This is a genomic window from Photobacterium chitinilyticum (assembly GCF_004104355.1).
Taxonomy (GTDB): domain Bacteria; phylum Pseudomonadota; class Gammaproteobacteria; order Enterobacterales; family Vibrionaceae; genus Photobacterium; species Photobacterium chitinilyticum.
On sequence record NZ_RJLM01000003.1, the window covers coordinates 288,358 to 346,028 of the forward strand.

Below are 57,671 nucleotides of genomic sequence, written 5' to 3' on the forward strand. Positions count from 1 at the left end.
CCACTGGTAAGCTGAACACCTTGATTATTGCCGACAAAAATATAATTACCATTATCAAAGCGCATTGCAGCTACCGCCTCCAATGCACCTTGTTTTGCTTGCGCTTCCGTAAGCGTACCTGCCACACTTAATCCATAATAATGATCGACGATACCCACGGCACTCTCTACTAGTGTGGCCACACCTCTCTCATAATTGGCTCGTGTATGCTCTCGTGTTTTCACAGCATTAATGAGTGTGCTGGTGACTAAACCTACGGCAAATAATGCGAGGATTATCCAGACACGGGTCGCGATAGTCATACTTGATAACTGATTATTCATAATACTATTCCTCATCGATGATGATGCCGATGTGATTCCTGCAGCTTTCTTTTGCTCTCGTGAATATCCTCACCTTCTTTCCCTGACAGGTGGGTAACGAGCTCGTCAAACCTACTCATCAGCAGCTCTGAATCCTGCTGGGACTGTTCACAAATTGAATTTACAGAAGTCTTCAACTTATGCTCTAGCCGTTTTTTTTGCGCTCGCTTAAACACATTATTCATAATGAAACCTCTGCTAACTTTTTATTCTTATTAAATTGGTAAACATTAATTCGATTCAACGCGCAATCTGGCAAGTACACTTTGCTGTTGTTAACATGCAACAAATAGGGCATCCACAGCTGTCCTTTCTCTGGGTCTGCGCCAAAACCACTAAAGCTATCGACAAAACAACCTTGAAGATCAAATACTTTTATCGACCTATTTACCAAGTCGGATATAAACAAATGCTCCGAGTCATAATCGATGCTGGTCGGCAGTAAAAAATTATCGTCGTTGATACCATATCCCTCCTGGCCGAAGCTCCATTTCCATTGATTGTCATCTCCATACACCTCGATCCTGTTATTATATTGATCTGTAATATAAAAACGGCCGTCACGCGTAGCTGCAATATCGGTTGGAGTATGAAATTCACCGTGAGCATCTCCGAGCTTGCCGAACACTTCGACCAGTCCTGCTACACCTTCCTCATTGATATGCCAACGAGATATTCGATGATTTCCAGAGTCGGCGATTAGGATATCGTTTGAAGTCGGATCAATCGTGATACCTTGCGGCTTGTTAAGCTGCCAAGGCTCGGCACCCAATCCACCAAAATAGGTATAGGGCACCAGCTCTCCAATTTGACTGTCATATTGGAGTAAAGAAATAGTGCCACTTAAATAGTTCCCCACTACAATCATTGGAATGTCATGATCAATCTGATCTGGTAACGCTGAGTTAGGTGTGTAGCTTGCGATACCCAAAGAACCGGGCAACATAGGAAGGCTTGCAGGGGATGCCGAGTTTTCATTTCCATTATCACTTGCCTGAAGCTGGTAGTTTCCGGCATCGACCATCCAAAGCAGCGCTTTGGGATCTTCAAACCGTTCATTGAGTATCACTCTTAGCCAAGTCTGCTGCCAGCGTTGCACCCACTCAGACTGTGCTGTCACGACCAGACTCAACCATGAAGGCATACCAACAGGCTGCATTGCTTTAAACCATTTATCCTGAAGTGAAAATTGATGAGAAAGCCAACTTTCAATCACCGGGAACCTTTGCCGATGGTGCTGCTGGCTTTTTGGGGTTATTCCACCAGCCACAGCCGTAACAAAGTGAAACTGACCTGGACTACCTCTATCGTCTCCAATTGTCTTAATCACTGTACTTTCACTAACAGATTGATCTGTAATAGAAGGTAGAGAGATATGATGGACTTGAAGCGAAGCTAAAACAGGCTCGGTAATCAATAACCGGCTCTTATCACGCATTTGGGTGATCTGGATTGGTGCAACAAAGCCGTCCAATGTCCCTTGCTGCACACCTTCTATATCGTAAACCGATATAGCATTGGGCTCTGCGCCCGGTATAAGAATTCGGTTTTGAATAACAGAAACATCTCGCGCCTGCTCTAGACCGTCGATATAACATTTACCATTACTGGAAAAAGGAATCCCTTTGCCATGCCAATCACAGCGGACTACTGTATCAAAACCGGTATTGGCAACGTAAAGACGCCCTTCTGCATCCATACTCAGCCCTTGAGGCCACAAAAGGTGGATAGGCTCATAACCACCTTCAATCTCGTGAATTGACCTCAAGTATTGTCCCGTTTCAGAGAAGATAGCTAACCGGCTAGCTCCGCCTTCCCCCTCGAAAAACTCATCCGCCACGCAAAGCTCTCCTTGATAGAGGGCGATACCATTGGGGCCTTTTAACTCGACAGTAGGCTCATCCCCAAAACAACAGAAAGACTGAATAGAAAGCTTGTCGTCGTACTGCAAAATATGGATACGCCGATTACCAATGTCACTCACATAGACCCAATTCTTATTAGGGTGTGCCAACAGGCGAAAAGGCATATTGAATTGTTGGGGGCCATCTCCCGTTGAGCCAAACTCGGCTAAAACTTTGTCAAGATCACTATCAAAGACAAGTATTCGGTTGTGCGCCGTATCGGCAAGCCAAACGTTGCCAAGCGAGTCGAGACAGCTTCCTACCGGCGTGTTAAGTGAGACATGCCCTTCAACAGGGCAAGGTAGCTCGGGCAGCCGAGCCGCAACACTGCCAATGTATGATTGAAATTCTATGCTCATCGCACCAACCTACTGACTCTTTTATCAGAAGAATACTTATTATGCATATAGCTACATACTAGGTGGCAATAATTAAATGCACCTCCATTTGAAATAACAATATTTATGAAGTTTGAACCAGTTCAAAAATCGAACCAATACAATTGAAACAGATGGGAAATTAGCGAAATGCCATTCGAGAGGGAAAAGGGGAGAAATTCAGAGGGAAGGGGAAAAGTTGCTGGTATTCGACACATACAAGTAAAATTACACGCCGAATACCCTGTTCTGTTCAAAGCTATCTAGCGAAGAATACGCTAAGCAATCTGTCGAGTTAGCTCAGGTAGCAATTCAGCAGCAATGCGCTTTAGCAAAAAAGTCTCTCGCTCAATCGACATCCCTTTCTTTTCACTGTTGGCAATCGTTTCTTCGTTATGCGCAATAGCATCATAGATATTAAGCCAAACAGGTTTCATACCATTGTTGATTTCATAATCTTCAAACTGTGTGTCACCCAGCTCAGCATCTATCGAACAGACAAAACAATATGACTCCATGTGCATTATATCAAAATCAGGCTTATACCAAGGGCGATATTCTTCGTATAGGCCAAATGCTGAAATATTTCGAATATTGCGTGCGCCGGTCTCTTCTTCAAGTTCACGGATCAACCCTTGAATAGCATCTTCACCCTCGTCAATACCACCGCCGGGTAGGGTGTAGTCATGATAGCGTGCGGTATAGAGCATCAGGATATTCTCGCCATCCAAAATGATACCGCGAGCCGCTTTGCGGTGGAAAATACGGCCTTCCAGCTTTTCAATATCAGGATGAACAGTTGATTTAAGTAATCGCATGGCTCTATTTATCTACTTCTGCACAATAACAAGCCGTGCATTCTATCTGAATACCAATACCCAAACTACCTCAACGTACTGTTTACCAATTAAAGACGCGTTTGAAAAATTGCTCCACATTTTTCACACATCCCTTTTTTAGCGTTCCGTTCGGGTCCCACACTGGTAACTTTGTTGATCCGAGACAGCTTTGATCCAACCTTCCACCTTGACCGTGCTGATAGGTGAAGTCTGATACCTGCGGTGGCGTCCTAAGCACCAACGGCTCAGGATCTCGTCGTTGAATGTAATCAGCATACAGGCGGAGCGGACCTGAAGATCCGGTTAACTTGGCACTTTTATTGTCATCTCGTCCCATCCAGACAGTGACAACTTCTCTACCATCCACACCGACATACCAGCTATCGCGCCCCTTGTCAGACGTGCCCGTTTTACCGGCCAAACGTGAAGAAGGAAGTATTGAATTCAAGTAACGTCCTGTCCCCATTGTTACCACCTTCTGCATACCATAGAGGGTTAGCCACGATGCTTGCCTGGACACGGCCTGAGATGATTTCGGCAAGCTTTGATACAGCACATTGCCGCTGTTATCGACAACCGCACTCAGCGCGGTCAGCTTGCTTTTTCGACCGCCACTGGCAATCGTCTGGTACATCTGGGTTACTTCCACGGGGGTAAGGGTAAAAGCCCCGAGCAACATCGATGGCAATTTGGGGATTTCATTCCGATCAATGCCCAATCTCTCCATCGTATCGATGACCTGCTCCAGACCGACCGCCATGCCAAGATTCACAGTCGGAATATTGTATGATTTCGCCAGTGATAGATATAAAGGCACGGCCCCCCGGTATTGACGGTCATAATTACGTGGAGACCAGTTTTCACCATTCTGCCCTTTTAAGGTTAACGGACGGTCCTGAAGGCTGGTTGCAAGCGAAAAACGCCCTGGCTGCTCAAGGGCTGCCAGATAAATTGCGGGTTTGACAACCGATCCGATTGGACGCTTGGCATCTATGGCCCGATTGAAACCATCATAGCCAGGGCGGCTTCCACCAACCATCGCGCGAATTTCACCACTAAGACGATCTGCGATGACAACAGCTGTTTCCAGCTCATTACCAGCACGCTTTTCCAACTGGGGGATCATATGACGAACAGCTTGCTCTGCCTTAGCCTGCGAATCAGGATCAAGCGTCGTAAATAGACGCAGTCCCTGACCGGGCTGATAATCGTCGACATGTTTTTTTAGTTCACGCTGCAGCTGGCCAAAATAGGCTGGCTGTCGGTGGGCAATCTGCCCTTTTTCTTGCAAATCCAGTGGCTTTTCAACGGCCAATTTATAATCGGCTTCTTCGAGAACACCATTTTCCGCCATTAGTCGCAGTACTAAATCTCGTCGGCGCTTAGCACGGTCAGGGTATCGCCACGGATTATAATAGGAAGGCCCTTTCACCAGCCCGACCAGCAACGCTTGCTGATCCACTCTCAGCTCCGAGAGCGGCAAGTCAAAATAAAACCGCGAGCCCAGCGCAAAACCATGAACAGCATCGGCCCCACTTTGGGCCAGGTAAATCTGATTAAGGTAGGCATCAAGGATCTGCTCTTTGCTATAGCGATAATCTATGATCAGCGCCATATAGGCTTCTCTGAACTTGCGCCACAGGCTACGCTCACTGGTCAAAAAAAGGTTCTTGGCTAACTGCTGGGTTAGCGTACTACCGCCCTGCACCGTACGCCCGGCTTTTAAATTCGCCACAAATGCGCGGGCAATAGCCGAGGGAGAGATACCGTCATGCTGATAGAACTCCCTATCTTCGGTTGCAATCAGCGCATCAATCAGAGGCTTAGGCATTTCATCTTTTGGCAGATAAATTCGTTGCTCATCCGTCTTTGTTTCCAGCATCCCGAGTAACTTTGGCTCGACACTGAAAATACCCAACTCACGCCCCGATACAGCTTCAGAAATCCGGCGTACCTTCGAGTAATCAAATTCGACAATCACATGCCTCTGCGGTTGTTCCCCATCCCTAAATTCGAACGGACGACGAATAAACTCGACCCTCAACCGGCTGGTTGAGTATTCCCCACTTTTCTTTGGGCTTGTGACCTTGCGATAGTTCAGCACTTCCAGCTCGTTCACCAAATCTTCATACCGGATCATTGCACCAGGTTGAAGTGTCAGCTCTCGGGCATAAACAACCGAAGGCAACTGCCATAACTGCCCTTCGAATTTCTCCGCCACCATTTGGTTAAGCGAATTTCCCATCCACAACATACCGGCGCTGATCAGCAGAACACCAACCAAACAACCACGTTTGAGCCACTGACCTCTCTTCGGTACAGCGTTTTGGGGAGATCTATCGGAAGAAGGTGATGAAGCAGAAGAGGTCGATTGAGCGTGTTGATTCGGTTTCTTGGGCGACGGTTGTTGCTCTGCATCTTGTCGCGGTTGTTTATCTGACGTTGCCATTAAATTCTATACAGTCAATTACCGGGTAATTGTTTGTCCTCGGATATGAATTCGGTGCGACAATACCTGAAGCAATCAAGTTCGATGTCATCCTAGTGTCAGAGAACTGCCCCATAATTACTAGGAAGTAGAAATAATCTGGAGTTTCACGAAGAAATCGCTCAGAATACGCGCCCTGTTTAGCTTACTGCCGAGAAAGAAAATGGAACGCGATTACAAACTTGACTGCCTGCTGACAATGCCACGCCACGAGCTGGAAGAGTTCAGCATGAGAGTAATTGGCCGTATGGTTCCTGAAGATGTGATACAGGAGCTATTTACTTTCGAACAAGAAGAAGTTGATAGCGAAGATCGTATGAGGTCGGCACAGTTCGATGCCATGTTACGTATGACAGCTATCGCACTCGGCGAGGTCAAAATGGCTTTCTCTGAATCTGACAATGCACTGCAAAATGCCGAGCGAATGACCCGACTGATCCTATGGCACTTCTATGCCATGTCATTCAACCTTGAAGAGGCCGTATCACTGGAGCAGCACTGTGAGCAGGTAGAAAACATTCTGAAGAAGACACCGGATGATGCTTTCGGCTGGGTAAAGGTTCTCACTGAATTGTTGCACAAATATGCCGAAATAAGCGAAAAATAAGTACTTTAATTACAATTATATGACGGCAAAAAACCGCCGAACAACATCTGATTCGGCGGTTTTTATTATTATATCTATACCCAATCTGAACCAATCAATTAATCAGCCAGTCAGCGAACTTTGATGATGGCAGATTAACTCTTCCATCGATGCCTCAGCCCGTTGCTGGGCATGTTCTAGCGTATCTTCGTGGCTCATCGCCTCAACCACTTCATAATAACATTTTAGCTTTGGTTCAGTACCTGATGGGCGTACCACAACGCGTGAATCATCATCAAGATGATAAATCAGCACATCGCTGGAAGGCAGGTCAATAGGCTCAACCTTGCCATCAGCAGCTATCCTTTGCGATGTTTTCAAATCATCGGTCACTACAATATGGCGACCGGCAATTGTCTCCGGGGGAGAGGCCCGCAAACTATCACCAATAGGGGGAGATCCTGGCTGCAAAGCAATACTCTTCTGCACATTGAGGTATAACCCGTGCTCGCGATAAATAGCTTCTAACTGATCCCAGACACTCTTTCCGTTAACTGCCAGCTCAGCTGCAAGCTGGGCAAAAGCGACCAGAGCCGATAACCCATCTTTGTCCCATACCTCACTACCAACGGTATAACCCAGTGCTTCCTCGTAGGCAAACAAGAATCGGCTCTCTTCCGTCTCTCGCTGCATGGCTACATTAGTGAGCCACTTGAACCCGGTTAGGGTTTGGAAGTAATTGGCCTCGACTGATTTTGCTACCCGTTTCAATAAGCTCGAAGACACAATTGTCGCCCCAACCAGATTTTGTCCTGGTTCGGCATGGGTCAGTAGATAATGGCCAAGCAGTACGCCAACCTGATCGCCGGTTAGCATCTGGTATTCACCCTCTTCCGTTCTGGCAGCAACCGCAAAACGGTCGGCATCCGGATCGTTGGCGCATGCCAAGGTCGCGTTGTGTTTTTTTGCCTCGGCAATCACCATGTCCATCGCTCCCGGCTCTTCCGGATTCGGGAAATTCACGGTAGGAAAACGCCCATCCGGCTCACGCTGCTCGGCAACACTATAGACCTTGGTAAAACCAGCATCGGCCAACAGCGCTTCCGCCATATTGGCACCAACACCATGCATCGCAGTATAGGAAAGGCTGATCCCCTCAGGCTGAGTATGATTCGACAGTAACTTACTATTATTGACGGCCTGGCGATACGTGTCGTAGAACGACTCACTTAGCCAGAACAACAGGCCTTGCTGCTTGGCAAGCTCCAACTCGAGCAACTCAATATCACTTTGAGTCGCAATATCTATCTGCGCGGCAATGCCTGAATCGTGAGGTGGAATAATCTGAGCACCATTGCCCCAGTAAACTTTAAAGCCGTTATATTCAGGAGGATTGTGACTCGCCGTCACGACCACACCTGCTGCCGCTTCAAAGTGCTTCACCCCGAATGCAACCATCGGTGTTGGGGCAACATGGGTTGTCATATAGACTTTAATACCCTGCGCCGTAAGCGCTGATGCCGTTTCATGCGCAAATCGCTTCGAGTCCGGGCGGCCGTCAAAACCGATAATAACCCCTCGCTCAGCCGCATCTTGCTCTGTCGCCAGCAAATACTTACCAAGTCCCATCGCCGTTTCTTGAATCACCAGGCGGTTCATTCGGTTAGGTCCGGCCCCCACAATTCCCCTCAATCCAGCAGTACCAAACGCCAATCGACCTGAAAAACGTTCTGCCAATTCCGACTCAGCATTTGAGTCAATAAGCTGTTGTAACTCACCACGTGTTTTAGGGTCAGGATCTCGCGCTAACCAACTAGAAATTTCTGTCTTCATTATTGATGTTCCTACGACGTTGATTACATTTACAACCTACTACAAATGATATTCATTCGCATTAATTATTTCTTATCCTATCCTTGGAAACACCAAATGCTCAAACAATCACCTGTATTTTACTCTCACAGGTCAAAGTTTGTACTTGGCTAAAAGCGAAACAATGAATGAAGTATAGAGGGAATACCGTGCTCTACCATTTTTGCAGGAATAACCGGTATTAAAAATGCTTGTAAAGCATTAACTAAGAGAGTGCTGCACTTAGTTAATGAATCCAAGAAGCGATTTAAAGAAGGCGGGAAGCCGCTTAGATTGCAGGCGGACCAAAAAGTAAATTGAATAAAATAAAGGTAGATCAGGTTAACAAATTACGGGGCCCCGAGCGGCACCCCGATATAAAATTGTACAATTACCACATCAGATCATCAGGGATCTTGAAGTCTGCGTACGGATCATCTTCATCCATTTCCTGCTCGTCAGCAGTATTGTTCACGATAATCGTTGTTTCATCGCGCTGACTAATTTTATCAGCAACCACACCTGGAACAATCGCGTAGCTATCAAGGTAGCGGGCAATCGCCAAACGCCCCTTCACCAGTTGATCCTGAATCGATTTGTCGACATAAACTTTCTTTACAAGAGTCCCATCAGTAAAGTTATAGCCAATCTCACCGTCTTTACAGTCAATCTTATTCATCTCAACCAGTTGTTTCACCTGTGAGGCTATCGCTTTTTTATCTGCTTCAGCCTGCTTCTGACGGTTCAACTCTTGATCCTGAGCGGTTTGTGCTACTCGGTTTGCTTCAACAGCAGCTTTTGCTTCTTTGGCTTGGGTCCGGGACTTCTTAGAAGATTTTCCGGCCTTTTTCATTTTTTTCTTATCAATAAGACCAGCTTTTAGCATCTGCTCTTGTAACGTTAGCTTTGCCATTTTGACTCCGTCGCGGGCACAGTTTCATTAAATAATGATAGCAACCGGCAGTGCCAATTTAAGGCTATGTCGATTGCTTAAAATATATCGTTATATTATCACTGTGCAACGAGAAACAGGTCAAGTCTATGAGGCGATAACAAGCGCTAAAAGCGACCACTCAGGGTCACTTATTAGCCAGAATCAGTCCCATTTCCAGAACGCTTTACCAATCCCTTTGATTTTGGTTGCTGAAGGCACCGTATACCACGACTCATTTTGGGCACTAGAGCTTGATACATACCCAAGAAAAGTACTGTAAGCCTCACCTAAATCAACATGCTCCAACGGCGGCTCCCAGTCTTCAGGAATTATCACAACAAATGGATAACCCTGCTCATTTTTAAACCCGCCAACACCTTCGGCATTATTGACCGAGCTCCCCAACCTTGAGGCGTACTCAGGCAAATGAATTTCATAGCCTGTATTGGTGACATGCAGATAGGGGTCATAGGGAGGAAGAGCGATATCTGCAAGGTTCAATGGTGTATCGAAGTCAAACGAAACACTGAATTTTTGCCCTTGGATAAGAGACACTTCGGCTTCCGTATTTGCAAACTCAAGGCCCGGTACCTGCATCAAAGATTTAGTCCCCTGAAGCAAACGTTGGTCAAAGCTGCCTGATTGAGAAATCGACTTTGGATACCCGCTCTCTTGTACACTTGATCCCGCTTGAAACAAGTTCACCATTCCTGTCCCCGATGCTTCATCGGGCAAGCCAATATGTAGGTACCAATCATGAGTGAAACCCGATCCCCTGGCGATAATATAACCATAAATTAGCAAGGAACTCACTTTTTCCGCTGTCATGCCAAGACCAACCCGGTAGCCAACAACGAGATCGTTGAAGTCGTAGTCACTCTTTGCCGGATAGTTATCCTCATAGGCAGCTATATAATATTCAACAGAAGAAGGAAAATAGACCCACGAATCTATTGGGTTCAATACCTGCCCCTGAGTGATCACCAAAGGGGCCTCACTCTGACCGGGTGCCAGACCCGCCAGAAAGCTGGAGTCTTCGGCGCTAACGAGCGCAAGATCCTCAAAACCTGCCGTAAAATCATAAAACGCTTCTGGATCCCCCAAAGAAGTATTCGTTTCCAACAACGTAATATCTAATGTTGCCGAAGTTGCGTTATCCAAGGCAATATTTACCGGCATGGTGATTAACGCATCATACGAGCTTCCACTCAACGCACTGCTGCTACTCGGTGTGATCAATGATGAGCCAGTCTGACCAATCAAGGTATGATAAAGCTTCCGTTCTGTGGAACCGAACTTCGCCAGCATAGATTCAGTTGGTGTTGAATAATCGCTGAATGAAAAACTATTTCCACCTACAACAATTGTTAGTACCGCAGATTCAATCGCCACACCTTGACAAGAGGCCTTCTCAGAGCCATTTGCGGCCTCATTGACATCTACGGCAAAGACCAAAGAACCACCATGATCTGATCTCATTTCCTCAAGATCAGCGGCAGATAAATTATTTTTTTGCTGCTTGGCGCGGAATAAATCAATACTTCCACTTCCCTGCTTGATCGTATCTTTCAACTGAACGGATAGTGCAACTGCATTCGCCTGTGGTACCACGAGTACAGCCATCAACAACAAGCCTATGAAACTTCGACTCATAACTGCCTCTCCCTTGAAATACTTCTATCTCCTTCAAAGTCACTGAATAGATCAAACTTCACCATCTCTTCATCATTCGGCAAAGAGAGAGGAAGCAGAATAGACTTCTGCTTATCAATTTGCCCCAGATACAGCACACTGCCTGACGACAAATAAACTTTGAGAAATAGCCTCTCTCCCGTTAACGCGAACTCTCCGGGATCAAGTTCAAATGCGCTGATCCGGTATTGCTCAAAACGTGCATTTGGAGGGGCATTGTTATCACTGAGGCGGGTACTTTGTAGAGTGCTGGGAGCCGACGATGAAGATTCGCTGCCACACCCAGCCAAAATAAAACAAAGAGAGAATAATAGCCTAGTTTTCATTTCCTTCCTCCGAAGTAATAACCTAGGCTCATGGATTCAGATCTTGTGCCAACCTATTTCTCATTGTTAATCAACAATTTACAAATACAAATGGGCAGGTATTGCAATACACGATTGATTTTGCGAGATAATTGGCATTTTAGATATCTCAACTATAAGATATTGCTTTTATAATCAGACAGTAACATTCATTTCCTCGTCATGAGCATACAAGAAAGCGATGAAAAAAAGCGGCACAAGTGTACCGCTTATGGTTTATTGCTTGCTCTAACGCTGGAAAGGATAAACAGCGCCAAGAGAGAGGATTTGCGTCAACTCATCAAGGGCTGTACGAGATTCATCAAGTAGCTGTGGGTCGGCTAAGTCCGCTTCAACCAGGCTATCCCGGTAATGGGTATCTACCCACAGGTTGAGACGATTAAACAACGCCTCGTTCATCAAGGTTGCCGGGTTCACAGCCTGTTGTTCCTGCTCGTTCAGAACGACACGCAAACGCAAACAGGCCGGGCCGCCGCCATTGGCCATACTCTGTTTCAGGTCGAAAATCTGAACTCTGTCGATACCACGTTTATCGGCCAGCATCTGTTCAATGTAAGCCCAGACATTAGTGTTATTGCGACACTCTTCAGGAAGCACAAGTAATGTTTCTCCTGACGGCAAAGCAAGCAGCTGGGAGTTGAACAGATAGCTTGTTACGGCATCATCCACGGACACTGCACCAGTAGGTACTTCGATAATCTTAAAATCACCAGACATCTTCTTAGTCAGCTCATCATAAACGCCCTGCTGATTGTGAAATGCCTGCTCATGACAAAATAGAATGTCTTTATTGCCGACAGCAATAACATCGTTGTGAAACACCCCCTGATCAATCACTGCCGGATTTTGCTGCGCAATAACCACCTTGTCACTCTCAAGCTGGTGCAGGCGAGCTACCGCTTCACAGGCTTCAAGCGTATGCCGAGCCGGAAATTTCGTCGGAGCCGGATGGCGACTGTCAAAGGCATGGCGACCATAGACAAAAAATTCAATACCCTTTTCATCATACTGATGGCAGAAGCGAGTATGATTTGCCGCACCTTCGTCACCAAAATGTTCTACCGACGGCAAGGCCGGATGATGTACAAAATGTTCTGTCGATGAAAATGTCGCTTTCAGAATTCGTCCGGTCACTTCGTGTTCAATCGAGCGATGAAACTTGTTGGTCAAGTTCGCAGGCGTGAAATGAATTTTGCCGTCAGCCGTATCTGCCGATGGCGATACCGTTGCCGCATTGGCTGTCCACATACTTGAAGCCGAGCAACAAGCTGCCAGCACCTTTGGGGCTTGTTTCGCCGCCTGCTCAATCACAACTTTATCGCTTCCGGTAAAGCCAAGCTGACGCAATGTCTTCACATCCGGGCGTTCCTGCGGCGCCAGCACCCCTTGAACCATTCCCATATCCGACAGGGCTTTCATTTTTGCCAGCCCCTGCTTGGCAGCCTGCTTAGGTTCTGACGGGACAGACTGGTTTTTTGCCGATGCAACATTACCAAATGACAACCCACTGTAGTTATGGGTCGGTCCTACCAATCCATCAAAATTCGCTTCAAGTGCTTTCATAGACATTCCATGTTGATTTACCACCCCTTAAAGATAACAAAACATTTACAATCACAACAAGGGCGGAACAATGGGCCAGTCAGAGAAGGAGTATTAGATATAAACACCCAATCCAAGCATGACTATTCATCTCTACCTACGAACACAGGCGCTAGATCATTATCAGGGCTTACTCACGACACTTCAGCGATCAAGCAGTTCTTTCTTGCTCGTTACTAAATCACGCCATCACTTATGATAAAAAGCAGAAAGCTAAATACATAATTACTCACATCACAACGGCAAAAAGCCAACCATATCATGGCTGAATTTTTTTCATTCTGTGTACCCGATCTGGCTTAAAGACTAATATATGTTCACTTTTCGCCGTAAAACACTACATATCCCATTCAACGATATGCCCTTCGTCATATACGCCGTCGCTATAAGCCGGGGTAAAATTGATAAAGATATTGTTTTTGTCGATAGGCACCTGCTCAGCAACCGTATGGGCAATCAACTCGAGCATCGAAGCTATCTGCTTCTCGGTATTAAAATTGGGTGCAATTAGATCGATCAGTAACGGGTGGGTGTCAACAGGTTGGATATCGGCAATATTGCCATGATGGGCGTAGTGTGAATGAACAAGATACTCCCATGTGACCATAATATGGTGCTGCTCTATGTTGGCTGCATCAGATATCGCCTGAGACAGGGCACTGATAACCTGTGGAATACGTACATCCTGTTCAAACGGTAATGACTTGATTCTAACTAATGGCATAACCTACCCCTCATCGAAACAAACGCCTCACCCGGTACATATCAGGAGAGACATTGACAAGTGACTAAGTTAAAAGCCTAGTGAAGTTCGCCGTTAAGACACCATCTCATATTTGAGACAGCAATAAAAAAATACTGCTACTTAATATTAAAAAACTATTGATGATAAAAAAACACCTGCAAGTTGCAGGTGTTTGCAAATTGCTCAATCACATTTTTTGTCTTCACAGCAGGGATTGATTACTCGCTCAGCACAGGTAAAAGGTTCGATGTGGATAATCACATCTACAACCTCGTCAATCTGCATGAGAATATGCGACTTGAAATTCTCGCTTATCGTGTGGGCTTGGTCGACACTCATCGTTGGCTCTACCAGCAAATGGAAATCCAATAAGATAGCACTGCCTGTACGACGACTGCGAATAGCATGAACTTCACGGATATCCGGATCAGACTCGGCGTAGTTCTGGATCTTGTCTTCTATCTCGGTATCTGCTTCCGCTTCAGTCAGCTCCAGCAAGGCCGGCCATAGTATTTCAAACGCCGCTTTCAAAATCATCGCCGTCACCAGCAATGCTGCGACCTGGTCCAAGTAATGGAGATCAGGAAAAAATAAATTCGCTATAACTGCCACCGCAACCGGCAAAGAACTCAGCGCATCAGAGCGATGGTGCCAAGCATTAGCATGCAGTGCTCGACTATTGATTTTTTTCGCCTGTATGACCGTCCAGCGATACAGTACTTCTTTAACCAGGATAGAAGCGACTGCCGCAACAAACGCCAGCAATCCCGGCTTGGCTGTCGACTCATGACCCAGTGAGTTAATCGAATCCCACCCTATCCCGAGTCCGACAAATGCGAGCAACACACCGATGAAAATATTGGTTAAAGTCTCAAAGCGGCCATGGCCATAGGGATGTCCTTTATCTGCAGGCGCTGTCCAATACCTTGATCCAATCAGGATGGCTGTATCTGTCACCAGATCTGAAAAGCTATGGACACCATCAGCCACCAGCGCCTGACTACCCGTTAGCTTGCCTACCGTAATTTTTAAAACGGCCAAAAACACGTTGGCAATAGAACCAATCCACGTAGCTTTCTGAATAACTTTTACCGGTGTCTCTGACATCTTTTCAACTCATTATGAATCAGGCAATTATGATACCTGAATTATGACCATAGCATGAACAATTCTGACAACTGTAGTTGATGCGAAATTTAGCTCTTATCGGTGTTTGATCCAATCAATTACACTTAGAGTGCAACTGGCACTATTTTCACCTAAATCCTCCCAAGCCACTTCTGGCTAACCTGACGATTTCCTTGTCGATAGCGCTGTATCAATGAGCCTTAGCAATGTGTAAATCACTGATCACGACAATCTTTACGCTGTATCTAATTGGTTGTACTTCAGCCTCTCGCCCGCCAGAAGATCCTGCTGCTCATCAGCTTAGGAACCAGCATATGGAACTATACAGGACGATGGATATGACACCGCAGCCACAACCCATTATTATTTTAAAACCGAGGAAAACATAAAGAGATACTGAATAGACTGTGAGATTATATTCAGTACTGATACCGATGTTATTCTCACCTTCTATAATTTATTCTCTATCTCCCCACCTTAAGAATTAAAATCCGCATATAATTCAATCTAGATTAATTGCATATTTACACCTACATACATCTATAAGCATCAAATTTAATACTAACTTAGGTTAATATAAAATACTCAACTTTCTTAACTATGAATATATTTAAATGATGGTCGTTAATAATTAATAACAATTCAGCGTTATTGGTATTTGGTATATTAAGGCAGTATTTTATTCGCCGATTCTCACTATAGACATGAAATGGAATAACTACATTTTATAAATCTCAAATAAAACGCCACAAGGATCACATTACTTGAACAAAGCTACTGAATTCAAATTGAAAAATCCTGTCTTCCTCCCATAATAGACGTATCAATACATAGATATTGATATTGACAAAAAGGACTTTTATGAGACATATCGCCGATTTTATCGAGCAACTTGAAAGGGGAGATGATCCTTTCAATATCTGGGTATATTCCAGTGAAGGTCACTACAGTCAGTTTGACAATCAAGGTAACAAGCTACGTACACCCAACCTTTATAAGGCACTGGATCAGCATCTGCAAATCGTTGTTGAAATGAATAATGATGCAAATGATGATGCATTCCTACTGCTTCCAGAGGTTCATGCTGTTGTACCTGTAGCATTCCATGAAGGTCAAGTACATTCACTGACAAGACCTACTGCTGCGTAAGCATCAGTTGCGAAATATAATATCGGCATCAACAATGATTAAGAATAAAATCAGGCTAGGTTTATTTCTTCATTGCCGGTAGCAATATTTAGCAGTATAAAAACAGACCCTCGGGTCTGTTTTTTTCTTTTCAATCAGTTTCCGATACTGAAAATCAATATGCGCTCTGTGTCGCGCCTCCTGTAATAATCAAGGAAGGCATTAACTTACGGCTCCCGTCTTTACATGCAGTATTGCCATCATCCCATCCTTCATTGAACCGAGTCTCGCTGTTATCTAGAGTGATATCTTTGAGATAGTCCATATCAGGCTGACCTTTCACATTTAATGCACTCTCACAGCCTTGGTTATAGCCATAATGATAAATACTGTCATACTCAACATCATTAACATACTCATCAGGAAACAACTGATAATTTTCATAATCTGAGCTACTGCAACCCACTACGCCAACTGTCAATATCGCGATTACCGTCAGTCTATAAGTCATTGTCATTCTGGCTCCTTCGTTCAACCCAATGCGAAAGCAATCTCTACCAAAGGTTTCATACAGATCGCTTAATTACTATTGTGCTTATGTGTAATATTAGTCTAGACAAAGACTTGAACTCATATGGAATCATTTAAGGCAATTACTGTGACTGAACAGCACCTTGGGAAACTCGAACAGCAACTAAAAAGTTACATTCAGCAACTAATGACTACCGATCCAGCACATGATCTCAGTCATATCGAACGTGTTGTGACAGCCGCAAAATCCTTTGCGATTGCCGAACAGGCACAGCTAGCTGTTATCATTCCTGCTGCATGGCTGCACGACTGTGTTTCATTGCCCAAAAACCACCCCGAACGCCAGAACAGCTCCAAACTTGCCGCTATTGAGGCGCTCCGCGTCTTACGTGACATTAACTATCCGGCCATCTATTTCGATGAGATAACACATGCGATTGAAGCCCACAGCTACAGCGCAAATGTACAGGTCAAAACAATAGAAGCCGCCATCGTCCAAGATGCCGACCGCATCGATGCTCTCGGTGCTGTTGGCATAGCCCGCTGCATTCAGGTCAGTACTTCATTCAACGCTCGCCTTTATTCTGACGATGACCCATTTTGCCAAGCACGTGAATATAACGATAAAGATTTCTGTGTTGACCACTTCTATAACAAGCTCTTTAAATTAGAAAAGTCGATGAACACGAAAGCTGGAAGAGCAGAAGCGCACAAGCGTACTGTTTATATGAAAGGTTTTTTGGAACAACTGAAATACGAAATCGGCCAAAAATAAAAGTTTCACCCATAACGAAAACAGGCCGCTATTGCGGCCTGTTCGTATCGGGTCATACATCAAAGCGAGTTGTTCAGTACAGCGTTAAAACGCTCGAATCCTTTTTCCAGATCGCGGATTAAATCTTCGCTGTCTTCCAGGCCGATATGTAGACGTAGCATTGGTCCAGCAAAGTCTTTTTTCTTGGCAGAACGTATTGAGTTGATATTCTCGTTGGCCAAGATCAAGCTTTCAAAGCCCCCCCACGAATACCCCATACTGAAATGCTCCATTCCATCCAGCAATGCCGTCAGAGCTTCAGTATTTCCGCGATTCAATACCAATGAAAAAAGTCCGTTGCAGCCTTTAAAGTCACGCTTATAAAATTCATGCCCTTCGCAACTTTCTAAGGCTGGATGACGAACATGATCCACTTCCTCACGTGCAGCGAGCCACTTGGCAATTTTCAAGCTATTTTGCTCATGCTGCTTTAGGCGAACACCTAATGTTCTTAATCCACGCATAGCAAGGTAGACATCATCAGGCGAGGTGCACTGCCCCATTAGGTAGCTATTTTCACGCAATTGATCCCAGCAGCGCTCATTGGCAGTTGCTGTGCCGAGCATAACGTCAGAATGACCTACAATATATTTTGTTGCTGCCTGAATCGAAATATCAACACCGTGATCAAAGGGTTGAAAGTTGACTGGCGATGCCCAGGTATTATCCAGCATAACGACCAAATCATACTCGTGGGCAATTCGAGCCAAGCTCGGCACATCCTGCACCTCCATGGTAATTGAGCATGGAGACTCAAGGAAAAGTACAGTGGTGTTAGGGCGGATCAAATCTCGGATCCCCTCACCTATCATGGGATCATAATAGGTCGTTTCAACGCCCATTTTATCCAACATCTTGTCGCAAAAATCACGTGTAGGCTCATACACACCATCGACCATCAGGATGTGATCACCAGCTTTGACAAACGACAGAATTGCATTCGATATAGCTGCTGTCCCGCATGGGTATAATGCACAACCCACCCCACCTTCCAACTCAACCATCGCATCCTGGAAAGCAAAATGTGTATTGGTTCCGCGGCGGCCGTAAAACAGTTCTTTATTGGCTCGATTTGCCGTTGCTTGCTTCATCTCTTCAACGGTATCAAACACAATCGTCGAAGCTCGACTGACAGGTGGATTAACCAAATGCTGAGTCCACTTCTTTGAACGCCCAGCCGTAATAATCTTCGTATCTAACTCTTTCTTTCCCATGACCGACCCAAATTTTCTTTTCAACGCATGCTATGAAGTTAACACAATTGATCAAGCCTTGGGTAGACGTTGCTTTTCTTTACCTTGCTGCAGCATATCGAGGTGTAACACCAATTTCACGGTGGTGGTGCGGGTAGGCCGCAGGGGTAAATTCAACAGCACGAGGGTCAATCATTTCCAAATGAGCACGGTAGTTCAGGCATGCGCGCATAATTTCTACGTTATCAGCAACTTTGGCTGTGAGCACCGCTAATAAAATCGCTTTGTAGGCAAAATGGCGATGGAGATCGATAGCTACGTCAACCGAACAAGGTTTGCCGCCGTGTGGACGTAGCACCTGCAACGCCTGCTTCTTCGGGTAAAGCTGAAACACGTTATGATTGATATTCTTAGCCTGTTTGATCATATTGCGAATTTCACAACGGGAAACCGGACTGTAACAGCCATGACACTCATCGCCAGCGGCACTTTTCAGGTATTCTTGATGCAACGGTGTAACCTGGCCATCTTGGCTGGGTAGGCTGAGAAAAATGATATCTTCATAGTCGTCGCCCAAAGTCTGAAAGATACCCCGAGTCTGGGATACAAACCCTTTGCTCAATAGGCAGTTAATCGCTTTTAGCCCCGAAAGATACTGAACCAATATCGACAGCATGACCGCATGCATATTTTGCTCGTTATTCTTTCCCGCTAACACCTCTTCGGAGTGAGGTGGTAGCAACTCATGTAATTGCGTTTCTACAAATTGAACAATCTGATGGTTTAGCTTCATTTCTGTATCATACATAATGTCGCCCTTGTCATTTATCAGTGTATAAAGTTGTACTCTTCACACTCGCAATTGATAGATGCAATACTAACGCCTGTTGATATCGACCTTTATCACTGCCCCAGGTGCATTTGTGACCAAAACCTCACTTTGAAAACAAATATTAAAATTATTATCGACAAGTTATTCACTTTTTGCAGCATAAAAGTGAAAAAATCACAAAAAATTGCAAAATGTCTCTACTTTAAAATACCTTACCGCCTAGTAATACATACAAGGCCGCGTAATGCGGCCTTGTATTATCGGTAACAACCTAAAGGATTATTACGTTCTTTATGGCTCATCTGTTATTGGCTTTGGCATATAATGTTCAGCCCGCAAGCCAAAGAATTCCGGCAAGGATGTCCCCACTGAAATGGATGACCAGGTACCGGTAATAATTCCGATGAACAATGCAATCGCAAAGCCTTCCAAAGGCCCTCCTCCTAACAACCACAATGCGCCAACCGTCATCAATGTGGTGCCGGAAGTCACGAGAGTCCGCGAGAATGTCGCGGCAATCGCTTCGTTGTTAATATCCTGTATTGGCTTATTCGGTTTGGCGATCAATAACTCCCGGATCCGATCGGCAATAATGATCGAGTCATTGAGCGAATAACCCAAGATTGCCATGACGGCAGCAAGCACCGTTAAATTGAACTCCATCTGTGTCGCAGCAAAAAAACCAAGAACAAAAATCACATCATGAGCAAGCGCAAACAGCGACCCCGACGCCAATCGCCATTCAAAGCGATAACTGAGATACCCTAAGATACACAATACCGCCACCAGTAACGCCAAACCTCCCTGCTCAGCCAACTCCTGGCCCACCTGCGGGCCAACGATACTAGTATTCAGCACACTGATTTCCGTTGCCAGAGGAGCGAGAAGCTGCTTTATTGACGGAGCTTGCTCTGCATTTTCAGGGACGGCATAGCGTAATACCCAGCGTCCCTGTTCACCGGCAGACACGACACTCACTTCCTGATTGAGGCCAGAATTTAACAACGGTTCGATTTCACTGCTTGTTATCTTTGAATCAAGCTGTATCTCGCTAACCACGCCACCGGTGAAATCCAAGCCCCAGTTCAACCCTCGGGTTGCAACCATGAAAATCGAAATAACCATTAGCAAAATTGAAACAGCACTAGTGAAGTGTCGCCACTTAGTTGCATTCTTCATAGTAAAATTCATCGTCTTAAACCCTCACTTCACGGCTAGCATCTCGTCCCCACACCAAATTAATGATGGCGCGAGAAGCAAAAATACCGGTAAACATACTCGTCAACAAACCCAGCCCCAACGTCAGAGCAAACCCCTGAATTGGACCATTCCCAATGGCATACAGAACCACAGCAGTGATCATAGTGGTAAAGTTGGCATCAAAAATCGTGCTAAACGCACTGCTGAAACCACGATCAATGGCTTGAGCAAAACTACGTCCTTCCTTAAGTTTGTCTTTGATCCGTTCAAAAATAAGCACATTGGTATCGACAGCCATACCGACAGTCAGCACCAAACCCGCTATCCCGGGTAATGTCAGCACAGCCCCCGGGATCAGTGCCATCAGACCAAACAACATCACCATATTCGCAACAAGTGCGACATTCGCTACCCAGCCAAGACGGCGATACCAAGCAGCCATAAACAGCAAAGTCATTCCTAGTCCCAAAGCGAGTGCAGCAAAACCATTTTCGATATTTTCAGCCCCCAATGTCGGACCAATCGTACGCTCTTCGACAATCGTCACCGGTGCCGTCAAGGAGCCAGCACGAAGCAATAGTGCCAGTTCCTGGGCATCCTGCATGGCACCCGCCCCCGTGATCCTAAACCGATTTCCCAGCTGACTTTGGATCGTGGCCACACTGATAATACTACTGGTCTGCTTGGCATTCCCCTCACTGTCGCGACTGTATTCACTGAACGCCGTTGCCATCGCTTTGCCAATATTGTGGCGTGAGAAGTCAGACATAATTTTCCCGCCAGCATGATCTAAGGTGATATTCACTTCAGACATGCCCATTTCGCCAAAGCTGGCACGGGCATCAACAATATGATCACCACCTAAAATAGGCTTGCGAGACACCCGCACCGGATGACCATCTTTGTCTTTCATTTCCATCGTGCTGCCGGTTCCCGGCTCTTTCACCGAGTAAAAGGCCAGGCTGGCTGTCGCACCAATCACATTTTTAGCCGCAGCCGGATCCTGTACCCCCGGCAATTCAATACGAATACGGTTCTCCCCCTGACGCTGAACCAAGGCCTCAGTAATACCTAGCTCTTCTATTCTGCTGCGCATTGTTTGCAGATTCTGCTGAACGGTCAGGTTCCGTAGCGCTGTTTTCTCATCGTCTTTTAATGCCAGTTTCAGTCCGGCTCCGCTACCGTTCGTTAGCTGCCATTGCGGATAGCTTTGACGAATAAATTTTCGTACCGCTCGATTAGCCTCTGTGTCAGGCAGATGCACAATCAGCCCATCGACACCAGAAGCTTCAACACGTGCACCACGGATCCCTTCCTGACGGATCTGTTGGCGAAGCTCGTCGCTAAGTTGCTCACCTTGTGCCTTAAACACCTGATCAATATCAACATCCAGTAAGAACTGGACGCCTCCGCGCAGATCCAGCCCAAGCTTAATCGGGGAAAACCCCATACTCTGCAACCACTGCGGTGCAGCTGGCTCTAGTGCCAATGTCAGCTGCGATTTGCTATTGGCTTGATCATTGATCACTTCAGCCAGTACGGTTCTTGCCGCTGTCTGTTGACTCTCTTTTTGCAGCACAACGACTGTTTTATTTTCTTGCTGATCAATTCGCTTTACATCGATGCCGCGATTTTCCAGTTGTTGCTGCAGAACTAAAATAGATGGAACTTGTGTACTCTTTGCTGCAATTTGCACCGCCGCATTCTCGCCATACCAGGTTGGAATAGCACTTAGCATCATAACTAAGACGGTAACGACCAGCACGACGTACTTCCATGTCGGATAGTGATTAAGCAGTCGCTGTTTATTGGGTTTTCTCATTGTTAGTGCACCATATTCTCCACCAGTAATCTCTGGTGTGGTGGAATAATTTCCTGAGTAGAGAACAGCAAACATCGCAGGCTCAAAGCCGCAGCAATGTGCTAGAGATATACTCAGTCGGAACCAGATAGCTAGAACGTTAGACGGCAATAGCCGATAGTTCTAAGCGCTGGGTCAGGAAGTCCGAAGCAGTCTGTTTAATTGCTATAACCAGCAACAAAACATGATGTATACCAATCGAGGTAAGTAAGCGCCCAGATAATTACATAATAATAATCAAACACTTATACTGATTGATATTAATCAGGTGCGGAGAAAACGGTGGTGGTAGGAAATATAGGTGAGATTACTCTCCTTCCAACCCGATATTCGGCAAGAAGGCGGATTCGTATTCAGCATCCAATTAAGACTATCGCTGAAATTGACACAATAACCTTTCACCAGGGAAGGTATTGGCTCGATCGGCAGCTCTATTGCCAGCTGATATAACGGCTGAACCTCTTCAGGATCATGGCGCAATAAATTTGCCATTCGAGAAGAGTTGGCTAGTGCTGGGTCATAGTCCCGACTTTCAGTGGAATGCTGTTTTTGAGGCAGTGGATTGGCCTGCTTAGGAATGGATTCCTTGGAGACCGCTTGCAGGGGAAAGTTCCAGACTAGCGCGCCTTTATCCATCGTAGCCTGATTGCTGTCAGTCTCCGAATGGATCTTAGCAACCAGTATATCGAACTTGGATGATTCAACCATATGCTGAGTAACACTATCTGGCAATGCCAAGTTATTGGCAGCTTGATAGCTTTCTGCATGAGCCATTGATGCAGCCCCCAGACAGAACACCAACATCACTGCTCGAATAATAGTTGCCAGCATATACTCAACATCACTAATAAGAACCAACAGCATCATAGGATGATGGCTGAAAATTCACAAGAGATTATTTGCACCAGATCACAGTTTTCATTTATGACTGCATGAACAATTTCCCATTGAATGTTAAGAATATGATCGTTATATTTCATCCACATACCACTATACAGGGAAGCTAATTCATGAAAACCAAGAAAATCGCATTTATCGGACTCGGAACAATGGGCTTCCCAATGGCAGGTCATCTAGCCAATGCCGGCCATCACGTCACTGTCTATAACCGTACGACCGCCACCGCTGAAAAGTGGGCAAAGCAATACCAGGGAGAGATCGCATTAACCCCTGCGAAAGCCGCCCAAGATGCTGATTTCGTTTTTACCTGCGTGGGAAATGATGAAGACGTTCGCCAGGTATACAAAGCTGCCGATGGTATCCTTGCGGCCGTCAAGCCGGGAGCAATCCTTATCGATAACACCACAGCCTCGGCTGAGGTTGCCCGTGAAATTGCACTTGCTGCCACAGAAGTAAGTACAGCCTTCCTTGATGCTCCGGTATCTGGTGGTGAGGCTGGTGCCGTTAACGGCTGCCTGACAGTTATGGTGGGTGGTAAGGAAAAGGTATTTGATACAGCTAAGCCTATTATCGACTGCTTTGCCAAGGCGACAACATTGATGGGGGATGTGGGTTACGGTCAGATCACTAAAATGGCGAACCAAATCTGTATTGCCGGTGTCCTGCAAGGACTGTCGGAAGCAATCACACTTGCCAAGTCAGCCGGTCTCGATATAGAGAAAATGACTGATGTGTTAAAGCATGGTGCTGCAGGTTCGTGGCAACTGGAAAATCGCGCCGTCACGATGTCCGAAGATAAATTCGACTTTGGTTTTGCGATTGACTGGATGCGTAAAGATCTCGGCATTTGCTTTGAGGCCGCAGAAAAACTAGGGGTAGAGCTACCGCTAGCCAAGCAGGTTGACGGGATATATTCAGAGCTGCAAGGGCGTGGGTTCAGCCGAGCTGATACATCTGTTCTGATTAAGCAGTTCGATAAATAGCCTTTAACGATTCCTGCTTTGAGTGCCATTTAAATATTATCGCACTACATACAAACACCAAGCCTCATTCACTGGCTTGGTGTCGACTTCCTCAGTCTATCCAAACTCAGAACAAACTAAAGATTGCCATCAACAATCGATCATCAGCTTCGCGCTTTTCTTCAACTTCACGCATCGCTTCATGGCTAGGCGTGAATCCCTGATTTAAAGACGCTGGCAATTCTGTAGCAGAGCTACGCTTAGGCTTAATATTAATGACACTCTCCGTATTATCCTTGCCAATATATTGCCGTTCGTTTGTTACCTCCAGCCCTGCGGACTGTGTATACTCCGGCTTCTGTTGCAGCAGAGTTAAGTCATTCAGAAATGTCTCCGCATTGGTATGAGCAGAGACTCCCCATAGGCATCCCACGAGAACTATTCCAAAATATCGCATTGTATCTAACCTGCATCTACTAACTGCAGCAAACTCTAACACAATAAAACATTGTATTATATATTTCAGATATAAAAAAACCGCCAACTGAATGTGGCGGTTTTTTTATAAAACTAACTTACAAGCTAACGAATATACCAGCCAGAGCTGCACTCATCAGGTTAGCCAAAGTCGCCGCAAGTACCGCCTTAAAACCTAGACTTGCTACATCACCACGGCGCTCAGGAGCCATGACACCGATAGAGCCAATCTGAATAGCGATAGAGCCGATGTTGGCAAAGCCGCATAGAGCAAACGTAATAATCACCTGGCTTTGAGTAGACAGTGTTTCTTTGACACTTACAAAATCAAGGAAGGCAACAAATTCGTTCAAGATCATCTTCTGGCCAATGAATGCGCCGGCTTGAAGCATTTCACTGGCAGGTACGCCAATGATGAAAGCAAGTGGCGAGAACAAGTAACCTAAAATACCCTGCATGGTCAGGCTCTGCATACCAAACCACTCACCAACCATCTCAAGGCCAGCATTCGCCATTGCGATAACACTAACAAACGCAATCAGCATCGTACCGATAGCAACAGCCACCTTCATGCCGTTCATCGCACCGGCCGCCAGAGCATCAATCGCATTACTGTGATCGCTTTTAGCCATTTCGATCTCAGTTTGTTCAACAGCTTTGCCTTGCTCTGGAACCAGAATCTTAGCCATCAGCAGGCTACCCGGTGCGGCCATGAAGCTAGCTGCAATAAGGTATTTCAGGTCGACACCCAATCCAGCATACCCCCCCAAGACACTACCGGCGACTGACGCCATACCTCCGGTCATCACAGCAAACAACTCAGAGCGGGTCATTTTAGGAAGGAATGGTTTGACCAATAAAGGCGATTCACCCTGAGAAAGAAAGATATTACCCGTTGCAACCAGTGATTCTGCACGGCTGGTACCCAGAGCTTTCTGAATACCGCCACCAATCACCTTAATGACCCACTGCATTGCACCTATATGATAAAGAAGAGAAATCAGAGCACTAATGAAAATAACGAGGGGAAGAACGCGAACAGCAAAAATGAAACCGGAAGTAGCGAGGTCACCAAACAAGAATTTGATCCCCTCATCGGCAAAACCCAATACATTGGCGACGCCACTACTCATCGCCCCCAGCATCATTTGCCCTACCGGTATATACAATACCAAAGCGGCAAAACTTGCCTGTAGGAATAGCGCTCCACCGACGGTACGCCAATTGATCGCTTTGCGGTTTTCAGATAACGCCCAAGCGCAAACTACCAGTACTAAAATACCGGCCAAACTAATTAACAACTGCATTATTTCGTCCTGTTGTTTCTAATAAATGGGATGCCGAAATATGAAGGTGTTACTGCCTGTTGCAATAGGGGAACCACTGCTTTCGGGGAAAAAGCAAAATAGGAGGGTTCTGAACAAGGTTGTTCAGAAAATGCGTGTTTGTCCGCCCACATGTACAACATACAAGTCACCTTGATAACAAGCTAAAATAACGCCGGTCCAACTCCGTGGGTCGTTCACATATCCATGGTGACAGCTTGTAACTAAGGTGGCTGAACTCGATGGTTCTGGCCGGAAGCGGAGTATATAGAGATATAGATCACATTAACAACCCCAGAGCCGTTTTTTTTTGTGATCTGGATTCGAGCGGACATAAAATGAGCAATTATGCGTAATTACGTTTTTAATTTCTGCCGTCACAAGAACAAGTAGAACTTAAATGAACAGTAGCAAACTCGGAGGGTGCATAGATGAGGGTATACAGAGGGGCTTTTTGAGCCCCTCTTTCATGTATTCAAATCATTCGGGAGATGAGTTAGAACTTGTAGTCAACAGAGAGTACTACTTGTTGGGAGTCATCAATTTTCGTGCTGTTTTCGTTATAATCCTGGTCAAGGTAGCGGTAGGTTAGATCCGTCGACCAGTTATCATTGATTTCATACATCGCACCGACCTGGCCGCCCCATACAAAATCTGATGAACTTTCACCCGCAATTTTGTTATCTGCTACACCCGCAGACACACCGGCGAATAAGTTAACCTGCTGAGCGACTGGTACCAAATAGTCGTAAGATGCCAAGAACATATTCTGTGATGACTTATCCATATAGCTATAGGTGCCCATCACGCGATGGTGATCATTGATTATGGCACCGCCACGTAGCTGGTAAGTCATATCTTCACCGTTCTGGCCAAACTCACCTTTGACATTATCTTCTTGATAACCGGCACCAGCACCAACAAACCAATCCGTGTCCGCAGCAAAAGCAGGCAATGCCATAACAGTTGCCAAAGTGATGGTTGAAATAACGGCTAATTTTTTCATCGGTGATACTCCTAAATGTCTTTATATGAAGAGCGAACATCGTCTATTTCGATGGCCTTCGTTTTGTTGATGACTAATCTACACCGCTTAACTGAACGTAGCCTTAAAATAAAAAACAATGTTTTATAACTGAACAGAGACTTAACAACCGCCCTTTTGGGCTATGAACGGTCTGAACTTCAACTTTCGTACTGCATTGATAAGGTGAGGACTTGATAAGTTAAGGTATTGTTTCGAATAATTAAGATCTGAATCAAGCATCACAATTGACTATCAGCTGGAGCTAGGCATAATTTGCAGATAATGAATATAAGGCGGCTCTAAATGGCTAACGCTCGAAAACAGACGTTAATTTTTTCTCCTTGCCGATTCAGGGGGATAACCATTGCCACTATGCTATTCACTATTCTCTTTTCGATAAATTCTTATGCCAACCAGTACGTATCTGAACTTAAGCTACTTAACTACACTGATACATACGGTAATGTGTCATTGCGATATGCACGAAACTTGACGCTGCCTAATCCAATGACAGTCAAGGGCAACCTTAATCTTGAATACAGTAAAATAGAACGTTTGCCACGAAAGCTGAAAGTGGAAGGAAACCTAAATCTGGCATATAGCGCAGTCAAACAGCTCCCGCGACAATTAGTTGTCTTTGGCTATATAAACCTTGCCCACTCACAAGTCACTTATCTGAATACGGGTCTGCAGGTCAGGGGAGATCTTAGTATCATGGGGACCAAAATCACACAACTGCCCCCTTACCTGTATGTCGGTGGTGACTTATATCTTGCAAATTCGGCAATTACTGAACTTCCAAAGTTTTTGGTCGTAAAAGGCGATATCTATCTTGGTGGTAGGCCCATTCGCGAAATACCTGAACAAATAACTGTTGGTGGCCATATATTTAAATAGTTATCTAACTTTTTTATACGAATATAAGATATCTTACACTCCGGATGAATACACTTCTATATATTATCGACACTAGCTCTATCTACAAAAATTAAACTTGGTGTATTGATGAAAACACAACGAACAAACTCAATAGCAAACGATTGCTATTTGAATAATAGGCGAATGGTTATAAGTTCAAGGGAATTTAAAATAGCAAATAAATAATCACACTAGGAAGGGGGTATTTGCCAGAAACACTCTTCGTAAATCTTGTGCTTCTGGCATGCTTTAAAAAACATTAAAAAAATCAATAAATTGATGCTACTGCACTCAAGCTATTACTGTGATTTCCCTTTTTCACTTGTCGTTTGCGACTGATGATAGAACCATTGTCTGCGGTTTCTATTAGCCATATTTTACCTCTCATTTTTTCCAAAAACGAGTAAGGTTGATATCTCTCTTTTATTAATACCGTCTTACTCATCTAATCAGCTCTACTATACCCAACGGATCATTACATCCTGATGACAGTTAGGTCACAGTAAAACTTCGTTACTCCCTGGCAAATCAACTTTTTAAAATAGAACGACTAATTGCAACTAGGTCCAATAAAAAGCTCAGGGGTTAAAAAACAGTGTGATATCTCAAGCAGTGATTTTAGAAGTGACCTTATTTAACGGATTAAGGCTTTCCACTCTTTTCAATAAAATTCACCATCCAATATATATCAACCAATTTAATATAAGAGGCAATGGTTAGCTTTGCAACCACTATTTTGCATTATTTTTGTGACAAACATCTCTTTTAGAGGGGAACGAGCGATGATACCAACGAACCAATCAGGTAACTGATTCAATAACAAAGAAATATACGTAAATCGATATCACAATAGAATTCTAGCGTTCAATACTTTTTCACAACCATTCTAAGATTCATCACTATCGCAACTAAATGTATTCGCAGCTAGTTATCCCACGGTTCTATCAAAAACTATGTTCAACTTGCTGTTGACATAGCAACACCTTTTGTTAACATCGCAATTACATCTTGACAAAGGGTCGAAAACATGGGTATACACACCATCACTTTAGAGCAAACTGCTGATGTGCCCAAGAAAGTACTTTTCCAGTTACTTTCTGACCATGAAAACCTTGGACGCTTTTTCGACGCCGAGTATTCTCTCGTTAAGCATGGAAAACCAGAGATCAATGGAATTGGTGCAGTCAGGAAAGTCATTTCCGGGCCATTTACTTTTCAAGAGCAAATCATCGACTACAAAGAAAATGAACATCTTCACTATAAGATCATCCAAGGTGGTCCCATCGACGAACATGGTGGGTGGATTCGTTTTCAGAGCATCAATGCTAACCAAAGCCTAATTCATTACCGGATCAAGTTTTCCCCTCGTATACGGGGAACAGGATGGCTTATCAAGTTGCTTCTGGAAAAAGATATCAAAAGAGCACTCTGCCATATTGCCGAGTTTGGCGAGTCAGAATGGAAAGGTCACTGGGGATGAAGTTAACACCTCCCCTAGTTGTCTCTGCAGTACCTCCGGCAGACATCACTGGCACTGGTATCTGTCGGCTTTCAAAAAGAAACAGTAAAGATGCATCAGAAACTGGCTAAATTTGATAGCTCAGGCTAACCTTTTTTTGCTCAAAGTTAGAAAAATGTCATCAATATGCCAAATATCCCTGCTATCTTCCTGCCAACAAACAAAAAACAAAGTATTGGTATTCATTCCATTCTTTGATCCAACCTATTGCATAAATATTATGAACACGATTTAATAATTTCATTTTAACATATTGCTTTATACGTTAGGACAAGTAGATGAGACACCAACCTTTATTAACAACGGAAAGGCTCATACTTAGGCCTTTTCAGCTATCAGACTCCACCAAGATACAAAAACTCGCAGGTGACGAGATGATTGCCAACGGTACCATCAACATTCCACATCCCTACTCAGATGGTATTGCCGGGCAATGGATTGGCAAGCTCCTTGCCGGCTGGCAGAGCCAGCAATCAGCTATCTACGCAATCACTCTAAAATCCAATTATCAGCTAATAGGCTGCGTCGGGCTCCATAACATTGCCAACAATAATGCCCAACTGGGATATTGGATTGGTGTGCCTTTTTGGGGCCAAGGCTATTGTACAGAAGCAGCGAAACGTTTGACGGAGTTTGGTTTCAAGCGTATGGAGCTGGAAATGATCTACGGCCAACATTTAAGCCGAGATCCATCACCAGGTAAAATTATGCAAAAGATCGGTATGGAGCATATTATGACAAAAAGTGACGCAACTAGAGTCAATATGATCACTGAAGATCTTGAGTATTATGAGATCAAGGTTTTAACAGAGGCTTGATTTTCTGCCTCCTTGCCCTACAACGTTACTGCCTTTCTCTGCAAGTAAGCTATATACGTTGCCCGGAATATGAGACAGTCGCAATTCCCACATAGCCATTGATGGAATGGAGCTAATTTATAAAACCACTCTCTTAAACGTCTTATTTGTAATGTGTGATAATATCATTGAATTAAATACCTTTTTTCTCATTATAAATACATATCATCTCAATACTTTGTATATAACGAACATCTATAACAAATAACATTCAATGAAACAAAGCGTTGAGAATACTCCCTATTAAAATTCCAATGTGAATTTTTTGATTAGGGCTATACTAAAACTGATAAGCAATAAAGAGGTATGTTTTATCAATTCAGCTGTAAGTTGTGACTTATTTTAAAACACAGCTTCAACTGGAGCTTCAAATAAGCCTATAACCTACTGTAACAACAATAAAAATAATTTCATGTAAACTTTTTTGAAATATAGTTATTGATGGCAGGTCTTATATTTTGAATGTGGACACAATGCACATATAAAAATGGCTGATGCCACTGACTAATGAGGTGAAGATTATGTCTAGCTTGAAAGTACTAACTGCTACAGCTGTGATCGTGATGTCAACTTCAGCATTTGCTGATATCCGCGTTGCTGATACGCACAACGGCGCATGGATTACAGTTACGGAAAACGGACAACCAGCAGCCAATGCATCGGTTTCTGTTGCAAATGTTCCACAACAAAAAAAAGCATACCAGACTGATGAAAAAGGTCGCGTATTTATTCCACTCACTCTGGAAAATTCGCGTTCTATCAAATATAAAGCCAAAACTGAAAGCGGCCGTGAATCATCACGCTTTGCTTTCCACTCTACTAACAAGTAGCGAATATTCTAAAGGCCCTACTCCTACATCAGGGCCTTTAACTATCATCCTTCCGATAGTCATGTCGATTTAAATCTCTTGCCAATACCAACGACAGACCAATAATTTGCAAAAATAAAGCAAGATTCCTTAACTGGGAAATTGATTTCATCTTATCATCATGAGTTTCAACCAATTCTACGTTATCCAAGTATAACTGATTGATCTTTTCTCTTTGACTCTGTTGAACATTATTCATCACTACCATCAAGCTAGGAATCTCACTAATCGACAACCGCTCTATCTTTTCGTCTAACCAATAGTTCAACTCACTTATTACTTGCTGACTTATTTCTTTGGCAATAGGTTGCTTATGCAATTTACTAGATAAAATTAATTGCAATATATATTCCCTTTTTCTTTCAACTGTTTCGACTTGCTGCCAAGTAAGGCTAATTAGCTTATCGTTATTTTGCTGCCTCTGAATAAGTTCATTGGCTTGTCGGGTTATACCATCAATAAAAAAATTAGTCATGAGTGCAGATATTACATTAAGCAACAACCCTGTTGCGACCAATGTCCACGTAGGTACTGTCCATCGTCTCATATAACTATATACCTTAGTCAAGCTGTCTATTTTCCTTCATATCAGTATGGCAAAAATCCAACAGAATTTTTTGTGAACCATTTTCAAACTGACTACGTTTAAAGATACTGTTTATAAAGGAAAGAACAGAATGAATAACAAACTGACTAAAGCAACGCGGACCCTATTGCTCTCAGGAGACAGCGAAGATTCGAAACGCCAGGAACTAAAAGAAGCATTTAATCATACCTGGGCACTCTACGAGTCTCTCTTTGAGCTCATCAATAATGAAACAGCCTATTTCAGCAAGCCCGAACCGCTGCGCCATCCCCTAATTTTCTATTTTGGCCATACCGCCGTCTTTTACGTCAACAAACTCAAGCTAGGAAAATACATAGATAGCCGTATTAACAAGCACTTTGAGTCCATGTTCGCCATTGGGGTCGATGAAATGTCGTGGGATGATCTTGATGATACACATTATCATTGGCCGTCAGTCAGTGAGGTCAAAGCATATCGGCACGACGTCAATCGTTTAGTCAACACGGTCATCGATGATATGCCTATCACACTACCCATTGCCCAAACTGATCCCGGCTGGATCATATTGATGGGAGTCGAGCATGAACGTATACACCTAGAGACATCTTCAGTCATCATTCGCCAACTTCCGCTTTGCGATGTAACCCCACACCCCGACTGGCAACCATGTCGTGATGTCGGTGTTCCCGCTGCAAACCAGTTATTAACTGTCGGTGGCGACACAATCACATTAGGAAAACACGAAGAAGATGACACGTTCGGCTGGGATAACGAATTCGGCCAACAATCATTCAAGGTTCACGACTTCAAAGCGTCTAAATACCTTGTTTCTAACCAAGAGTTTATGGCATTTGTAGCAGATGAGGGCTATCGGAAGCTCCGTTATTGGAATGACGAAGGCAAAGCATGGATTAAGTTCACACAGGCAACAATGCCGCGTTTCTGGCTTAAACAGAACGACCAATGGTTACAGCGTAACTTAACTGAAGAGATCCCGTTGCCGTTAAACTGGCCCGTTGAAGTCAACCAGCTTGAAGCCAAGGCGTTTTGTAATTGGAAGGCTGAACAGCAACAAGCCAACATCCGCCTGCTGACAGAGGCAGAGTGGTATTTATTGCGCAGCAACATTGAAGGTGATTCACCCAACTGGCCAGAAGCGCCGGGTAATATAGAACTAGGCTATTACGCCTCTTCCTGCCCTATAGACCGATTTGACCATGAGGGCTTTTGCGATATTGTGGGAAATGTCTGGCAATGGACAGAAACGGCTATCGATGGCTTTCTAGGATTTAAAGTGCACCCTCTTTATGATGATTTCTCGACGCCAACGTTTGACGGCAAACATAACCTGATAAAAGGCGGATCATGGATATCGACAGGGAACGAATCAACGCTATCATCACGTTACGCTTTTCGTCGTCACTTTTACCAACATGCTGGATTTCGCTATGTTGAGTCTCATCAAGATCCGGCAAGCATGACCTCGCTGAACATCTATGAAACTGATGAGCTCATTTCCCAGTATCTCGAGTTTCACTATGGTGACGAGTATTTCGCGGTACCTAACTTCTGTGTAAACGGCATCAAGCAATGCCTTAATGAGATCCAGCTCAGCCACACAACCAAGGCACTAGATATTGGTTGCTCTGTCGGTCGAGCTTCATTCGAGCTCGCCAAAACATTTGATCATGTCGATGGTATTGATTTCTCAGCACGCTTTATTCAACAGGCATGCAATCTGACAGAACACGGTGAAAAAAGGTATACCATCCGTACCGAAGGAGATTTGGTTGAATTCAAGAGCATTACTTTGGCCCAATTTAGTTACATCGAAGATGCAAAAAAAATTAATTTTATCCAAGGTGACGCCTGTAACCTCAAACCACAATTCAGCGGCTATGATCTCGTCTATGCATCGAACCTTATCGATAGGCTCGGCGATCCCAAGGCATTTCTGTCGACTATCCACCAGCGAATTAATGACGGCGGCTATCTGGTTATCACTTCTCCCTACACCTGGCTGGAGGAATACACCACCAAAGCCAATTGGCTGGGCGGGATCAAAGTGCATGGTGAAAACTTCACCACGCTGGATGGCCTGACTGAAACGCTGATCCCCCATTTCGAACTAATCGCTGTTAAAGAAATTCCCTTGGTGATCCGCGAAACAAAGCGGAAATTCCAGCATAGCGTATCGGAAATGACCATCTGGCGAAAACGATAGCTAGAAAATAGAACTTGATGTTACTGTACTGCTCCCCCATGAGCAGTGCAGAACATAACAACGTGAAAACACCTTGTGTCGCAAAATGTAAGAGCAACGAAGGAATATGTAGCGGCTGCTTTCGTACCATAACCGAAATTACCGAGTGGCGCCTGATGAATGAAGTAAAACAGAGCAATACCATTGATGAAATTCAAGGCAAGCGTTCAACCCATACCTGCAGCTTATGTGGTAAACCGACCTATTGTGATATCAGCGCCGGGAAATCAACCTGCTGGTGTTTCGAACTGGCCAAGAGAGATACTTCTGGAATTGAATCGCCAGATTGCCTATGCCGAAAGTGCTTATCGACTTTACCACTACGTGATGTATGATAACCATTCCATATTTATATGATATTCAAGCATTATATTCTTGTTTTCGCTGTAAAGTATTGAGTATTTAAACTAGTCGCCTATAATCGTCGATTCTCCTCAACACAACGAATTTCCTGATGCTAAAATCCCGCTATTTTATATTCACTCTTCTTGCTATATCAGGCTTTGTGCGGGCACAATCTCCTCATCCCCTTCCCGACAACGAAAAGATATGTATGGAAACCGTGGGAAAACTACTGGCCCAACAGCATGTCATTTTCAGCAATAGTCAAATAGACCCTGACATTCGTCGTGCAGCAGAACGTGCAATCGACACGACCCGTAAAGCATTCAGTGAAAATGAAAGCTACTGCCAGGCACAAGAAGTGCTTCAGGCTTACCAAGCTAAATGCAATGAAGATTTTCATTTTCGCGATGGTGAAGTGAACTATTTTGGACGAGGCGATATCTAAACTATTTCATTCGCCCCAAAACGAGTTCCCCCAACAAGTGGGTATACTATTATTAGCACACGGGGCTATTATCGTGGTAATGAGGTAATTTCTATGAAAAAGTGGCTGATGGCAGGGATTCTTAGCACTTTTTTCCTGGTTGGTTGCGAGGCGGAAGTGCAAAGTGGTTTTTCAAAAGAAAATCTTCAAGATAACTGGGTTCTGACAAAAATTGATGGCAAAGATGTCAATATTAACGAACCGAGAACTCCTCCCGGCATGTCAATTGATACAGCGTTAAAGGTTGCCGGTTTCAGCGGCTGTAATCGCTTTTTTGGTCAGGTCGAGCTAACCGAAGAGAGTAAATTTCGGATCACCGCTATGGGTTCGACTAAAATGGCGTGTATTCAAAATGATCAAGCAACCGTAGAATCCGTGATGACCAAGTCACTGCAAAAATGGAATAGCATTGCGCTTGAAAATAATATTCTGACTCTAACCTCGGAACAACATATCCTGACGTTCATGCCTGAAGCCGTCACGGGTTCAGAATCCCCCCAATAGATCAGGGTGGTTCTCTCTATAAAAGGCGCTAATTAGCGCCTTTTTGAATAACAGAAAGTACCAAACCAATGATTAGTATGAAATTAAGCAAACAAAAAGCCAAAGTGCTGAATTCTGCCATCCAAAATTGGGAGAAAGAGCAGCTCATTTCTGACGAACAAGCCGAACAGCTTCGCCACAGCTATCAGGTCGTTGGTTTTGACTGGAAGCTATTGGCAGTCTACTCCTTCTGGATTGCTATCTCCTGCTTCATTATTTCTATTGGTATTTTGCTCGCCGACGACTATTTGATGGATCTACTGGCACAAATCATCGACACCCCGGCAAGCATCCTTTCGGCTATCAGTGCTGCAATTGCAGTGCTCTTTTACCGGACTGGTATTCGCCGCCGAAAAAAATCTCCAGAGAAGAATATCAGCAACGAGGCAACATTCTTTTTTGGCATTCTGATGACGGCAGTCTCGGTAGGCTTTCTCAGTGAAACCACTCTGCTCAGCACTACCCATGATGCTTTTTTCCTGCTATTCCTCACCAGTATTTACGCCGTGTTAGGGCTTCGCCTGTCATCCGTACTTATCTGGCTCTTTGCCTTATTTGGTTTTGGCGCTTGGGTGCTATCGCAAACAAGTTACTTAGCCGATCCAAGCGGCTATTTCCTTGGCATGAACCTTCCGCTTCGCTTTGTATTTGTCGGGCTGTTCATTACCTCTCTGAGCCTAGCCGCAAGCCAAAGAGAGCAGTACCGCCACTTAAAGGAACCCACTCTTTTTGTTGGTTTACTCTATTTCCTGACGGCATTGTGGCTATTGTCTATATTCGGCAACTATGAAGATCTGGCGAGCTGGGCAAAAGTCAGACAGATTGAATTATTACATTGGTCATTGATTGCAGGAACGGCCTGTCTCACCACCCTCTATATTGGCATCAAATCAGACAACACCTTGTGCCGTAGTTTTGGGATCACATTTTTGCTGATCAATTTATACACACGGTATTTTGAATACTTTTGGGAGTCATTCCATAAAACAATTTTCTTTGCCGTATTGGCCCTCACCTTCTGGTTGATAGGCTCACATGCAGAAAAACTATGGCAAATTGGCAACCGACCTTCCAGATAATTGGGTGTTTTCATTGGTAAATTTGATGAAGTTGGTATCATTGGTTGATATCCGGCTGCACTTATCCCGGCCTAAATCCTTCGCATGGAGAAAAATAATGAAAAAATTGCCGTTAATTGCAGGTTTACTTGCAGCGACAACCTTGTTGGCAGGCTGTTCAGACGATGAAGTCGGTGATGTTAGCCTGGGCTTATTTACCACCAAAGATATAAAGATCCAAACCTTCAACGATCCTGAAATTGATGGGGTAACCTGCCACATTAGCCATATTAAGGCCGATCTCGACTTTGCCGACCCATCTGATATGGGGATCTCCTGCCGCCAGACGGGGCCGATTACCATAGCAATGATGTCCGATGTCGATCGCTCTAAAAATGGCGAGGTAATTTTCAAGGCCTCTAAGAGTTTCTTGTTCAAGACGTTGAAAATTCGTCGTATTTACGATAACAAAAACAAGACTTTGATGTATCTGTCTTACTCGACCAAAGAAACTGAGGGCAGCTACAAGCACTCAATGTCGACCGTACCACTGTACGGTTCTGAAGCCTGGACTGCGCTGATGGCAGAGGAACAAGCCAAGAAATAACGGTCGATATCAGAAACAAAAAAACGCCAAGTTTGGCGTTTTTTTGTTATTGCGAGGTTTCGTTGGTACTAATTGATCACTGCCGAAGGCTTCTGACGCCGATTATTCTTTAGCATTAACGTCACCGCTATCGCGCCATACACCAGCACCTGCAGCCATAGTTGCCCCCACTGCAACACGACTTGATGAAAATCTGCTCCCATCTGGTTCAGTCTTAAAAAGGCATGAATTGCTGGTGTTGCCGGTACAAATTGCACCAGCATATTAATCGGCGCCGGAATTGCGGATGTCGGCCAGATAAAACCGGCAGAAAAGATCAACGGTATCGAGCTCAGCAGGACAACAACTGTCGCCAGTTCCCGTCTTGGGAGCAACTGTCCAATAGCCACACCCATAAAAATAACGGCCAACAGGAAAGGGACGGTAACAGCCAGCAAATCAGAGATCGCAGCCAGTCGGCTGATTTGATAGAAAGAAAAAGTAAAACCAAAATAGTACATTACCAACGGCAGATAAATCAGCATAAACAGGCAGGCTCTAACCAGTGTCACTCTCAGGGGCGGGTACTGGAGCCAATAGCCGTTTCTACCCTGTCTGGCATGTTCATTTTGCCCGCCCCCCAATAACGCCACCGCAATTAATAACGTCTGATGCAGGATCAACACAAAAACAGCCGGAACGACATAATTGATATAACCCATCGTCGGATTAAAGACGGGCTGCATTGTCAGACTCATAGCCGAATGCTGCTCTGCCGCCAGTGCAATATTTTCACCAGACATAACCATCCGTGATACTTTGGCCTTGGCGCCTAATGTTCCCCCTGCTGTGGCAAGGCCTTCAACAACTGAACCATAGACAAGAAAGTATGCCGCATCACCAGCATAAGCCAGCGTAGGACTTTTGCCGAGTAATAAGTCACGAGAAAAATGCTCAGGGATCACCAAGAGCCCTTCCACCTTGCCCGTATTTAACATCATCGTGGCTTCTTCAATACTCAGGGCCCGGGCAGCAAGCTGAACTTGTGGAGTTGCATCAACCATGCGTTCCAGTTCACGACTGGTCTGGCTGTTGTCTAGATTGACCACAGCAACATGCTGCTCTCGCGGAAGCTGCTGAGAGTAAGGAAGTGGGTATAAGAACGAGTAAATCAATACGCCGCCAAATACCGTAAAAAGTATCGACTGATTGGTAAAAATGGCGCTCAACTCAAATTTTAACAAAGCTCGCCAGCTCATGCTTCTACTCCTTCGCCATTGTTATTGTCAGAAGCTGGTTTTGCTAATGCTCTCGCCCTCAGCATCGCAACAATAATCGCCAATATAAATATCGACAGAATACCTAACGCAGGAAGCGCTTCGATGATTGTCTGGCCATGATTAACCTGATGAACCTGCACGTCGAGATAATGTGTTACTGGCAACATCGCGCGCCAAACATGTGCAAGTATAGGCATATCAGTTGCTGGAAACGTTACGCCGACAAACGCAAATGCCGGGGCAGTAAAGCCAGCGGCAAGGCTCATTGCTTTTGTAACATCAAGGGGAAACAGGAAGAACAAAGCGGCAACGCCCTGACAAGCAATCACCATTAATAACTGTGCCAGCACAAGAATGAACCAGCTACCGTGCATCGGCCAGCCAAGCTGGATATACAGTCCCCATAGAAAGAGCACTCCGTGTAGCCAGAACAGAACTGTATAAGGGAGCAGTTTTGCCAACAAATGACGAACAGGCGCGTCCTGCAACCACGTCTTGATGCCCTGCTGACGACATTCTGAAGCCAAAGCCAATATCGTTGTGACCACAATCAGGACCTGCCATAAGGCCGGGATAGTAGCCGACACCAGAAACTGCCCATAGTGGCTGTTACTGTTGTACAACGGCGTGACTTGCGAGCGTATAGGCACTGCTTGCCCTAGGGCTTGAACGGGAACAGCATTTCCTCCCGCCATATTATGCAGCGTATCTACCTGTGCATTGAGCGTACCCTGAGCCTTAACAATCGCGGAATTAACCAGCTTAGCGATCAAAATGAACTGGCTGTTGTAAAACGTTGTGATATCAGGTGCCTGACCCAGCAACGTTTTCTTTTCCAGTTCATTGGGAATAATAACTAATGCGTATATCTCCCCCGCTCTCATCGCTGCACTGCCCTGCTCGACGGACGTAAACGCCCGTGTAACAGCAATCGCAGGGCTGGCATCATATTGACGTACAACTTGACGGGATAATCGGCTGTGATCGAAATCAACGACACCAATTGGCAGATCTCGTGCAATCCCGGCAGAAAATATCGCCCAAAGAGTGATAAAAAGTACCACAGGCAACCATAAGGCCAATGCCTTGAGCCAGCTATCCGCTTTCAACAACTGCCACTCACGGCATAATTGTGAAGTAAACGTCATGGTGATCACTCAACGATTACGCTCATACCCACACGCAACCCGTCAATCGGCTGGGTTGGGCGAGCCTCTACCTCGAAAGTGCGCATATCAAAACCCTGAGCTGGATCGGTAGTACGCCAGGTAGCAAAATCGCCCATAACGGCAACATGGCTAACCTTAAAGCTGTATTTCATCTCGCCAAGAGCAGGGATTTTTGCTTCAAATTCTGCACCTTGGTTATAGTTTTTCAGCTTGTCTTCACGAACATGAAAAACCGCCCAGGCATCTTTGATATCAACCACGCTAACGACAGGAAAGCCTTGCGGGGCAAGTTCGCCCTCGTGAAGCAAAATCTGAGTCACTTCGCCATCATGCCAGCTTTCGATTTGGGTATCAGCCGCATAAGCTTCCACTTCTGCTACAGCACCTGCCGCCATTCGAACCTTCTCGACCGCCGCTCGCTTGGTTTCATCACGAGCACCTTCTTTTGCCATCTCAAACATCTGATAGGCAGCCCGCTCGGTGTAGCGTGCAGCCTGCCATTGCGTATAAGCTTCATCCCGCTTCTGCTCTGCAACCACACCGTCATTGTAGAGGTTATCTACTCGCTGGTAAGTTTTTCCCATCAGAGCCGATGCTGCCTTGGCCTTTTGCCATTGATCTCGGGCAGCTTCAATTTCCTGGCTACGGGCTCCTTTCTCGGCTTGCTCAGCCATCGCACCAGCCGCTTCCTGGCCCGCTTTAGCTTGCTCTAACTTAGCATCAAGTTCTGGGCTCAATAGCGTGAAAATCAGCTCGCCACGCTCGACCTTGTCTCCTTTTCGAACCAAGACCTGCTCAATTCGGCCGGGAACTTTCGACGACACATTGTACTGCTGTGCTTCAATCTGGCCCTGCATACGCTCCGGCTGAGGCTGATAAGCCTGCCAAAAAGTGTAACCGATCCAGCCCACCAACGCCGCGGCCGGAACGACCGCCGCCAAAGCCTTAAACTTACTCATGACTGAACCTCTACACCTTGATATTGCTGATATTGGTAAAAACTGCTGATCTCGCCGCTAACGGCCAGCAGGCGCGATAGGGAGATCACATACTGAAATGCAGCCGCGGAGCGCTGCGTTCGGACACTGGCCTGATAGAGTTCGGCATCAACCACATCCAGTGATGTCGATAAGCCCTGACTAAAGGCCTTCTCTCGTAGCCGTACATTCTCACTTGCCAACTGAAGGCTCGACGACAGGCCGTTATATTCTTCCAGTGCCTGCATTGCCTCTCGGTAGGTTTTCTCAACCAGCACCGATAAATCCTGCTCAGCCTGCGCATACAGGTAATTCACCTGAGTAACCGCACTGTGTGCGGCTTTGACTTTGCCTGAACGACCGGAGTTATCTACCAGCGGGATATTCACCCCGACTCCTACCGCCCAATCCGGTGCCGTCTTCGACGCGAGGGTGTCGTCTTCATGCAGGCTATAATTGCCGTAGAGATACACTTCTGGGTAATACTTGCCCTTTTCGGCATCAATCAGCCCATTTGCTTGCTTTTTCTTGGCATCTAGGATTTGCAACCCCGGATAGCCGGCAAGGGTCTTATCAATAAATGCGCTCATCGGCGGTAAAGAAGTGTTTGTAAACAAAGGCGTTGAAGGTACTGCCGGTATATCCATCTTAAGCAGCTTGGTTAGTGCAACCTGAGCAATTTCCATATCCCGTGCGGCTTTCTGGCGTTCTACCCGCGCTTTATCGTAGGAGGCTTCCGCCTGCAAGCGCTCAACTTTGGCAATCTGCCCTTGCTGCTCAAGTTTAACCGCATGTTCAAAGTGTTTCTTCAGCCCTTGCTCTACATCAATGCGGGTTTGCAGCACTTGCTGGGTCATAGCGACGCCGAAATAGAACTTTGCCAGATCCTCAAACTTTGCCTGTTGCTTCATGGCAAGAAAATGGCGCGCTTCTTCAGTCCGTCCCTTGGCGATATCCTGCGCGGCTGTAATTCGGCCACCGGTAAAAATAGGCCAGACAGCTCGAATTGAGCTGGTAAAGACATCACGCTCAGTAAGCTGAGACGTAAACAACTGATCGAGACTGGCCGGATTAATATGAAATTTCTGCCCTAATGCTGCGACAAGCCCTCCTGCTTCATCAGACATACTCTCAATCACGTCAGAAGGTTTAATTTCAACGGGCTTGTCCAAGCGGGTGTATTTGGCTGTTGCCGAGATTTGCGGGAAATATAAATCACTGGCAGCATCCTGAAGGTGTCTGGCACGATCAACTTTAGCCCGCTCAGCGGCCAAACCATCGTTATTCACCACAACGGCTTGCCAGGCATCAGCGAAGCTCACCGCTTGCTGGACGGTTTGAGTAAAACTGTTCTCAACAGATTCTGATGCATATACATCAGACACGACACTGCCGAAAGGCATCGTCAACATAGCGGCGCAACACGTCATCACCGCAATAGGCTTTATTCTCATTGTTCTTTCCATTGAGCCTTTGTACATGGCAGGACACACAATCTTAGAGCAATAGCTCTAAAACTCAACCTATCAGTATACCCCATCTTTCCCATTTAAATGAAAGTACCGACCTAGGCTAACTCGCAGTTCAAACAAAGTGTGGATATATTACTTTTATCCATCTGTTTTTAATGAGAATAATTATTCTAAATACATATAGAAACGAAGAGGAGTCTCGGCAAAGAAAGTAGCGAAAAAAAAGCGAGCACCAGCTCGCTGACAAAATAAAGCCTAATCTAGCAACATCCCTATTGCTGAGAGCCATTACGTAACTGAGAACACCATCCCGCAACAGCAGAGCGTGATGTTGCCTGTTTAGCGCTATCGATATGCTGGTTGCTGGACTGAGCGATATTCATTGCCTGATTTCTTGTAAAACGTATTATTAACGACGGCATATGTTACCCCGGCAATGACTGCGAATGTTGCAATTTCAGGCAGCCTGGATTCATGATAGGAATGATGGTGTTCGTTCACAATCACAACATCCCGATGACGATCATTATGATAGTGCTCATTATGATGGTGGCTGTTGTGATGATCATGTTTATGATGCTTGTGGTGGTGCTTGTGATGGTTCTTTTTAGCCAATACCGTTGAGGGAAACACTGCTAAACAAAGCGCAAGAGAAAAAGAAATTAGAGATTTCATACTGTCACTATAATTATATTCGTTTCACTCCAGCATACGTTTATCAGCCGTATGAATGTCAGCGCTGCGTTAGCGCTCTGTCAAAAAAACACCGTTCTAAACATATATCAAAATATAAAAACCCGTTGGTTTAGGCTGCCTGCAATCCTAATGCATAGCTACTGGTTGCTAATGAGTATCAACCCAGATGTATTATCCTTATAGCTATTCCATTGATTGCTACAGATGCCAACGGAACAATGATCTGCTGCATTCAGATAGTTTTCCATTGGATAAATACCTGATCTACAGGAAGTGTCGTATATGCAGAGCAACCTAGCGCCTCTTATCTTCGAGCTCTGCGCTATCGTTATCAGTGCCGCTATTCTGGGCACACTTTTCCTGTATGCACGTCAACCAATCATCTTAGCCTATATTGCAGCAGGAATGCTCATTGGCCCCAGTGGCTTGGGGGTGATTCAGAGCGCGGAGAATATCACTCAAATTGGTAACCTCGGTGTCATCCTGCTGCTGTTTCTGATCGGACTTAATCTGCAGCCCAAAAAGCTCATCCAGCTATTTAAAGAAAGCTCCATTATCACGCTGGGCACCTGTGCTTTTTTCTTTTTGGGGACTTTGCTATTTGCCCTGGCCATCCAGCTACCAATGCAGGATGCATTAATCATTGCCGCTGCCCTGATGTTTTCTAGTACGGTTATCAGCCTAAAGCTGATCCCGACCACCACCCTCCATCACAAACATATGGGTGAAGTAATGACCAGTATTCTACTGGTACAGGATATCCTCGCGATCACCGCAATCATTTTTCTAAATATTGGTGGCGGCAACGCCATGCTCGTCGCCTTTATGATGATGTTGCTAAAGTTTGCGGCACTGGGTACCTTGGCTTTTTTGGGGGTTCGCTATTTGATCCTGCCGCTGTTCCAGCGCTTCGACGTAATCCAGGAATATAGCTTTGTAACAACGCTAGCTTGGTGTTTCTTCTGGGCTGAACTCAGCCATCAAGTTGGGCTATCGTACGAAAGTGGCGCTTTTATCGCAGGCATTTCGATTGCTGTTAGCCGGGTTTCCCAAGCAATTTCTGTACACCTAAAACCGCTACGAGAGTTCTTTCTGATCTTATTCTTCTTTGCTATTGGCGCACGGATGGATCTGGCAGCCAGCAATATCTACAGTCTACTCGGCATCCTATTCGGAATATTGCTTGTCGCCATCAAGGCATGGGGTTTCACACTGGCCTTATCTTTGGCTCATGAAAAACCCAGTATGACCCGTGAGCTAGGCGCCAGGCTAAGCCAGGCCAGCGAATTTTCCTTTCTCGTGGCTTATGCCGCAATGAGTGCCGAGCTGCTATCCATTGAAGCAAATATGTTCATTCAAACGGCCACCATGACAACCTTCATCATTTCCACTTATTGGGTTGTGAAGCGCTATCCAACCCCAATATCTATCACAAACAACCTGCGTCAAGACTAGCATAATGCACTCTGAGCAAAGTTTTTTGCAGGCGGCATATCATTCGCTATGAACAGCAAACGGATAGGAAACCGTAACAGTGATCTGTTCAGCCGACACAATCATCGTCACCGTTTTATCTTGCTTTTTAAGACCATCTGCGGATAAATCAGCCGTGAGCCATTGCTCAATGTTGTTGTAACCGTGGCGGTAGGCACGGTTAAATGCACTGCTTTCGAGAAACATATACTCTCTCGGCACTGTATAGTCATAACGGTTTGCCAGGACGAACATCTGCTCATCGAGGGTCTGCCTGTCCAGGAGCTGTATGCCAGCCAGAACATCAAGCGTTTCACTGTTCACACTCAAATGGGCAAAGACAAGCCCTTTTCGCCTTAGCCCTGCGAGTACAGTGTTGTAATTTGCAGCATTCAGCGGAACCGTGTATTCCACAGAACGGGCCTTTTGCTTCACCAAAAAAACCGCCAGCATTTCTTCATCAAGACCAAACACCTTCAACTGATCAAAACAGTATGCCAACTTACCGTTGTACAAATCAGAACAGTCAAATACATCGGGTAGCGAACGGATGTCATCCGCACTATCGTTCAGATAAATATCATCAAACAAGCGCAAATCAGAGGCATTCACAGACAGCGGCATTACCAACGCAGGCAACAGCACCGTTATTACACGCAACAAACGTCTAGCAGAAAAACGGGAAAAGACAGAAAACACAAAAAGGCTCCACAGCAAAATAAGCAGCCTAGTTGTACCCTTTGCAGAGCAAGACATCAATGCGCGGCGAGAAAAGCACAGCAAAAAAAAGCTGTAACCCCAAGCCTCAAGGAGTTACAGCTAAACTACAGTCAGCATTAACGTAGTGAAAAATTCGGGCAGTATGTCTACCACCCGAGAGCGGAAAAATCAGTTCGTTCTTATCGTTCTATGTTTAGTTGTCTTTACATCGACCAAATGAAGAAGATTTGTGACTTCATCCGGATAATGATGCCGCGTAACACATCAAGAAAAGCCAGGAATGAGATTGGTTTTTCAGCACTGATCCAGGCCAGGCCTACCGATCCGACTGGAATGTCGTAACCATCATGTTCATCGAGCTTCAATCGTACAAAATGATGCTTGTTCATTGCATTCTGTCCGGTGGTCTGACGAATATTGTCGTCACGGGCCAGCAGGCTGCCCTGAGCTTCACCCGTTGCTTCAATAATTCCTTCAACCTCAGCATTAAAAATCTTGCCAGGATACACCGCGGAGGTAAATTCAGCCCGCTGCCCAACCTTTACATTACGGATTGCCTGGTGGTTCACTCGCATCAAGACATACTTCTCGTTGGTATACATCTGAATTCGAGGCATAAGACCGACATACTGACCTTCACGCATAATAAAGTTGGTCAGATATCCATCAGTAGGTGCATATACCTTGGTCTGATCCAAATTCCATTGTGCCTGGGCAACATTTTCCTGCTCACTTGCAACGTCAACCTGACGACTGCTAACTGTTAGCTGGGATTTTTCCAGCGCCAGCTGGGCCTTATTCGCCGAGAGCCTTGCTTTTTCCAGCTGTGACTGCAAGGTAACTTCTTGAGCTTTGGCTACTTCAACAGCCGTGCGCTGCTCATCCATTTGAGTCTCTGTAATGGTATGCTTAACAACGTTATTTTGCTCAAGATAGCGTCTTAATGTCGTTTGCTTGAGTTTCAGATCTTCTTGTGCCGCAATGAGCTGGTTTTTCGATATTTCTATATCCTTTAACGCTGCGCTATGAGACTCCTTTGCAATACGAACATCTTCACCGGCTATCGAAAGAGATACCTTGGAAGAATTCAGCAGTGACTCTGCTTTGTTCAGGGCAATCTGGTACTGCTCGTCATCCAATGTATAAATCAGCTGGCCTTCCGACACCTTCTCATTGGGCCTAACATAAATCTCATCAACATGCCCCTTTATCTTGGTCGATGCCGGTCTTAGCTGAATATGGGGAGACTGCACCAACGAGCCTCCAGACATATCCATAGGAGCAAATGTAATCAGACCAACCCAGACAAACAGCAGCCAACCCGTACCACCGAGGTATGAAAACGCCTTGGTAAATTTATTCCACGGCATACCGACCATACGAAGCAGATAAATAAACAACGACCATACGGCTAATCCCTCAAGCATACTCGGCCTCCTTGTCATTGTGATCCGCTACAACCGAGTCAGATGATGACTCTTGTGTGTGTTTTTCATGCTGATAAGAACCTGTACTTTCTTCATCGTTGCCTTTCCAGATATCGCGGATCCGACGAAGTGCCTGCTCGCCATCGACAAAGGCGATAAAGACAGCAATGACCCACACCCAATGCCAGACGAACCCTATCCAGGTCAGTGCTGTTATCAGCCCTATCTGATGGTGTTCCTTGGTGTGGGCTTTTTGAATTGGTAACTCATGAATTCGCCAGAATCCATAACCTGCTGCCGCAATAGTCCCTATTAAAACGACTGCGGCCATAATATGTAATGCTGTGTCGACACCGCTATCGACAAAAGGCATGCTAATGAGGCTCATTTAAATTAACTCCGATCTACAAAAATGATGTTGTTATATTTTTTTGTTGTGTGGAGTGTGCCGAATAATGTGAACTGCGTACTTCTTATGGGCAGAAGACATCACATGACATGGATATTTGCGATATTCTATCCACACACTATCTTCATCAAGTCCAAACTCATGAATCAAGCATCGGCAGCACTGGATATTTCCTTTATCCGTTCGGCCTTCCTACAACCGGTCTCTGCCGGCATAACCGCCCGCTTCGGACTCACGCCTGAAGGGCTGGGGATCCCACCGCAGATTTTGGCGGAACCAATGACGCTCGTTCCCTTTATCGATGTCCAGCGTTGGCTGGAACTGATTGAGCTAAAGAGTGGCGATCCTGCGTATATGATAGAGATAGCCCCCTACCTGAAGTTCGACAGCATGGGCTATTTTGGTGACTGGTTTTTATCGAGCCCCGATTTGGCGCTCGCCTTCAGGCGTATCAACTACGGAACATCCTGCCTGCAATCGGGTACAAGCTTTCACGGCGAACAATCAGGCAGGCTTATAAAGTGGTGCTATGACAACCACTTTTCAGAAGGCCGAAGCCGGCTCCACGACAGCATTCGCATTACCGTAATGTATACCAATACGCTAAAGCATTTCATGGGCGATGATTATCGGCCAAAACATGTCGAGATCAGCGGCCCGCCATGCGGAGACGGAAGAGTAGAAGCCTATTTTGGGTGCGACGTTACATGGAATGCGGCAGTAACCAAGGTTTGGCTTGATATCACCATGCTGGAACACGGCAGTGCTCACCCTTTCAGCACCTCTCGTCCGATGCTGGTCTCCAACCTGCAGCTTGATGAGTTTTTAAACATGCCACAACCCCATGATACCGCCAAGGTCATGTACGAGATGGTTAGTTACGCCTGCCACTACGGTTACCCAAGCCTGGATTTTATTGCCGAACGTTATAGGGTAAGCCGGCAGCAACTCCAGCGACGGTTCAATGCCTTCGGCTGGAGCTTTACCAATGTAACCAACTACGTACTGTGCAATCTTGCAATAAAGTACATGCTCAAAGATATGTCTAATGCGGAGATTGCCAGAGAGCTCGGCTATAACAATGTTCAAAGCTTCAGCAAGGCATTTCAGCGCCAGCGCGGGGTCACGCCGACGCAATACAGGGACAGGCTACTGGAACGCAGCCAGTAACAGCTACGCCGATGGAAGCGGTTATACGACTCCTTGCCGTTTGCACTGCATCTGAAAGTGTTTGTTCGGCGTAATGTGGTACCACATATCAAACAAGGCTTCATTGTCGCCTTGCAATATCGGCTTGAAGAATATTCGGTAGCCGGTCAAATCGCGACGAGCAGCATAGTCAAAAGGATTACTGTTGTTGGGATCAGTAATGATCTCCCGGCTTAACTTTACCGGTTTCAACATATAATCAGCATCATTGGCAATATAACGATAATCAATGAACAGATTGAACTCCAGTTGTGTTTGTTGCTCTTCCTGATACCTGACCCACTCTTGCGACGTCATCGTGCCATCTGATTTGAAATCATAGGTCACCCAACTTTGTTCCTGAGGTACTTCGTTCTGCGGTGTACACTGCCATTTACCAGTGATTGCCGGCAATGACGATGCGGCAGCAACACATGGGATCATCGCCCCAGCTACCAATAGAAATCTGTTTATCCAGCGATTCATCTGCCTCTCCGGTTAATCACCATACTAAACAACAATAACTTAACAATTAAACACTGCCAATAAGTAGGTAGAAAACAGGCATAAAAAAAGGAACTGATATCAGCTCCTTTCTTGAAAAACGACACAGCTCTACGTTGTTTTCTTATCACTATCCAAACATTTAGCTGCGACTTGTGCCAATATCGCAGAAATCGGCACTATCGGCCCCATCATATTGACTCTCAGCGGCGAACCGCCACTACCATAATGCAAGTCAGATACATCGCCAGACGAATAATTATACTTATAGTTAAATTTATCTGTTGCCACATGTAACAAGTCGAACTCTTTTCGATGACATGAAACGTATGCACGCCAATACATCGCATCCAACACTTCACCGGGATGTTCGGCCCGGATAATAAAGCGCCAACTCCCGTCCTCACCATAAAAGTCGAGCGGAAATGTATTTTTTATTTTTCTTTTGCTTAACAAGGTAAACCTATCCACTTAGCCAGCAAGACAAAGGGATTATGCAAAGATTACAGAAGAATGGAAGAGATTAGCAAATAAATGGGGATAATTTGACATATAACAGGCTTTTTTTACCTGCTATCTTCGTAAGGATACCATAAAAAAAATAACATTATTAGACTTGTTAATTAACTTTCTCGGCCTATAATGCTGAAAACCGGAGCGTCTGCCAACGCTCCGGTTTTTTTGTGCCTGCTCTTCGGTGATCTACCTGCTATCTGCCAATAGCAAGAAAGCCGATGAGCAAAATTCGATAAGATTAAGGAATTACCAATGCGTATCGAACAAGACTTGAAGTTAGGTTTTAAAGATGTACTGTTTCGTCCAAAACGTTCAACCCTAAAAAGTCGCTCTCAAGTCGAATTAACCCGCGATTTTACATTCAAGCATAGCGGTCGTCAATGGGCTGGTGTACCAATTATCGCAGCCAATATGGATTCTGTGGGTAGCTTCGAAATGGCGGCATCACTGGCCAAGCACGGCGTAATGACGGCTGTTCACAAGCACTACACAGTTGCTGACTGGGCTGAATTCGTAAAGAACAACGACACCAGCGTGCTTAACAATGCCATGGTATCAACCGGTACGTCTGAAGCTGACTTCCAGAAAACCAAAGACATTATGGCTCTGACCGATGACCTGATCTTTATTTGTATCGATATAGCAAACGGTTACTCCGAGCACTTAGTCGAGTACGTTGAAAAAGTACGGACTGAATTCCCAGACAAAGTGATCAGCGCGGGTAATGTTGTTACTGGTGATATGGTTGAAGAACTTATCCTTGCCGGTGCCGACATTGTCAAAGTAGGAATCGGCCCAGGTTCAGTATGTACCACCCGCGTTAAAACAGGTGTTGGTTACCCTCAGCTATCTGCCATCATCGAATGTGCCGACGCAGCGCACGGCCTAGGAGGCCGCATTATCGGTGACGGTGGCTGCTCATGTGCCGGTGATGTATCCAAAGCCTTCGGTGGCGGTGCTGATTTTGTCATGCTTGGCGGCATGCTGGCAGGTCATGAAGAAAGTAACGGAGAAATCATCGAAAAAGATGGCCAGACATTCATGAAATTCTACGGAATGTCTTCACAGAGCGCGATGGACAAGCACTCAGGCGGTGTTGCCAAGTATCGTGCAGCTGAAGGAAAAACCGTACTATTACCTTACCGCGGCCCGGTTGATAACACCATCCAGGACATCATGGGCGGCGTACGCTCAACCTGCACCTACGTTGGCGCGGCGCAGCTTAAAGAGCTGACAAAACGCGCGACATTCATCCGCGTTCAAGAGCAAGAAAACAACGTGTACGGTAAAGAGTAAACTCGGAATTTCCGAATAATTAAAGGCCACTTTTGAGTGGCCTTTTTTGTGCCTAAAAAAGGCGAATGACTACAAAGTGTCTACCCCCTCTTCCATCGACGTATTTATGCAAAAATAAGAAAGGCGATTACTGGCTGCTAGAGCGCGATGATAAAAAACGACTCTATAAGCAAAAAGATGTGATTTTCATTAAGCAATACGACCCAGCTCAGCAGGTTTATGGCTCACCCGATTATTTGGGTTGTGTTCAATCGGCTTTGTTAAATAACGATGCGACTACTTTTCGCCGTCGATACTACAAGAACGGCTTACACATGGGCTTCATCTTTTACGCCAGTGACACGAACTTGAGTAAAGCTGATGAAGAAGATTTAAAGGAAAAGATGGCTTCTAGCCGTGGCGTTGGTGATTTCCGTTCTATGTTCATCAACATTCCGAACGGCAAAGAAAAAGGTATTCAATTAATACCAGTGGGTGACATCGCCACTAAAGATGAGTTCGAGAAGATAAAGAATGTATCCGCCCAGGAAGTATTAACCGGCCATCGCTTCCCTGTTGAGTTGGCGGCAATTATTCCCAACACCGCCAGCCCTTGTTCTGCCTAGCTTCATACGTATGCCATCAGATCATTATCGCGATCAACCAGATCATTAAAACAGTGACAAAAAATACGAAATTCATCATATTCTCAATAACTTAACAAAACAAGAGAGATCATTAAGTGATCTTTAAAACTGAAACAAGCTGTAATTAATTTCAATTTTTCAGTTTTGTGCTTGTGGTTTTATCACTGATTCTTTCCATCGAGCATCCCCTGGAGGCCCTGTATTCACGGGGGTTAGCGCCAAGTCACTCCCCTGGCACTACCGCCAGAATTGCAGAAAACAAAACTGAAAAAAATCACTTTTTTTAAACATCGCAGGTGGGGAGGAGGAGTGCGATTTCCGTGGCGTGAATGTGTTTTACGTGAGCGCCTTCACCTCTTCGTATACTGGAATACTTAATCGACAGTACTGTATAAAAAAACAGTCACTTGATTTACAATTGATGAGTCAGTTCATCAATCAAGTGGATGCGTTATGAGAGTATTTTGCCCAGAGTGCGGTGAGAAAGCCCGCATTCAAAAGACCAATCGTATATCGACCAGCTATGCGGATTTATACTGCAGTTGCAGTGACCCCGAGTGTGGCCACTCGTTCGTAATGAACCTCAGCTTTTCCCATACTCTCAGCCCTTCAGCCAAGAACACAACCGAGCTGGTTACTGCTTTAGTTAATTCGATGTCGCCAGAGAAAGCGAAGGAGCTACATAATCAGTTGGCGATGTTTTGAGCAAATCAATTCTAAGCTTTAACGAACAGACCGTCTCCGCATCAGATCTGTGACCTGAATATTTATAAAAGATTAAAAATAACTTTTTATTCAACCCCATGCAGAGTAAAATTCTGCCCGCCTTTTCATTTGACTATTGTGTTGATTTATCTAAAAAAATGATGAGGAAGATTTTATGGGACTAAAATAGCCTAACTATTTTAGTTAACATTCCCGAATCTATCGGTTTATATGGAAGATTTATATGCGTTCAATTTTTATTTTTATCGCTCTTTTGGCTTTGTCTGGATGTCAATCTCTTATATTGAGTTCAAATAGTTTAATTCATAAAGACAATACGGTAACTGTCAAAAACTTAGAGCTGAAATTAACGATAGATGAAAGTTACGGCTATCTCGGTGAATATGAATTCAGTCAATTCATGAAATATTCAGACACCTTGCAGGGTGGTACGATTCATAATGGAAAGTCTATTGTTTATGAAAATAAAAAGAACCATTCCTTTGTTATGATTATGAAGAAGACTTGTAACCAATGCGTATTCACACCAAGTTCACGTATCCCAGAATCTGACGGTCCATCTAGCTTTTTCATTGGAAGCAATAGATATTATAAAAGAGTAGGCTGTGCCAATTTGACACCTAAAGATGAAGAAGATGAACAACTTATAAAGTTATTAATGTCATCCAACAATAACGGTATATATGAGGGTAGATTCAATTATAACGGTACAACATCTGGTGTAAATAATTCATATTTTGAACTTTATGTTGCTTCTCCTCGTAATAAATCAGGTCAAATTAAAATTGATGATGTTGTTAAAATGGAAGCTATGTAGGATTAATAATCACCAATATTAGCATCTGATAAAGCTTTGGAGGGGGGATACAAACAATCCCCTCTGTGTCATGATAAATACAATTGCTACTCAATTCGCCCAGCTAGCTCGGCATCAGCCAGCAAGGCTCTTACCATCTCCATCTGAGCCGCATCTAGCGACTTTTCCTATCTTTCATAACTAGTTCCACTAGGTATAGCCCTACCTCTGCACGTCTTTGCCGTGCGTATTTGCCGCCAAGGCTTCAACAATAAAATCAATGGCCTGCCAGCTGATTGAATGCGCCATTTACAGTATTCCTTGCGAAAAGTGCTGTATAAATACGGCTCTATTAGCTTTAGTTATTGTTCTCTAAATCTTGACCTACACTGTCATTAGGCTTTAGTGGGATCATGGTTATTAACTAGAAAGATTTCTCTTCAATTATCATACACTTAGATAAATTAACACACAATCAAGTGTGCCTATTAAGAGATAGAACCGATGATGTAATTCACAAGAATTCAACGACAAAGCTGATTGACCAATGCAAGATTGAAAATGTCATAGCCTGTCCTCACTGTGGCAGTGAGAACGTAAGGAAGTGGGGCATGGCATCAGGGTTGCAGCGATACCGCAGCAAAGAAAACAAGTGCACTAAAACTTTCAATGCCTTAACAAAAACGCCACTTGCTCGATTACGCGAAAAAGAACTTTGGTTAAAGCAAATTGAATGCTTAACCGATAGTAAAACTATTCGACAATCTGCCAGAGAGCTTGGTGTTGCGGAGACCACCGCTTTTCGTTGGCGACATCGTTTCTTATCAGCCCCAACAGTAAAGAAGGTATCGGAAGTAACAGGTATTGTCGAAGCCCCGCAATGATGTTACCCGCAACTAATGTGCATTTTTAAGCTCTATCATCGTTTTAATTTTCCGCCGTAACAAAAACAATATAGTAGTAAATATAAGAACAATCAGAGATTTCCAAAATTTTACTATTTCTTCCCACGTAGTCTTGGATAATATAATTAAACCTTCCCTCACAATATTAGGAAAGCTTACATCAACAAAAACATCAAGTCGGTCGGGGTAAACATTAATCGCAGTACCATTACATTCATAAGAAGCAAACAACTCCACTTTCGCACCAATTTTATAAGTGCCTTCTTCCATCTTTAAAGGACGAACATTAAACTGAACCTCATTTCCAAATGGCGATACTAGAAAACACTCCTCTTCATCTGGTCCAAACTCAAAATAATCATATCCATTTGGTGTTACTTTTGCACTATTTACAGACCCAAAAGGAAACTTCAGCGGTGCTTCATTTCTAGCAAAGAGATTAGGGATTTCAGGTTCAAAATCTTCACTACCAATCCAAACACTTAATATGCCAGATGGACCGGGGAGTTTAATCTCTTTTTCTATCTCTATAATTGCTTTGTACTCTTCTAAAAGCGGATTACTCCCTTCATCAACAATACCAGAAAAAACTTTACCTCTAGTTAAACTCAAGTCATGACCTTCCATTCTTAATGGACTTGCTTCTAACATTAAAAACCGATCAGGAAAGTCAATTGAATCAAGAGAAAAAGCAAACTCATCTCTTAATCCAACATCCCGTTCAGTTGACTGTTTAACTAATTTTTCTTCATTTTCAAATTCACGACCATTTTGTAGTTCAGCTGTATTTTCCCAATAATGATCATGCTCATCTAAACCAGAATAATATAATGCCTTGTATGCCTGATAAGCTATAGCGAGGGTGAAAGCCAATAAAATAAGACAGCATAAAGGAATCAAAATTTTAAAATTACTCTTGTTCATCTCTCCTCCCGACACCACTAGCTTGTAGTGAGCTTACCCTACTAATATCAACATTAGCTCTTTACAATACGCATACATATAGCATTACACCTTTCACATTTATTTCACCATACATCTAGATATGCATCACACAGTTTATTACTGCATACAGTAATAAAAGCAATTGAGATAATTGCCAATATAGCTATAAGTTTCTTCATTAATCCTTTGGCATATTTATGATTATTGTAAGCAACTAAAAAACTTAGAAGATTTTCCGTATTGCTCACGCATAGACATACTCTACGCAAGCTCTGCATCACGATCACCATCAAAAAAGAAACAATAAACGATTACGATATTCTCAACTGATAGAACCAACCAAGGTGAGTATTGAAAGGCAACCACCTAGCTGGACTTACTGGTGCTTGATTCGATATGAACATCGATTTTGGTACCAGTGCTTTCTCTGCCCAACTGCGCTCTGTAGTACTTGTCCACTTCAACCGCGCTGTTAACTTAGCTGCATGCCCTACCCAACACTTACAATTTTAGCTGGAAATGTATTTACAGCCCCCTTAGTTTCATAGAGAATCCCATGGAAACACGCCTATGAGGCTTCCCGTCTCTTGCGAAAACAAGTTCCTTTACCAGCGAGTAAAACTTAGATCACCTTCCTCTTAGTGACGAAAGGTGATTAGATTTATTGGCATTTTTAGATTGGACAATGCTTTGGAAAACATCGAACTCGTCATTAATTACCTGCTAGCACACAAACTGCTGCTTAGTGTTCTTACTATTGTGTGTGTTCTATTGCTCAGGCAGCTTACTATTAGCCAAATTCGTGGTGATACCAATTTTTTAAGTGACGAACAGCGAAAATGGATCTCCCGTACGAAGAACGGCACATTTACCATAATTGTCCTTACCTTGTTTTTGTTATGGCAATCCGAGATCAGTAAGTTTGCTCTTTCACTCACGGCGATTGCCGTTGCCATTGTTGTTGCATCGAAAGAGATCATTCTCTGTATCACGGGATCGATACAGCGTGCTAGTTCACGTTCGTTTCGGATTGGTGATTGGATAGAAGTCGGCACATTATGCGGTGAGGTTATAGAGCACAATTTAATGGCGACTATGATTCAAGAAGTTGACATACACCATGGGCAGTATCATTACACAGGTAAAACAGCAACAATTCCGAACAGTATGTTTTTCACGACGCCGGTGAAGAACCTGAATTTCATGAAGCGCTATGTGTACCATAACTTCTCAATCACAATTCGAGAAACAGTAAACCTATACCCGATTTTACCTATCATATTGGCTAAAATTGACGAACATTGTGAAGACTTTATCGATGTAGCTAAACGTTATAACTACGTCATCGAAAGACATGCTGGTGTTGACTTGCCAGGAGCGGAGCCACATATCCATATCACAAATACCAACACTGGCGAGCAACTGATCCACTTCATGCTCTTTTGTCCAACGGCTCGCGCATCAGAGATCGAACAATTGATTCGAGAAGACTTTATGACGATTTATTGTAGTCGTTACCAGATGAAAGCCGAAGATAGGATTATTTCGCAGCAAGCAGTTTAACGCACAACAAAGAATAATGAACTGTGAGTGGGGCAATCAGGTTATCGCACCACTCCAATTCATAAACAGTTCATTTCCTGCCACCAGTTAGCCGCCTCCATACACGACACCAAGCGATGAAGCTAGAAATATTGTTAAACATTTAATAACCAGACAATTACAATACTATAAAGAACAAGTTATATTATCGCGCACCAAATGTAACCCCAAACAAAAACCACACTTGAATAACAATAAATCCACAAATATTAACTAAACAAATGTTAATAACATAACAAATGAAAAAAATCACGTTAATAGCTGGTTTCATTTAAGTGTAATTATTAGCTTGCCGGAAGGTTATTTTAACCATAATTCAACCACAGCCAGTATAACTACAAGCAGTGTCAATATGCATACCTTCTAAATAGACTGATCGATATTCGCACCCATAAGCTCATGATTGCATGCAACAGTTAATATATCGCTAATGGTAATGATTCCTATATAAATACATCCCTTTAGTAGTATTTATATGCTTTATGTCGTTGTTATCGCTTTAACTATGAAGATATTTCTTTTTGTAGCTAGATGCTGTTGCAAATAAGAATATAGGTAAAGCGGGCAAAATCACTCCCCAGGCAAATATTAGCTGATTGCTTTCAAGTATCAAGTAAGAGCTACCAACCTGAATCAAGGCTAATATAGCAACAAAAAGCCAATGAACGATGGGGAACGCTTTCGAAAAAAGTGCATACTTCCTTATCATTAACACCCTCTCTGGTAATCGAAAAAAACCGAATGACGACTTACTCTTGAAATCCTGAGTAAAACTTAAGCAAGTATTAACAAACTCATCAAATCAGATCAAATACAATCTTCATAAATGAGATTCATATAAAATATTTATAGTTTTATTAGAAGAATCACCATTAATACCTTGCTCAAATAAAAAGACCGCAATCAGCGGCCAAAATGGAATATGATTATTTTAGGCAACACTACTGCCCTATCTGTGATTGGTACTGGGCATCACTCTTGTTGATGCTTTTTTAGCCAACATATCGTTAATAACCTTTGTCGCTATATGCTCCACTCTGAATTGCAAAGTAAGCCGTTGTTTGTTTCTCCTGCTCCAATGACGCATGACCTTTTCCTTACTTTCGTATCATCCTATATCATCTAAAAGGAACGTCCAATCGCCTCTATCAGCAACCAATCCGCTGCCGATATACCCAAACGAAAATGGCAACTAATAGAAGATGACTGACACCACTCTTAAGTGTAATCCCTGTTTCCACCTCTGCCATGATTTCTTTGTTTCATGCTAATGATGTTTGTATTTATTACAAACACCACCTATGTTTTTGCATATATTATATAAACTTGAAGAGCATCCCCTATGGAGTCTTTAGCCAGCCTTATTTCTGCAATAAACAGCTTGGTATGGGGGGTCCCCATGCTGGTAATGATCCTCGGTGTCGGCATTTTCCTGACCGTCGGCCTGAAGCTCATGCCAATTGTCAAACTTGGAGCTGGCTTTAAATTACTGTGGTCGGGCCGAATTCCTGAGAAAGAAGAAGATATTCAGGGTGAAATCAGCCCGTTTAACGCACTGATGACATCCCTTTCCGCGACTATCGGCACCGGGAACATAGCAGGTGTTGCCACCGCCATTTTCCTCGGCGGACCAGGGGCCCTCTTTTGGATGTGGTGTACCGCCCTTGTCGGAATGGCGACCAAATTTGCCGAAGCGGTATGCGCTGTTCAATACCGCGAGACGGACGAAGACGGTAACCATGTCGGCGGTCCTATGTATTACATCAAAAATGGCCTGAGTCACAAATGGGCATGGCTAGGAACCGCATTTG

55 protein-coding genes and 1 pseudogene (2 of these 56 only partly in view) are annotated in these 57,671 nt (G+C 44.5%); 24 read left to right on the forward strand and 32 right to left on the reverse strand.

Going from position 1 to position 57,671, the window contains the following annotated elements; translation table 11 throughout:
• The 4 genes from EDI28_RS10240 to mrcB form a co-directional block, all read right to left on the reverse strand.
• Positions 1 to 323, reverse strand: the 5' portion of a protein-coding gene (locus EDI28_RS10240; protein ID WP_199287403.1) for a methyl-accepting chemotaxis protein. The gene continues 1,315 nt to the left of window position 1, outside the view; the window shows 323 of its 1,638 coding nt (coding positions 1-323); it begins with the start codon at positions 321 to 323; its stop codon lies off the left edge, out of view.
• 220 nt (positions 324 to 543) lie between these two features.
• Positions 544 to 2,625: an NHL repeat-containing protein gene (locus EDI28_RS10245; protein ID WP_128783762.1), complete on the reverse strand. Its 2,082-nt coding sequence runs from the start codon at positions 2,623 to 2,625 to the stop codon at positions 544 to 546.
• A gap of 296 nt (positions 2,626 to 2,921) precedes the next feature.
• On the reverse strand, positions 2,922 to 3,461 hold the full coding sequence (locus tag EDI28_RS10250; RefSeq protein ID WP_128783763.1) for an NUDIX domain-containing protein: 540 nt from the start codon (positions 3,459 to 3,461) through the stop codon (positions 2,922 to 2,924).
• Positions 3,462 to 3,543: 82 nt separating this feature from the next.
• On the reverse strand, positions 3,544 to 5,931 hold the full coding sequence (gene mrcB, locus EDI28_RS10255; protein ID WP_128783764.1) for a penicillin-binding protein 1B: 2,388 nt from the start codon (positions 5,929 to 5,931) through the stop codon (positions 3,544 to 3,546).
• Positions 5,932 to 6,133: 202 nt separating this feature from the next.
• Here mrcB and EDI28_RS10260 point away from each other — a divergent pair, with 202 nt between their 5' ends.
• On the forward strand, positions 6,134 to 6,577 hold the full coding sequence (locus EDI28_RS10260; RefSeq protein WP_128783765.1) for an exoribonuclease R: 444 nt from the start codon (positions 6,134 to 6,136) through the stop codon (positions 6,575 to 6,577).
• 102 nt (positions 6,578 to 6,679) lie between these two features.
• Here EDI28_RS10260 and EDI28_RS10265 read toward each other — a convergent pair whose 3' ends face one another.
• From EDI28_RS10265 to EDI28_RS10295, 7 genes are all read right to left on the reverse strand, one after another.
• Entirely contained in the window at positions 6,680 to 8,389 is a 1,710-nt protein-coding gene (locus EDI28_RS10265) for a phospho-sugar mutase (RefSeq protein ID WP_128783766.1), read from the reverse strand.
• A 409-nt stretch (positions 8,390 to 8,798) separates the two neighbouring features.
• Positions 8,799 to 9,320 carry a DUF2058 domain-containing protein gene (locus EDI28_RS10270; protein ID WP_128783767.1) on the reverse strand — a complete coding sequence of 174 codons (522 nt, stop codon included), beginning with the start codon at positions 9,318 to 9,320 and terminating at the stop codon, positions 8,799 to 8,801.
• Positions 9,321 to 9,503: 183 nt separating this feature from the next.
• The gene (locus EDI28_RS10275; protein ID WP_164918526.1) at positions 9,504 to 10,994 is read right to left on the reverse strand and encodes an LruC domain-containing protein; all 1,491 of its coding nucleotides are present in this window, start codon (positions 10,992 to 10,994) and stop codon (positions 9,504 to 9,506) included.
• On the reverse strand, positions 10,991 to 11,359 hold the full coding sequence (locus EDI28_RS10280; RefSeq protein WP_128783768.1) for a hypothetical protein: 369 nt from the start codon (positions 11,357 to 11,359) through the stop codon (positions 10,991 to 10,993). The genes EDI28_RS10275 and EDI28_RS10280 overlap by 4 nt, the downstream gene beginning before the upstream one ends.
• 267 nt (positions 11,360 to 11,626) lie before the next feature.
• Positions 11,627 to 12,961: an N-succinylarginine dihydrolase gene (astB, locus tag EDI28_RS10285; RefSeq protein WP_128783769.1), complete on the reverse strand. Its 1,335-nt coding sequence runs from the start codon at positions 12,959 to 12,961 to the stop codon at positions 11,627 to 11,629.
• 376 nt (positions 12,962 to 13,337) lie between these two features.
• Positions 13,338 to 13,724 (reverse strand): hypothetical protein, encoded by a 387-nt coding sequence (locus tag EDI28_RS10290; RefSeq protein WP_128783770.1) that lies wholly within the window; start codon positions 13,722 to 13,724, stop codon positions 13,338 to 13,340.
• A 204-nt stretch (positions 13,725 to 13,928) separates the two neighbouring features.
• Positions 13,929 to 14,852, reverse strand: a complete 924-nt coding sequence (locus EDI28_RS10295; RefSeq protein WP_128783771.1) for a cation diffusion facilitator family transporter — start codon at positions 14,850 to 14,852, stop codon at positions 13,929 to 13,931.
• A gap of 882 nt (positions 14,853 to 15,734) precedes the next feature.
• Between EDI28_RS10295 and EDI28_RS10300 the strand changes: the two genes are divergently transcribed.
• Entirely contained in the window at positions 15,735 to 16,022 is a 288-nt protein-coding gene (locus EDI28_RS10300; RefSeq protein WP_128783772.1) for a hypothetical protein, read from the forward strand.
• 154 nt (positions 16,023 to 16,176) lie between these two features.
• Here the strand turns inward: EDI28_RS10300 and EDI28_RS10305 are convergent, their stop codons facing one another.
• Complete coding sequence (locus EDI28_RS10305) at positions 16,177 to 16,518, reverse strand: hypothetical protein (RefSeq protein ID WP_233353339.1); 342 nt, start codon at positions 16,516 to 16,518, stop codon at positions 16,177 to 16,179.
• Between the two features lie 201 nt (positions 16,519 to 16,719).
• Between EDI28_RS10305 and EDI28_RS10310 the strand changes: the two genes are divergently transcribed.
• On the forward strand, positions 16,720 to 17,307 hold the full coding sequence (locus EDI28_RS10310; RefSeq protein WP_233353355.1) for an HD domain-containing protein: 588 nt from the start codon (positions 16,720 to 16,722) through the stop codon (positions 17,305 to 17,307).
• A gap of 59 nt (positions 17,308 to 17,366) precedes the next feature.
• Here EDI28_RS10310 and EDI28_RS10315 read toward each other — a convergent pair whose 3' ends face one another.
• The 5 genes from EDI28_RS10315 to EDI28_RS10335 form a co-directional block, all read right to left on the reverse strand.
• A complete protein-coding gene (locus EDI28_RS10315; RefSeq protein ID WP_128783774.1) occupies positions 17,367 to 18,560 on the reverse strand; it encodes a cystathionine beta-lyase in 1,194 nt (397 codons plus the stop codon).
• Between the two features lie 79 nt (positions 18,561 to 18,639).
• On the reverse strand, positions 18,640 to 19,347 hold the full coding sequence (locus EDI28_RS10320) for a hypothetical protein (RefSeq protein ID WP_128783775.1): 708 nt from the start codon (positions 19,345 to 19,347) through the stop codon (positions 18,640 to 18,642).
• Between the two features lie 315 nt (positions 19,348 to 19,662).
• Positions 19,663 to 20,562 (reverse strand): protein translocase subunit SecF, encoded by a 900-nt coding sequence (secF, locus tag EDI28_RS10325; RefSeq protein WP_128783776.1) that lies wholly within the window; start codon positions 20,560 to 20,562, stop codon positions 19,663 to 19,665.
• Between the two features lie 4 nt (positions 20,563 to 20,566).
• Positions 20,567 to 22,393: a protein translocase subunit SecD gene (gene secD / locus EDI28_RS10330; protein ID WP_128783777.1), complete on the reverse strand. Its 1,827-nt coding sequence runs from the start codon at positions 22,391 to 22,393 to the stop codon at positions 20,567 to 20,569.
• Between the two features lie 303 nt (positions 22,394 to 22,696).
• Positions 22,697 to 23,299, reverse strand: a complete 603-nt coding sequence (locus EDI28_RS10335) for a hypothetical protein (RefSeq protein WP_233353340.1) — start codon at positions 23,297 to 23,299, stop codon at positions 22,697 to 22,699.
• 143 nt (positions 23,300 to 23,442) lie between these two features.
• Here EDI28_RS10335 and EDI28_RS10340 point away from each other — a divergent pair, with 143 nt between their 5' ends.
• Positions 23,443 to 24,315, forward strand: a complete 873-nt coding sequence (locus EDI28_RS10340) for an NAD(P)-dependent oxidoreductase (RefSeq protein ID WP_128783778.1) — start codon at positions 23,443 to 23,445, stop codon at positions 24,313 to 24,315.
• Between the two features lie 106 nt (positions 24,316 to 24,421).
• On the opposite strand, the gene EDI28_RS10345 is transcribed toward EDI28_RS10340, so the two are convergent.
• From EDI28_RS10345 to EDI28_RS10355, 3 genes are all read right to left on the reverse strand, one after another.
• Entirely contained in the window at positions 24,422 to 24,751 is a 330-nt protein-coding gene (locus EDI28_RS10345) for a hypothetical protein (RefSeq protein WP_128783779.1), read from the reverse strand.
• Between the two features lie 118 nt (positions 24,752 to 24,869).
• A complete protein-coding gene (locus EDI28_RS10350; RefSeq protein ID WP_128783780.1) occupies positions 24,870 to 26,078 on the reverse strand; it encodes a NupC/NupG family nucleoside CNT transporter in 1,209 nt (402 codons plus the stop codon).
• A 514-nt stretch (positions 26,079 to 26,592) separates the two neighbouring features.
• The gene (locus tag EDI28_RS10355) at positions 26,593 to 27,102 is read right to left on the reverse strand and encodes a porin family protein (RefSeq protein ID WP_128783781.1); all 510 of its coding nucleotides are present in this window, start codon (positions 27,100 to 27,102) and stop codon (positions 26,593 to 26,595) included.
• 324 nt (positions 27,103 to 27,426) lie between these two features.
• Between EDI28_RS10355 and EDI28_RS10360 the strand changes: the two genes are divergently transcribed.
• From EDI28_RS10360 to EDI28_RS10375, 4 genes are all read left to right on the forward strand, one after another.
• The gene (locus EDI28_RS10360) at positions 27,427 to 28,020 is read left to right on the forward strand and encodes a hypothetical protein (RefSeq protein WP_233353341.1); all 594 of its coding nucleotides are present in this window, start codon (positions 27,427 to 27,429) and stop codon (positions 28,018 to 28,020) included.
• A gap of 1,048 nt (positions 28,021 to 29,068) precedes the next feature.
• A complete protein-coding gene (locus tag EDI28_RS10365) occupies positions 29,069 to 29,521 on the forward strand; it encodes an SRPBCC family protein (protein ID WP_128783782.1) in 453 nt (150 codons plus the stop codon).
• 317 nt (positions 29,522 to 29,838) lie between these two features.
• Positions 29,839 to 30,378 (forward strand): GNAT family N-acetyltransferase, encoded by a 540-nt coding sequence (locus tag EDI28_RS10370; RefSeq protein WP_128783783.1) that lies wholly within the window; start codon positions 29,839 to 29,841, stop codon positions 30,376 to 30,378.
• Positions 30,379 to 30,938: 560 nt separating this feature from the next.
• Positions 30,939 to 31,247, forward strand: coding sequence for a hypothetical protein (locus EDI28_RS10375; protein ID WP_128783784.1), 309 nt, complete (start codon positions 30,939 to 30,941; stop codon positions 31,245 to 31,247).
• A 37-nt stretch (positions 31,248 to 31,284) separates the two neighbouring features.
• Here the strand turns inward: EDI28_RS10375 and EDI28_RS10380 are convergent, their stop codons facing one another.
• Positions 31,285 to 31,833: a hypothetical protein gene (locus EDI28_RS10380; RefSeq protein ID WP_128783785.1), complete on the reverse strand. Its 549-nt coding sequence runs from the start codon at positions 31,831 to 31,833 to the stop codon at positions 31,285 to 31,287.
• Positions 31,834 to 31,963: 130 nt separating this feature from the next.
• Here EDI28_RS10380 and ovoA point away from each other — a divergent pair, with 130 nt between their 5' ends.
• From ovoA to EDI28_RS10410, 6 genes are all read left to right on the forward strand, one after another.
• The gene (gene ovoA, locus EDI28_RS10385; protein WP_128783786.1) at positions 31,964 to 34,078 is read left to right on the forward strand and encodes a 5-histidylcysteine sulfoxide synthase; all 2,115 of its coding nucleotides are present in this window, start codon (positions 31,964 to 31,966) and stop codon (positions 34,076 to 34,078) included.
• A gap of 62 nt (positions 34,079 to 34,140) precedes the next feature.
• Entirely contained in the window at positions 34,141 to 34,452 is a 312-nt protein-coding gene (locus EDI28_RS10390; protein WP_128783927.1) for a cysteine-rich CWC family protein, read from the forward strand.
• Positions 34,453 to 34,670: 218 nt separating this feature from the next.
• The gene (locus tag EDI28_RS10395; protein WP_128783787.1) at positions 34,671 to 34,907 is read left to right on the forward strand and encodes a hypothetical protein; all 237 of its coding nucleotides are present in this window, start codon (positions 34,671 to 34,673) and stop codon (positions 34,905 to 34,907) included.
• 93 nt (positions 34,908 to 35,000) lie between these two features.
• A complete protein-coding gene (locus EDI28_RS10400) occupies positions 35,001 to 35,450 on the forward strand; it encodes an META domain-containing protein (RefSeq protein WP_128783788.1) in 450 nt (149 codons plus the stop codon).
• A gap of 77 nt (positions 35,451 to 35,527) precedes the next feature.
• Positions 35,528 to 36,568 carry a hypothetical protein gene (locus tag EDI28_RS10405; protein ID WP_199287404.1) on the forward strand — a complete coding sequence of 347 codons (1,041 nt, stop codon included), beginning with the start codon at positions 35,528 to 35,530 and terminating at the stop codon, positions 36,566 to 36,568.
• Positions 36,569 to 36,665: 97 nt separating this feature from the next.
• The gene (locus EDI28_RS10410) at positions 36,666 to 37,154 is read left to right on the forward strand and encodes a CreA family protein (protein ID WP_128783789.1); all 489 of its coding nucleotides are present in this window, start codon (positions 36,666 to 36,668) and stop codon (positions 37,152 to 37,154) included.
• Between the two features lie 68 nt (positions 37,155 to 37,222).
• On the opposite strand, the gene EDI28_RS10415 is transcribed toward EDI28_RS10410, so the two are convergent.
• From EDI28_RS10415 to EDI28_RS26935, 5 genes are all read right to left on the reverse strand, one after another.
• A complete protein-coding gene (locus EDI28_RS10415; protein ID WP_128783790.1) occupies positions 37,223 to 38,392 on the reverse strand; it encodes an ABC transporter permease in 1,170 nt (389 codons plus the stop codon).
• On the reverse strand, positions 38,389 to 39,561 hold the full coding sequence (locus EDI28_RS10420) for an ABC transporter permease (RefSeq protein ID WP_128783791.1): 1,173 nt from the start codon (positions 39,559 to 39,561) through the stop codon (positions 38,389 to 38,391). Before EDI28_RS10420 ends, EDI28_RS10415 begins: the two co-directional genes overlap by 4 nt.
• A gap of 5 nt (positions 39,562 to 39,566) precedes the next feature.
• Positions 39,567 to 40,541 (reverse strand): HlyD family secretion protein, encoded by a 975-nt coding sequence (locus EDI28_RS10425; protein ID WP_128783792.1) that lies wholly within the window; start codon positions 40,539 to 40,541, stop codon positions 39,567 to 39,569.
• The gene (locus EDI28_RS10430; protein WP_128783793.1) at positions 40,538 to 42,013 is read right to left on the reverse strand and encodes a TolC family protein; all 1,476 of its coding nucleotides are present in this window, start codon (positions 42,011 to 42,013) and stop codon (positions 40,538 to 40,540) included. The genes EDI28_RS10425 and EDI28_RS10430 overlap by 4 nt, the downstream gene beginning before the upstream one ends.
• A 290-nt stretch (positions 42,014 to 42,303) precedes the next feature.
• On the reverse strand, positions 42,304 to 42,453 hold the full coding sequence (locus EDI28_RS26935) for a hypothetical protein (protein ID WP_164918527.1): 150 nt from the start codon (positions 42,451 to 42,453) through the stop codon (positions 42,304 to 42,306).
• A gap of 24 nt (positions 42,454 to 42,477) precedes the next feature.
• On the opposite strand from EDI28_RS26935, the gene EDI28_RS26940 reads away from it, so the two are divergent.
• Positions 42,478 to 42,642, forward strand: coding sequence for a hypothetical protein (locus EDI28_RS26940; protein WP_164918528.1), 165 nt, complete (start codon positions 42,478 to 42,480; stop codon positions 42,640 to 42,642).
• Between the two features lie 367 nt (positions 42,643 to 43,009).
• Positions 43,010 to 44,182, forward strand: coding sequence for a cation:proton antiporter domain-containing protein (locus tag EDI28_RS10440; RefSeq protein ID WP_128783795.1), 1,173 nt, complete (start codon positions 43,010 to 43,012; stop codon positions 44,180 to 44,182).
• A gap of 39 nt (positions 44,183 to 44,221) precedes the next feature.
• Here the strand turns inward: EDI28_RS10440 and EDI28_RS10445 are convergent, their stop codons facing one another.
• The 3 genes from EDI28_RS10445 to EDI28_RS10455 all read right to left on the reverse strand — a co-directional run bounded on the left by EDI28_RS10445 (position 44,222) and on the right by EDI28_RS10455 (position 46,735).
• Positions 44,222 to 44,899 carry a hypothetical protein gene (locus EDI28_RS10445; protein ID WP_128783796.1) on the reverse strand — a complete coding sequence of 226 codons (678 nt, stop codon included), beginning with the start codon at positions 44,897 to 44,899 and terminating at the stop codon, positions 44,222 to 44,224.
• A 224-nt stretch (positions 44,900 to 45,123) separates the two neighbouring features.
• On the reverse strand, positions 45,124 to 46,347 hold the full coding sequence (locus EDI28_RS10450; RefSeq protein ID WP_128783797.1) for an HlyD family secretion protein: 1,224 nt from the start codon (positions 46,345 to 46,347) through the stop codon (positions 45,124 to 45,126).
• Positions 46,340 to 46,735 carry an MFS transporter gene (locus tag EDI28_RS10455; RefSeq protein WP_233353342.1) on the reverse strand — a complete coding sequence of 132 codons (396 nt, stop codon included), beginning with the start codon at positions 46,733 to 46,735 and terminating at the stop codon, positions 46,340 to 46,342. Before EDI28_RS10455 ends, EDI28_RS10450 begins: the two co-directional genes overlap by 8 nt.
• 105 nt (positions 46,736 to 46,840) lie before the next feature.
• Between EDI28_RS10455 and EDI28_RS10460 the strand changes: the two genes are divergently transcribed.
• The gene (locus EDI28_RS10460) at positions 46,841 to 47,926 is read left to right on the forward strand and encodes an AraC family transcriptional regulator (RefSeq protein WP_233353343.1); all 1,086 of its coding nucleotides are present in this window, start codon (positions 46,841 to 46,843) and stop codon (positions 47,924 to 47,926) included.
• A gap of 21 nt (positions 47,927 to 47,947) precedes the next feature.
• Here the strand turns inward: EDI28_RS10460 and EDI28_RS10465 are convergent, their stop codons facing one another.
• Positions 47,948 to 48,430: a hypothetical protein gene (locus tag EDI28_RS10465; RefSeq protein WP_128783798.1), complete on the reverse strand. Its 483-nt coding sequence runs from the start codon at positions 48,428 to 48,430 to the stop codon at positions 47,948 to 47,950.
• A gap of 129 nt (positions 48,431 to 48,559) precedes the next feature.
• Entirely contained in the window at positions 48,560 to 48,904 is a 345-nt protein-coding gene (locus tag EDI28_RS10470) for a hypothetical protein (RefSeq protein ID WP_128783799.1), read from the reverse strand.
• Positions 48,905 to 49,216: 312 nt separating this feature from the next.
• Here EDI28_RS10470 and EDI28_RS10475 point away from each other — a divergent pair, with 312 nt between their 5' ends.
• From EDI28_RS10475 to EDI28_RS10495, 5 genes and pseudogenes are all read left to right on the forward strand, one after another.
• Complete coding sequence (locus EDI28_RS10475; RefSeq protein WP_128783800.1) at positions 49,217 to 50,260, forward strand: GMP reductase; 1,044 nt, start codon at positions 49,217 to 49,219, stop codon at positions 50,258 to 50,260.
• An 86-nt stretch (positions 50,261 to 50,346) separates the two neighbouring features.
• Positions 50,347 to 50,841: pseudogene (locus tag EDI28_RS10480) on the forward strand (phage portal family protein); the annotation flags it as partial.
• A 498-nt stretch (positions 50,842 to 51,339) separates the two neighbouring features.
• The gene (locus tag EDI28_RS10485) at positions 51,340 to 51,591 is read left to right on the forward strand and encodes an Ogr/Delta-like zinc finger protein (RefSeq protein WP_128783801.1); all 252 of its coding nucleotides are present in this window, start codon (positions 51,340 to 51,342) and stop codon (positions 51,589 to 51,591) included.
• Positions 51,592 to 51,835: 244 nt separating this feature from the next.
• A complete protein-coding gene (locus EDI28_RS10490; protein ID WP_128783802.1) occupies positions 51,836 to 52,429 on the forward strand; it encodes a hypothetical protein in 594 nt (197 codons plus the stop codon).
• Between the two features lie 458 nt (positions 52,430 to 52,887).
• Positions 52,888 to 53,292, forward strand: a complete 405-nt coding sequence (locus EDI28_RS10495; protein WP_438942787.1) for an IS1/IS1595 family N-terminal zinc-binding domain-containing protein — start codon at positions 52,888 to 52,890, stop codon at positions 53,290 to 53,292.
• 12 nt (positions 53,293 to 53,304) lie between these two features.
• Here EDI28_RS10495 and EDI28_RS10500 read toward each other — a convergent pair whose 3' ends face one another.
• On the reverse strand, positions 53,305 to 54,237 hold the full coding sequence (locus EDI28_RS10500; RefSeq protein WP_128783804.1) for a hypothetical protein: 933 nt from the start codon (positions 54,235 to 54,237) through the stop codon (positions 53,305 to 53,307).
• A 711-nt stretch (positions 54,238 to 54,948) separates the two neighbouring features.
• On the opposite strand from EDI28_RS10500, the gene EDI28_RS10505 reads away from it, so the two are divergent.
• A complete protein-coding gene (locus tag EDI28_RS10505) occupies positions 54,949 to 55,821 on the forward strand; it encodes a mechanosensitive ion channel family protein (protein ID WP_128783805.1) in 873 nt (290 codons plus the stop codon).
• A gap of 1,381 nt (positions 55,822 to 57,202) precedes the next feature.
• Positions 57,203 to 57,671: the start of an alanine/glycine:cation symporter family protein gene (locus tag EDI28_RS10510; RefSeq protein WP_128783806.1), read on the forward strand. 902 nt of this gene lie beyond the right edge of the window; the window shows 469 of its 1,371 coding nt (coding positions 1-469); it begins with the start codon at positions 57,203 to 57,205; its stop codon lies off the right edge, out of view.

Bases quoted from the DNA above. Each gene is read 5' to 3' on its own strand.
- EDI28_RS10365 (WP_128783782.1), top strand. From the start codon at position 29,069: ATGGGTATACACACCATCACTTTAGAGCAAACTGCTGATGTGCCCAAG.
- mrcB (WP_128783764.1), bottom strand. From the start codon at position 5,931: ATGGCAACGTCAGATAAACAACCGCGACAAGATGCAGAGCAACAACCG.
- EDI28_RS10335 (WP_233353340.1), bottom strand. From the start codon at position 23,299: ATGATGCTGTTGGTTCTTATTAGTGATGTTGAGTATATGCTGGCAACT.
- EDI28_RS10345 (WP_128783779.1), bottom strand. From the start codon at position 24,751: ATGCGATATTTTGGAATAGTTCTCGTGGGATGCCTATGGGGAGTCTCT.
- EDI28_RS10460 (WP_233353343.1), top strand. From the start codon at position 46,841: ATGACATGGATATTTGCGATATTCTATCCACACACTATCTTCATCAAG.
- secF (WP_128783776.1), bottom strand. From the start codon at position 20,562: ATGAATTTTACTATGAAGAATGCAACTAAGTGGCGACACTTCACTAGT.
- EDI28_RS10420 (WP_128783791.1), bottom strand. From the start codon at position 39,561: ATGACGTTTACTTCACAATTATGCCGTGAGTGGCAGTTGTTGAAAGCG.
- EDI28_RS10265 (WP_128783766.1), bottom strand. From the start codon at position 8,389: ATGAAGACAGAAATTTCTAGTTGGTTAGCGCGAGATCCTGACCCTAAA.
- EDI28_RS10295 (WP_128783771.1), bottom strand. From the start codon at position 14,852: ATGTCAGAGACACCGGTAAAAGTTATTCAGAAAGCTACGTGGATTGGT.
- EDI28_RS26935 (WP_164918527.1), bottom strand. From the start codon at position 42,453: ATGCCGTCGTTAATAATACGTTTTACAAGAAATCAGGCAATGAATATC.
- EDI28_RS10300 (WP_128783772.1), top strand. From the start codon at position 15,735: ATGAGACATATCGCCGATTTTATCGAGCAACTTGAAAGGGGAGATGAT.
- EDI28_RS10430 (WP_128783793.1), bottom strand. From the start codon at position 42,013: ATGAGAATAAAGCCTATTGCGGTGATGACGTGTTGCGCCGCTATGTTG.
- EDI28_RS10475 (WP_128783800.1), top strand. From the start codon at position 49,217: ATGCGTATCGAACAAGACTTGAAGTTAGGTTTTAAAGATGTACTGTTT.
- EDI28_RS10250 (WP_128783763.1), bottom strand. From the start codon at position 3,461: ATGCGATTACTTAAATCAACTGTTCATCCTGATATTGAAAAGCTGGAA.
- EDI28_RS10245 (WP_128783762.1), bottom strand. From the start codon at position 2,625: ATGAGCATAGAATTTCAATCATACATTGGCAGTGTTGCGGCTCGGCTG.
- EDI28_RS10380 (WP_128783785.1), bottom strand. From the start codon at position 31,833: ATGAGACGATGGACAGTACCTACGTGGACATTGGTCGCAACAGGGTTG.
- EDI28_RS10270 (WP_128783767.1), bottom strand. From the start codon at position 9,320: ATGGCAAAGCTAACGTTACAAGAGCAGATGCTAAAAGCTGGTCTTATT.
- EDI28_RS10290 (WP_128783770.1), bottom strand. From the start codon at position 13,724: ATGCCATTAGTTAGAATCAAGTCATTACCGTTTGAACAGGATGTACGT.
- EDI28_RS10455 (WP_233353342.1), bottom strand. From the start codon at position 46,735: ATGAGCCTCATTAGCATGCCTTTTGTCGATAGCGGTGTCGACACAGCA.
- EDI28_RS10350 (WP_128783780.1), bottom strand. From the start codon at position 26,078: ATGCAGTTGTTAATTAGTTTGGCCGGTATTTTAGTACTGGTAGTTTGC.
- EDI28_RS10260 (WP_128783765.1), top strand. From the start codon at position 6,134: ATGGAACGCGATTACAAACTTGACTGCCTGCTGACAATGCCACGCCAC.
- EDI28_RS10410 (WP_128783789.1), top strand. From the start codon at position 36,666: ATGAAAAAATTGCCGTTAATTGCAGGTTTACTTGCAGCGACAACCTTG.
- EDI28_RS10370 (WP_128783783.1), top strand. From the start codon at position 29,839: ATGAGACACCAACCTTTATTAACAACGGAAAGGCTCATACTTAGGCCT.
- EDI28_RS10440 (WP_128783795.1), top strand. From the start codon at position 43,010: ATGCAGAGCAACCTAGCGCCTCTTATCTTCGAGCTCTGCGCTATCGTT.
- EDI28_RS10400 (WP_128783788.1), top strand. From the start codon at position 35,001: ATGAAAAAGTGGCTGATGGCAGGGATTCTTAGCACTTTTTTCCTGGTT.
- EDI28_RS10425 (WP_128783792.1), bottom strand. From the start codon at position 40,541: ATGAGTAAGTTTAAGGCTTTGGCGGCGGTCGTTCCGGCCGCGGCGTTG.
- EDI28_RS10415 (WP_128783790.1), bottom strand. From the start codon at position 38,392: ATGAGCTGGCGAGCTTTGTTAAAATTTGAGTTGAGCGCCATTTTTACC.
- EDI28_RS10375 (WP_128783784.1), top strand. From the start codon at position 30,939: ATGTCTAGCTTGAAAGTACTAACTGCTACAGCTGTGATCGTGATGTCA.
- EDI28_RS10450 (WP_128783797.1), bottom strand. From the start codon at position 46,347: ATGCTTGAGGGATTAGCCGTATGGTCGTTGTTTATTTATCTGCTTCGT.
- EDI28_RS10490 (WP_128783802.1), top strand. From the start codon at position 51,836: ATGCGTTCAATTTTTATTTTTATCGCTCTTTTGGCTTTGTCTGGATGT.
- secD (WP_128783777.1), bottom strand. From the start codon at position 22,393: ATGAGAAAACCCAATAAACAGCGACTGCTTAATCACTATCCGACATGG.
- EDI28_RS10275 (WP_164918526.1), bottom strand. From the start codon at position 10,994: ATGAGTCGAAGTTTCATAGGCTTGTTGTTGATGGCTGTACTCGTGGTA.
- EDI28_RS10355 (WP_128783781.1), bottom strand. From the start codon at position 27,102: ATGAAAAAATTAGCCGTTATTTCAACCATCACTTTGGCAACTGTTATG.
- EDI28_RS26940 (WP_164918528.1), top strand. From the start codon at position 42,478: ATGTTGCAATTTCAGGCAGCCTGGATTCATGATAGGAATGATGGTGTT.
- ovoA (WP_128783786.1), top strand. From the start codon at position 31,964: ATGAATAACAAACTGACTAAAGCAACGCGGACCCTATTGCTCTCAGGA.
- EDI28_RS10340 (WP_128783778.1), top strand. From the start codon at position 23,443: ATGAAAACCAAGAAAATCGCATTTATCGGACTCGGAACAATGGGCTTC.
- EDI28_RS10305 (WP_233353339.1), bottom strand. From the start codon at position 16,518: ATGACAATGACTTATAGACTGACGGTAATCGCGATATTGACAGTTGGC.
- EDI28_RS10465 (WP_128783798.1), bottom strand. From the start codon at position 48,430: ATGAATCGCTGGATAAACAGATTTCTATTGGTAGCTGGGGCGATGATC.
- EDI28_RS10405 (WP_199287404.1), top strand. From the start codon at position 35,528: ATGAAATTAAGCAAACAAAAAGCCAAAGTGCTGAATTCTGCCATCCAA.
- EDI28_RS10310 (WP_233353355.1), top strand. From the start codon at position 16,720: ATGACTACCGATCCAGCACATGATCTCAGTCATATCGAACGTGTTGTG.
- astB (WP_128783769.1), bottom strand. From the start codon at position 12,961: ATGAAAGCACTTGAAGCGAATTTTGATGGATTGGTAGGACCGACCCAT.
- EDI28_RS10500 (WP_128783804.1), bottom strand. From the start codon at position 54,237: ATGAACAAGAGTAATTTTAAAATTTTGATTCCTTTATGCTGTCTTATT.
- EDI28_RS10320 (WP_128783775.1), bottom strand. From the start codon at position 19,347: ATGTATGATACAGAAATGAAGCTAAACCATCAGATTGTTCAATTTGTA.
- EDI28_RS10360 (WP_233353341.1), top strand. From the start codon at position 27,427: ATGGCTAACGCTCGAAAACAGACGTTAATTTTTTCTCCTTGCCGATTC.
- EDI28_RS10315 (WP_128783774.1), bottom strand. From the start codon at position 18,560: ATGGGAAAGAAAGAGTTAGATACGAAGATTATTACGGCTGGGCGTTCA.
- EDI28_RS10485 (WP_128783801.1), top strand. From the start codon at position 51,340: ATGAGAGTATTTTGCCCAGAGTGCGGTGAGAAAGCCCGCATTCAAAAG.
- EDI28_RS10395 (WP_128783787.1), top strand. From the start codon at position 34,671: ATGGAAACCGTGGGAAAACTACTGGCCCAACAGCATGTCATTTTCAGC.
- EDI28_RS10280 (WP_128783768.1), bottom strand. From the start codon at position 11,359: ATGAAAACTAGGCTATTATTCTCTCTTTGTTTTATTTTGGCTGGGTGT.